45 protein-coding genes and 2 pseudogenes (1 of these 47 running past the window's edge) are annotated in these 57671 nt (G+C 57.7%); 27 read left to right on the top strand and 20 right to left on the bottom strand.

Annotated features, from left to right (window positions below):
- From RX972_RS21390 to dapA, 5 genes are all read right to left on the bottom strand, one after another.
- On the bottom strand, window positions 1-1039 hold the 5' portion of the coding sequence (locus RX972_RS21390) for a sodium:solute symporter family protein (RefSeq protein WP_027899518.1). Its footprint begins 392 nt before the window's first position; the window shows 1039 of its 1431 coding nt (coding positions 1-1039); it begins with the start codon at window positions 1037-1039; the stop codon falls past the left edge of the window.
- Window positions 1040-1114: 75 nt separating this feature from the next.
- Complete coding sequence (pdxA, locus tag RX972_RS21385; RefSeq protein WP_231675744.1) at window positions 1115-2137, bottom strand: 4-hydroxythreonine-4-phosphate dehydrogenase PdxA; 1023 nt, start codon at window positions 2135-2137, stop codon at window positions 1115-1117.
- Window positions 2130-3392: a four-carbon acid sugar kinase family protein gene (locus RX972_RS21380; RefSeq protein WP_316878283.1), complete on the bottom strand. Its 1263-nt coding sequence runs from the start codon at window positions 3390-3392 to the stop codon at window positions 2130-2132. Before RX972_RS21380 ends, pdxA begins: the two co-directional genes overlap by 8 nt.
- Window positions 3389-4558 carry an iron-containing alcohol dehydrogenase gene (locus RX972_RS21375; protein WP_316878293.1) on the bottom strand — a complete coding sequence of 390 codons (1170 nt, stop codon included), beginning with the start codon at window positions 4556-4558 and terminating at the stop codon, window positions 3389-3391. Before RX972_RS21375 ends, RX972_RS21380 begins: the two co-directional genes overlap by 4 nt.
- Before the next feature lie 16 nt (window positions 4559-4574).
- Window positions 4575-5447, bottom strand: a complete 873-nt coding sequence (dapA, locus tag RX972_RS21370) for a 4-hydroxy-tetrahydrodipicolinate synthase (RefSeq protein WP_316878282.1) — start codon at window positions 5445-5447, stop codon at window positions 4575-4577.
- Window positions 5448-5708: 261 nt separating this feature from the next.
- Here dapA and RX972_RS21365 point away from each other — a divergent pair, with 261 nt between their 5' ends.
- Window positions 5709-6509 carry a DUF2242 domain-containing protein gene (locus tag RX972_RS21365; RefSeq protein ID WP_316878280.1) on the top strand — a complete coding sequence of 267 codons (801 nt, stop codon included), beginning with the start codon at window positions 5709-5711 and terminating at the stop codon, window positions 6507-6509.
- A 133-nt stretch (window positions 6510-6642) separates the two neighbouring features.
- Here the strand turns inward: RX972_RS21365 and ilvA are convergent, their stop codons facing one another.
- The 3 genes from ilvA to RX972_RS21350 all read right to left on the bottom strand — a co-directional run bounded on the left by ilvA (window position 6643) and on the right by RX972_RS21350 (window position 11114).
- Window positions 6643-8166, bottom strand: a complete 1524-nt coding sequence (gene ilvA, locus RX972_RS21360; RefSeq protein WP_316878278.1) for a threonine ammonia-lyase, biosynthetic — start codon at window positions 8164-8166, stop codon at window positions 6643-6645.
- 765 nt (window positions 8167-8931) lie between these two features.
- The gene (locus RX972_RS21355; RefSeq protein WP_316878277.1) at window positions 8932-9972 is read right to left on the bottom strand and encodes an AraC family transcriptional regulator; all 1041 of its coding nucleotides are present in this window, start codon (window positions 9970-9972) and stop codon (window positions 8932-8934) included.
- A gap of 2 nt (window positions 9973-9974) precedes the next feature.
- Entirely contained in the window at window positions 9975-11114 is a 1140-nt protein-coding gene (locus tag RX972_RS21350) for a carbon-nitrogen hydrolase family protein (RefSeq protein WP_316878276.1), read from the bottom strand.
- A 250-nt stretch (window positions 11115-11364) separates the two neighbouring features.
- Here RX972_RS21350 and RX972_RS21345 point away from each other — a divergent pair, with 250 nt between their 5' ends.
- A complete protein-coding gene (locus tag RX972_RS21345) occupies window positions 11365-12237 on the top strand; it encodes an HDOD domain-containing protein (RefSeq protein ID WP_027901767.1) in 873 nt (290 codons plus the stop codon).
- Window positions 12238-12378: 141 nt separating this feature from the next.
- Here the strand turns inward: RX972_RS21345 and RX972_RS21340 are convergent, their stop codons facing one another.
- From RX972_RS21340 to xylA, 4 genes are all read right to left on the bottom strand, one after another.
- Window positions 12379-13515 carry a sugar ABC transporter permease gene (locus tag RX972_RS21340; RefSeq protein WP_027901768.1) on the bottom strand — a complete coding sequence of 379 codons (1137 nt, stop codon included), beginning with the start codon at window positions 13513-13515 and terminating at the stop codon, window positions 12379-12381.
- Entirely contained in the window at window positions 13516-15075 is a 1560-nt protein-coding gene (gene xylG, locus RX972_RS21335; RefSeq protein ID WP_122703578.1) for a D-xylose ABC transporter ATP-binding protein, read from the bottom strand.
- Window positions 15076-15251: 176 nt separating this feature from the next.
- Entirely contained in the window at window positions 15252-16253 is a 1002-nt protein-coding gene (gene xylF, locus RX972_RS21330; protein WP_316878272.1) for a D-xylose ABC transporter substrate-binding protein, read from the bottom strand.
- Between the two features lie 151 nt (window positions 16254-16404).
- Window positions 16405-17721, bottom strand: a complete 1317-nt coding sequence (gene xylA / locus RX972_RS21325) for a xylose isomerase (protein WP_316878270.1) — start codon at window positions 17719-17721, stop codon at window positions 16405-16407.
- Between the two features lie 203 nt (window positions 17722-17924).
- Between xylA and RX972_RS21320 the strand changes: the two genes are divergently transcribed.
- Window positions 17925-19103 (top strand): XylR family transcriptional regulator, encoded by a 1179-nt coding sequence (locus RX972_RS21320; RefSeq protein WP_316878269.1) that lies wholly within the window; start codon window positions 17925-17927, stop codon window positions 19101-19103.
- A 445-nt stretch (window positions 19104-19548) separates the two neighbouring features.
- Here the strand turns inward: RX972_RS21320 and RX972_RS21315 are convergent, their stop codons facing one another.
- Window positions 19549-20490 carry an ADP-ribose pyrophosphatase gene (locus tag RX972_RS21315; protein ID WP_027901773.1) on the bottom strand — a complete coding sequence of 314 codons (942 nt, stop codon included), beginning with the start codon at window positions 20488-20490 and terminating at the stop codon, window positions 19549-19551.
- Between the two features lie 274 nt (window positions 20491-20764).
- On the opposite strand from RX972_RS21315, the gene RX972_RS21310 reads away from it, so the two are divergent.
- The gene (locus RX972_RS21310) at window positions 20765-21415 is read left to right on the top strand and encodes a TetR/AcrR family transcriptional regulator (RefSeq protein WP_027901774.1); all 651 of its coding nucleotides are present in this window, start codon (window positions 20765-20767) and stop codon (window positions 21413-21415) included.
- Window positions 21416-21483: 68 nt separating this feature from the next.
- Here RX972_RS21310 and RX972_RS21305 read toward each other — a convergent pair whose 3' ends face one another.
- Together RX972_RS21305 and RX972_RS21300 are read right to left on the bottom strand one after the other, a co-directional pair.
- Complete coding sequence (locus RX972_RS21305) at window positions 21484-24186, bottom strand: beta-glucosidase (RefSeq protein WP_316878291.1); 2703 nt, start codon at window positions 24184-24186, stop codon at window positions 21484-21486.
- 60 nt (window positions 24187-24246) lie between these two features.
- Window positions 24247-24495, bottom strand: coding sequence for a hypothetical protein (locus RX972_RS21300; RefSeq protein WP_027901776.1), 249 nt, complete (start codon window positions 24493-24495; stop codon window positions 24247-24249).
- A 508-nt stretch (window positions 24496-25003) separates the two neighbouring features.
- Between RX972_RS21300 and RX972_RS21295 the strand changes: the two genes are divergently transcribed.
- Window positions 25004-25321, top strand: coding sequence for a hypothetical protein (locus tag RX972_RS21295; RefSeq protein ID WP_099269657.1), 318 nt, complete (start codon window positions 25004-25006; stop codon window positions 25319-25321).
- 43 nt (window positions 25322-25364) lie between these two features.
- On the opposite strand, the gene RX972_RS21290 is transcribed toward RX972_RS21295, so the two are convergent.
- Entirely contained in the window at window positions 25365-26237 is an 873-nt protein-coding gene (locus tag RX972_RS21290; protein WP_316878265.1) for a glycoside hydrolase family protein, read from the bottom strand.
- A 362-nt stretch (window positions 26238-26599) separates the two neighbouring features.
- A complete protein-coding gene (locus RX972_RS21285) occupies window positions 26600-27244 on the bottom strand; it encodes an HAD family hydrolase (RefSeq protein ID WP_231677457.1) in 645 nt (214 codons plus the stop codon).
- Window positions 27245-27894: 650 nt separating this feature from the next.
- Here RX972_RS21285 and RX972_RS21280 point away from each other — a divergent pair.
- From RX972_RS21280 to RX972_RS21265, 5 genes and pseudogenes are all read left to right on the top strand, one after another.
- Entirely contained in the window at window positions 27895-29931 is a 2037-nt protein-coding gene (locus RX972_RS21280) for an NADPH-dependent 2,4-dienoyl-CoA reductase (RefSeq protein WP_316878263.1), read from the top strand.
- Between the two features lie 173 nt (window positions 29932-30104).
- Window positions 30105-30806, top strand: a pseudogene (locus tag RX972_RS29595) (1-aminocyclopropane-1-carboxylate deaminase/D-cysteine desulfhydrase); the annotation flags it as partial.
- Between the two features lie 237 nt (window positions 30807-31043).
- Window positions 31044-31271, top strand: a pseudogene (locus tag RX972_RS29590) (1-aminocyclopropane-1-carboxylate deaminase); the annotation flags it as partial.
- A gap of 148 nt (window positions 31272-31419) precedes the next feature.
- Window positions 31420-32763, top strand: coding sequence for an MFS transporter (locus RX972_RS21270; protein ID WP_122807792.1), 1344 nt, complete (start codon window positions 31420-31422; stop codon window positions 32761-32763).
- A 272-nt stretch (window positions 32764-33035) separates the two neighbouring features.
- On the top strand, window positions 33036-34265 hold the full coding sequence (locus RX972_RS21265; protein WP_316878258.1) for an MFS transporter: 1230 nt from the start codon (window positions 33036-33038) through the stop codon (window positions 34263-34265).
- Window positions 34266-34268: 3 nt separating this feature from the next.
- On the opposite strand, the gene RX972_RS21260 is transcribed toward RX972_RS21265, so the two are convergent.
- The gene (locus RX972_RS21260; protein WP_231677461.1) at window positions 34269-35252 is read right to left on the bottom strand and encodes a DUF1853 family protein; all 984 of its coding nucleotides are present in this window, start codon (window positions 35250-35252) and stop codon (window positions 34269-34271) included.
- A gap of 228 nt (window positions 35253-35480) precedes the next feature.
- On the opposite strand from RX972_RS21260, the gene RX972_RS21255 reads away from it, so the two are divergent.
- The 9 genes from RX972_RS21255 to RX972_RS21215 all read left to right on the top strand — a co-directional run bounded on the left by RX972_RS21255 (window position 35481) and on the right by RX972_RS21215 (window position 47229).
- Complete coding sequence (locus tag RX972_RS21255) at window positions 35481-36371, top strand: NAD(+) kinase (protein WP_027902006.1); 891 nt, start codon at window positions 35481-35483, stop codon at window positions 36369-36371.
- Complete coding sequence (locus RX972_RS21250; protein ID WP_027902007.1) at window positions 36371-37339, top strand: metallophosphoesterase; 969 nt, start codon at window positions 36371-36373, stop codon at window positions 37337-37339. Before RX972_RS21255 ends, RX972_RS21250 begins: the two co-directional genes overlap by 1 nt.
- Window positions 37339-38211 carry a rhomboid family intramembrane serine protease gene (locus tag RX972_RS21245; protein WP_316878253.1) on the top strand — a complete coding sequence of 291 codons (873 nt, stop codon included), beginning with the start codon at window positions 37339-37341 and terminating at the stop codon, window positions 38209-38211. Before RX972_RS21250 ends, RX972_RS21245 begins: the two co-directional genes overlap by 1 nt.
- Window positions 38212-38248: 37 nt before the next feature.
- Window positions 38249-38509 (top strand): YeaC family protein, encoded by a 261-nt coding sequence (locus RX972_RS21240; RefSeq protein ID WP_316878251.1) that lies wholly within the window; start codon window positions 38249-38251, stop codon window positions 38507-38509.
- The gene (locus tag RX972_RS21235) at window positions 38506-39336 is read left to right on the top strand and encodes a DUF2797 domain-containing protein (protein WP_183141717.1); all 831 of its coding nucleotides are present in this window, start codon (window positions 38506-38508) and stop codon (window positions 39334-39336) included. The genes RX972_RS21240 and RX972_RS21235 overlap by 4 nt, the downstream gene beginning before the upstream one ends.
- Before the next feature lie 11 nt (window positions 39337-39347).
- Complete coding sequence (pepN, locus tag RX972_RS21230) at window positions 39348-42014, top strand: aminopeptidase N (RefSeq protein WP_316878247.1); 2667 nt, start codon at window positions 39348-39350, stop codon at window positions 42012-42014.
- Between the two features lie 359 nt (window positions 42015-42373).
- Entirely contained in the window at window positions 42374-43333 is a 960-nt protein-coding gene (locus tag RX972_RS21225) for an omptin family outer membrane protease (RefSeq protein WP_316878245.1), read from the top strand.
- A gap of 359 nt (window positions 43334-43692) precedes the next feature.
- Complete coding sequence (locus RX972_RS21220; protein WP_410478249.1) at window positions 43693-44799, top strand: WD40/YVTN/BNR-like repeat-containing protein; 1107 nt, start codon at window positions 43693-43695, stop codon at window positions 44797-44799.
- A 45-nt stretch (window positions 44800-44844) separates the two neighbouring features.
- On the top strand, window positions 44845-47229 hold the full coding sequence (locus RX972_RS21215) for an RND family transporter (protein ID WP_406643964.1): 2385 nt from the start codon (window positions 44845-44847) through the stop codon (window positions 47227-47229).
- A gap of 134 nt (window positions 47230-47363) precedes the next feature.
- On the opposite strand, the gene RX972_RS21210 is transcribed toward RX972_RS21215, so the two are convergent.
- A complete protein-coding gene (locus tag RX972_RS21210) occupies window positions 47364-48086 on the bottom strand; it encodes a FadR/GntR family transcriptional regulator (RefSeq protein WP_027900538.1) in 723 nt (240 codons plus the stop codon).
- A gap of 460 nt (window positions 48087-48546) precedes the next feature.
- A complete protein-coding gene (locus RX972_RS21205; protein ID WP_122397799.1) occupies window positions 48547-50292 on the bottom strand; it encodes an IlvD/Edd family dehydratase in 1746 nt (581 codons plus the stop codon).
- A 202-nt stretch (window positions 50293-50494) separates the two neighbouring features.
- Between RX972_RS21205 and RX972_RS21200 the strand changes: the two genes are divergently transcribed.
- The 8 genes from RX972_RS21200 to RX972_RS21165 all read left to right on the top strand — a co-directional run bounded on the left by RX972_RS21200 (window position 50495) and on the right by RX972_RS21165 (window position 57573).
- Window positions 50495-51811, top strand: coding sequence for an MFS transporter (locus tag RX972_RS21200; RefSeq protein ID WP_316878242.1), 1317 nt, complete (start codon window positions 50495-50497; stop codon window positions 51809-51811).
- 122 nt (window positions 51812-51933) lie between these two features.
- Window positions 51934-52926: an AraD1 family protein gene (gene araD1 / locus RX972_RS21195; RefSeq protein ID WP_316878240.1), complete on the top strand. Its 993-nt coding sequence runs from the start codon at window positions 51934-51936 to the stop codon at window positions 52924-52926.
- Between the two features lie 370 nt (window positions 52927-53296).
- The gene (locus tag RX972_RS21190) at window positions 53297-54655 is read left to right on the top strand and encodes an MFS transporter (RefSeq protein WP_316878238.1); all 1359 of its coding nucleotides are present in this window, start codon (window positions 53297-53299) and stop codon (window positions 54653-54655) included.
- A 69-nt stretch (window positions 54656-54724) separates the two neighbouring features.
- Window positions 54725-55015 carry a DUF5629 family protein gene (locus RX972_RS21185; protein WP_099269673.1) on the top strand — a complete coding sequence of 97 codons (291 nt, stop codon included), beginning with the start codon at window positions 54725-54727 and terminating at the stop codon, window positions 55013-55015.
- Between the two features lie 95 nt (window positions 55016-55110).
- Entirely contained in the window at window positions 55111-56280 is a 1170-nt protein-coding gene (locus tag RX972_RS21180; protein ID WP_027900532.1) for a lactonase family protein, read from the top strand.
- Between the two features lie 177 nt (window positions 56281-56457).
- Window positions 56458-56640, top strand: coding sequence for a hypothetical protein (locus RX972_RS21175; protein ID WP_027900531.1), 183 nt, complete (start codon window positions 56458-56460; stop codon window positions 56638-56640).
- A gap of 559 nt (window positions 56641-57199) precedes the next feature.
- A complete protein-coding gene (locus RX972_RS21170; protein WP_161628591.1) occupies window positions 57200-57373 on the top strand; it encodes a hypothetical protein in 174 nt (57 codons plus the stop codon).
- Complete coding sequence (locus tag RX972_RS21165) at window positions 57370-57573, top strand: hypothetical protein (RefSeq protein WP_049826970.1); 204 nt, start codon at window positions 57370-57372, stop codon at window positions 57571-57573. The genes RX972_RS21170 and RX972_RS21165 overlap by 4 nt, the downstream gene beginning before the upstream one ends.
- The last annotated feature ends 98 nt before the right edge of the window (window positions 57574-57671 follow it).

Below are 57671 nucleotides of genomic sequence, written 5' to 3'. Positions count from 1 at the left end.
GCTTGCGCATTGGCACGTAGAAGTCCCGCACCACCAGCGATGCAATGGCCAGGGCGACGGTGCTGACGCTGACGAAGATCGAAGCGACCAGAGAAATGGTCACTACACCCGCCAGAACCGGACTCATTGACTGCAGGAAAACAGGCAGGGCGTACAGGCTGCCCATGTCCGGATGCAGGTATTTGGACGCCACACCGATAAAGCCTAGCGCCAGCGCAATCGGAATGCATAGCAACGAGGCGTAGAAGGTGGAGCGTTGGGCGGCTTTCGAATCAGGCGTCGAAGAAATCGCCTGAATGATGAACTGGGTAGAGAAGATCGCACCCACGGTGCCGATGATCCACGCCATGATTTTCGAGCCGCCGATAGCACCATCCCAAGTGAAGTAGTGTTCAGGCATGTTCTGAATCACCGGGGTGAAACCGCCCGTCAAATTCAGGGCCACATACAGCACGATCATCACGCCGATGTACTTCACGCCGGTGTGCAGGATGCTCATGTAAGCCACACTTTTCAGGCCACCGAACACGTAGTACAGGGTGCTGATAACCGCAGTAATGAACGCTGCAGTAGGCAGGTTGATCTTCATCACGGTGGCAATCGCTGCTGCGCCGCTGACGTAGTTACCGACGTTCACCAACAGCAGGGCGTAGATCATGATGATCGAAACGGCCAGCTTGGTAGAGTTGCCGTACTTCTTGGCGATGAACCCGGAAATGGTGAACTCGCCGGAGTTGTAGAGCTTGCGGGCCATGAGCAGGCCGAACAGCGGGAAGCCGATGGCGGCTGCGATCACCGACCAGGAGGCGGCGAAGCCACTTTCGAACGCGGCCTGGGCCGTACCGACCGTGGATTTGGCACCGATGAATTCCGACATCATCAGAATGCCGACGACAAAGGCGGGCATGGTGCGTGCGGCGACCATGTATTGCTCACTGGTTTTGCTGCGCAGTCGCAGGCTCATCCAGGTGGTGATGACGATGTAAACGACGACCATGCCGATGATGATCGCAGTGTCCTGCGAGTTGAAGGTTTCCATCATTTCGCTCCATTGTTGTTTTTGTGGCGCGTTGTTTCAGAGGACTTCAGGGATTGGTGTGAAAGATTGCGTGGCTCAAACAGCCACTGACTGGCGTGTCTCCCGCTTGCGGGTCGCAAGCTCAACGGCCTGACGCAGGGCCTCGATCAGGCTGCGCTCGTCAGCGATGCCTTTACCGGCAATGTCGAACGCCGTGCCATGGTCGACCGAAGTGCGGATCACGGGCAGGCCGACGGTGACGTTGACTCCGGCTTCCAGACCCATGACTTTCACCGGGCCGTGGCCCTGGTCGTGATACATGGCCACGACCGCATCGAAGTCACCGCGGCCGGCGCGGAAGAACAGCGTGTCAGCAGGCAGCGGGCCCTCCACACGCCAGCCGCGGGCGCGCAGTTCATCGATGGCGGGTTGAATCTTGGTTTCTTCTTCGCCGTAGCCGAACAGGCCGTTTTCACCGGCATGCGGGTTGATGCCGCAGACCGCGATCAGCGGATTTTCGATACCGGCGCGGGTCAGGGTTTCCCGGCAGCGCTCGATGGTGCGCTTGACCAGCCCCGGCTCTATTTTGGCGATGGCGTCGATGATGCCCATGTGAGTGGTGACGTGAATGACGCGTAGAGTCGGGGTCATCAACATCATCGAGACTTCTTCGATGCCCAGCAGGTGCGCGAGCATTTCCGTGTGGCCGGGGAAAATATGCCCACCCGCATGCAACGCTTCCTTATTCAGGGGGGCGGTGCAGATCGCGTCCAGCTCGCCGCTTTCAGTCAGTTGGACGGTGCGCTCGATGTAGCGAAACGCTGCGTTGCCTGCCACGGCTGACAGCTTGCCGTAAGGCATGTCCGCCGGGATCAGGCCCAGATCGATACAGTCCACCGTGCCCAGTTCGAAGCGGGCGCTGGCGGGGGAGGCGATACTGTTAACCCGCAGGCTGCCACCGACAATCCGGTTGGCATCTTCAAGGCGTTGGGCATCCCCGATCACCAGCGGCCGACAGCTGTCGTACACCGATTGGTGGGCCAGAGTTTTCATGATGATTTCCGGACCCACACCGGCGGCATCGCCCATGGTGATCCCGATCACGGGACGTTCAGACATGATGGATTTCCTTTTTAATGTGGGGCGTGTCCGCAGTGGATGTGCTGCGGCCATGAAGCTGTTGCCAGGCGGTTAGCAGGGTGTCCGGCTGGCCGAAGGCACCAGCCTTGGTCACCACGTTCAAGCCTGTTTCGGTTCGGGAGAGCACGACGCCGGGGGCCAGTTCACCTTGAACCTCAAGACGACCAATGCCTGCTGCAGTGAGAATGGCCCGGGCAGTTTCGCCACCCGTAGCGATCAGCGATCCCGTCACGGCGATTGCAGGCTCTAACCATGCGGCGAGGGCGCTGCTGAGTTGCGCGGCGACGGATGGATCACGCTCTTCCTGACTCAGGGTCAGCAAGCAGTCTTCACCCTTGGCCAGACGCAGATAGAGGAGGGTGATCAGTTGTTCGCGCTGTTCATGGCGAGCCGGATCGAGCAGCGTGGCGGCATCTATTTCCAGACAGAAACAGCCACTGTGCTCGGCCAGTGTGCTGGCCTGTTGTTGTGAATGCCGGGACATGCTGCCGACCACTGTCAGTACCGGCGCACGGCCTTGCACGTTAATGTCGCCAGACGCGGGCAGACCCAACGCCTCTGGCAAATGCTGGGCCAGACCTGCCGAACCGACCCAGAACAGCTGGCGATACAGCGGCGCGGTTGCGCGGGCCAGACGTTGCAGGTCTGCGTCGGTCAGGGCATCACAAATCAACGCCTGCACATTGCGTTGTAGCGCTTGATCCAGCGCGTTGCTCAGCGCCGTTTCGTCGCGCAGGGTATCGAGATCTATGGCGACACAGTGCAAGCCTTCTGCGCTAAGGCTTTCCAGCAGGTTGCCGGTGCCGAGCAGGTTTTCATTGCGCCATACATCGCTCAAGGCTACCGAGATGCCGTTGATCAACTGCACCGAATCTTGTGTGGTGCGGCCCATGGCGGGAAAGGCCGGGGCGACGATGGCCAGGCCCCGAAGTGCCTGCAACGCAGCGATTTCGCGAGCGACATTGCCGCGCAAGGTGGAGTCGATTTTCTTGTACAACGCTCTGTTGGCGTACTGACGCTGCTGCAATATCGCGCTGTTGGCTTTCGCTGCCGCGCCCGGATCGAGTCGTCGAGAATCCACGTCCACCGCAACCACTGCTGCGGTTGATGAAGCCGTCTCTGTATCGAGCACAATCTCGGTCGACAGTCGTTTGGCGAAACCCGCCGCGCAATCGGCTGCTCCGGACAAGTCGTCAGCAATGATCAACAAACCCGACAGCTTCAAGGCGCTCATGGCAGCAAGCACCGATAAAGCGTTTCGATGTCGGTCAGGCTCAGGGCCTTGGGATTGTTAGCCATCAAGCGGGTGACTTTTGATGCGGCTATCGCCATGTCTGCCAGATGCTCCTCGCCGACGCCAAACTCGCGCAGGTCTTGAGGAATGTTCAGGGTGGCGGTCCATTGGCGGATCTGCTGAATCAGCTTATGCGCGGCGATTTCATCGCTGTCCTGTTGCTCTGCAACACCGCAGACACAGGCGGCGCGTTTCAAACGATCTGCGCAACTGTCCAGATTGAAGGCCATTACATGCGGTAGCAGCATGGCGTTGGCCACGCCATGAGTGACATGAAACTTGCCGCCCAACGGATAGGCCATGGCATGCACGGCCGCTGTGCCTGCTGCGGTCAGGGCCAGGCCGCCATACATCGAACCGAGCAACATGTCGCCGCGTGCCCGAACCGAATCCGGTTGCTGATAGGCCTCAACGATGCTGCCCGCGATCAGACGCATGGATTCCAGCGCGAAGGCATCGCTGATCGGGTTGGCCTTGGTGGAGATAAACGATTCCAGCGAATGCACGAAAGCGTCCATGCCGGTCGCGGCGGTGATGCTGCGTGGCAAGCTCAGCGTCAGCAGTGGATCGAGGATCACCAGCGTGGGCAGCAAGTGACGGCTGACCACACCGATTTTCAGTTCTTCGTCGGGCAGGGTGACGATGGCGTTGGGTGTCACTTCCGAGCCGGTGCCCGAAGTGGTTGGTACCAGCACCAAGGGCTTGCCGGGATGGCTGACTTTGTCGACACCCAGCAAATCGCGCAGCGGCGTGTCGTTGGTCAGCATCACCGAAAACAGCTTGGCGGCGTCCAGCACGCTGCCGCCGCCAATGGCGATCAATGCGTCGGGTGCGTGAGGTGCAACGTCTTCACGAAAGACGCGCTCTATGTTTTCCAGGGTCGGTTCGATTTCGACGTTGTCGATCATGTGCACGGCAATGCCGGCGGCATTCAGCTGTGCGCTGACTTTCTCCGTGACGCCCAGGTTATGCATGGCGTTTTGCGTGACCAGCACGACATTGCGCAGTGGGGTATCGAGCAGCGACAGTTTTTCACTCAGTTGCTCAAGGCTGCCAGGGCCGTGAATGACGTGTTTGACAGTTTGGAAGTGGTAAGTAGACATCAGCGCATCTCCTGGCGAGTCAGCGGTAAACCGCGAGCAGGGTTTCCAGTTTTTGCACGGCGGCCGCATCCAGCGGCTGCACGGGGGCGCGACAAGGGCCGACCGGGAGATTGAGCAGCTCGGTGGCTTTTTTCAGCACAACGGGCATGGTGCCCATGGCGAACGCGTCGCGCAGTGGGCGCAAGGCCTCCTGAGCAACTCGCGCAGCAGGGTGATTGCCAGCCTGAAAGTGGTTCCAGATCGACATGACCAGATCCGGCACTGCATTGGCGGTCGCGGCAATCGCGCCATCGCCACCGGCCAGCAGATTCCAGTAGATCAGTGAGTCAGTACCGGCAAAGACCGCAAAGTCGTCGCTGCGGTATTTCATCATCTGTACCAGAGCGTCGAAGTTACCGGCGCTGTCCTTGATGCCTTTGATCATCGGGTGTTGATGCAGGGCGGTGACGGCACCAATGCCAATGGACATGCCGGTTTTGGCCGGAATGTTGTACATCATCAGGGGCAGGGTGGACGCATCGGCGATGGTTTCGTAATGCTTGATCAGCTCGCTCTGGCTGATGGCATTGAAGTAGGGCGTGATGACGGAAAGGGCGTTTGCGCCGAGGTCCGTCACTTTTTTGTTCATTTCAATCACTTCGCGGGTAGCGAAAGCGCCGGTGCCTATCACAACCGGCACTCGGCCTGCCGCTGCCTCGACGGTGACGCGGGCGATTTCCAGCTTTTCAGCTTCTGATAACGTGAAGAACTCGCCATTGGTGCCGAGCACAAAAAGCCCATGTACCCCAGCTTGAATGAGGTTTTCGACGAGAGCGCGGAGGGCGTGATGGTCAACCTGCTGATCAGCGGTGAAAGGCGTGACCAAGGCTGGAATAATGCCGCGAAATTGCATGGTGGGATTCTCGTTTTATTCTTAGTGAGATCAACAATGATTAAAACGATCATAAAACGCAAGTTATTTTGATCGTTTCGTTCATTGTTGATTGAAGCGATCATTTCTTTGGCTTCATGCCACTATCTCGAAAGACCGTGACGTGGCGGTTTGTAACAAGATCCTTTCCATCTGCGCGTTGATCCTGCGCGTGCCTTGTTGCAGACTTACCGACGTTTTCCAGTCCGCCGTCTTGCGGACCGTTTCTACCCAGGATCCTTGATGCCTAACTTAGTTAACTTTCGTACCGCATGCTGCGCCATTGCCTTGTTGGCAGTCGTGGGCTGTTCCTCGAAAAAAACCGCAGTCTACGAGCACGAGAATTTTGACGACGCGGGGACGTTTTCGAGGACTTACCCGGTCAGTGATTCAGCCTCTTGCGAAGCGGCGCGTCGCGCCTTGCTGAGCCAGGGCTACATCATCACCAGCAATGACCCGAAGATGATCAGCGGTAACAAGAGCTTCCAGCAAACCGGCGAGACTCACATGCAGATCAGCTTCAATGTGGTTTGTGCTGCTGATGACGCCACGGACAAGAGCTCGACCGTATTTGCCAACGCCCTTCAGGATCGTTACGCGCTGAAGAAGACCAACAACTCTGCCAGCCTGGGTGTTGGCGTGCTGGGTTCGGTGTCGATGCCGATCGGCTCTACCGACGACTCGATGGTCAAGGTCGCGAGCGAGACGGTGGCTTCGGACAAGTTCTACGATCGCTTCTTTACGCTGGTGGACAACTTCATGCCGCCTGAGGTGAAGAAAGTCGCCAACATCAAAGAAACCCCGAAAGCTGCGCTGGGCGTGCCTGAGCAAACGGTGCCTGCGCCGAAACCGGCAGCATTGGTTGAGCCGGCACCTGCAGCCGCTCCCGCCCCGGTAGCAGAACCGACACCTGCGCCTGCAGTTGAATCCAGTCAGCCAGTGCCTGCACCGGCACCGCCGACTGAATCAATTCAGGCTGAACCGGCTCCGGCGCCTGCGGAGGAGGCCCCGCAAGCCGAGCCGGAAGTCGCTCCAGCGCAATAACCAGCAGACATATCGCTTATGTGGGAGCCGGGCTTGCCCGCGATAAACGATAACGCGGTATTTCGACTACCTGCGTCTCATATATCGCGGGCAAGCCCGGCTCCCACATGGAATAGACCTGCGCGTATCAGTCCTACCCCAAAAACAGCTTATACGCCGGATTCTTGCTCTCATCCCAATACGGGTAGCCAATCTCGGCCAGTGCCGCCGGGACCAGATGCCGTTCATCCTCTGGCACCACCAGCCCCGCGACCACACGACCATCCGCCGCGCCATGGTTACGGTAATGGAACATCGAAATCGTCCACTGGCCGCCCAGCTTGTTCAGGAAGTTGAACAGCGCACCCGGACGCTCCGGGAATTCGAAGCGGAACACCACTTCGTCGCTGACCCGCTCGGCATGCCCCCCAACCATATGTCGAATGTGCAGTTTGGCCAGTTCGTTGTCGGTCAGGTCAATCACCGGGAAGCCCTGCTCGGTGAGGCTGGTGATCAGATCTTTCCGTGGGTCGGTATAGGGATGCGTCTGTACGCCGACGAAAATGTGCGCCTCGCGGTCGGTGTGATAACGGTAGTTGAATTCGGTGATCTGGCGCTTGCCGATGGCCTCGCAGAACGCCTTGAAGCTGCCCGGTTGCTCGGGAATGGTCACGGCGATGATGGCTTCGCGGCCTTCACCCAGTTCGGCGCGCTCGGCTACGTGACGCAAGCGGTCGAAGTTGACGTTGGCACCTGAGTCGATAGCGACGAAGGTCTGGCCGCTGACGGCTTCCTGCTCGACATACTTTTTGATCCCCGCCACCGCCAGGGCCCCTGACGGCTCGGTGATCGAGCGGGTGTCGTCGTAAATATCCTTGATCGCCGCGCAGATTTCATCGGTGCTGACCGTGATCACTTCGTCGACGTAGTGCCTGCAGATGTCGAAGGTGTACTCACCAATTTGCGCCACCGCCACGCCGTCCGCAAACAGACCGACCTGCTGCAGCACAACGCGTTCGCCGTACGCCATGGCTTGCTGCAGGCAGTTGGAATCATCCGGCTCGACCCCGATGACCTTGATCTCCGGCCGCAGGTATTTCACGTAAGCCGCGATACCGGCGATCAAACCACCGCCGCCCACCGGGACGAAAATCGCGTCCAACGGCCCCTGATGCTGGCGCAGAATCTCCATGGCCACGGTGCCTTGCCCGGCAATCGTGTCTGGATCGTCATAGGGATGGATGTAAACGAAGCCCATTTCTTCGACGAGCTCCAGCGAATGAGCCAGCGCTTCAGGGAAGGAATCGCCGTGCAGTACCACTTTGCCGCCCCGGGAACGCACGCCTTCGACTTTGATTTCAGGCGTGGTCTTGGGCATCACGATAGTCGCTTCAACGCCCAGGGTTTTCGCCGCCAGTGCCAGACCTTGCGCGTGGTTGCCTGCCGACGCTGTCACTACGCCCCGCGCCAGCTCTTCCGGGCTTAGCTGCGCCAGCTTGTTATACGCGCCACGAATCTTGAACGAGAACACCGGCTGCAAGTCTTCGCGCTTGAGCAGCACCTGATTGCCAAGCCTTTCGGACAACTGACGAGCGCCCTGCAAGGGGGTTTCCACGGCCACGTCGTAGACGCGAGAGTTGAGGATTTTACGGGCGTACTGATTGAGCAGGTCAGTCATCGCGTCGGCCCCTTGTGATGGAGGGCGGTGCGCTGAGCCTGAGAAGCGAAGAGGGCGGTTTGAATGCTGATCATGTCTGACTCCCGGTTTGCTTTTTTAGCCCAGGAGACAAGAAAAAACCGCCTCTTGGGCGGGTTGGGTGCACGCGTCGGCTAACCCGCCATGACTGGAATGGCGGTAATAATAATCTGGCCGGCGAAATGCTTGGTTACGTTCATGCTTGAAGACTATTGCGGATGCTCTTTGCAAGTCAAGACAGGCAAAGCTAAATCCTTATCGGAGCGCTTCGTATCTTAATGATCAGGTCATTTTTCCTTCACCTTGGCACTTTATGGTGAGGGCAGTGGTCAGTGAATGACGTCATTTAAAGAACAGCCAAGAGGGCACGCGTTATGGACGACTATCAAGAAGAACTGCTGGAATACCAAGCGTTTGAACTAGATCCGCCAGAGCCTGCGGATGATGCGACTGAGTTGTGAGTGTCTGAGCAGACGTCTTTTCTGTAGGAGCTGCCGAAGGCTGCGAAAGCAATCTTCCTGACATATTGCTATCGCAGCCTTCGGCAGCTCCTACCCAGACTGTGTGAAAACTACTGCAGGCTGGGCACCTTCGGTGCTACGCGCACAATACTGCGTTAAAAACAGGCGAAAAATGCTCATTTAGAACACCTAAACTCCGCTTTTTCGCCTGTTTTTGCCTTGTCTTGCCGTCGCTCGATACGTTTTCACACCGTCTGTACCGGTCAGTATTTGCCGGGCGGATTATTCAACCCTGCCCACGCTGGCTGCGGCGAAATTCTCCGGGCGTCTGGTCTGTCCAGCGTTTGAAAGCCCGTTGAAAGGCTTCTGCGGAAGCAAATCCCAACAAGTAAGCGATTTCACCGAATGCCAGATCGGTGTCGCGTATATACGTCATCGCCAGATCGCGCCGCGTATCGTTGAGGATAGTGCGAAAGCCTGTGCCTTCGTCGGCCAGTTTGCGGCGCAAAGTCCAGGCGGGTAGTTTCAGTCTGGCAGCAATCTCCTCCAGATCCGGTTCGCTCCCACCATTGAGTAAAGGCCCGAGCAGACGGATGATGCGCTCTCGCAAGCTGCGGGTGCGGGTCAGTTGCTCAAGTTCTTTTTCACACAGCTGCAGCAGATGGGTCCAGGTACTGGGGCAATGCTGCGGGTTGCGCAGGCTCAACGTGTGCTGGTTCAGACGCAACTGATTGGTAGCGGCGGCAAAGGCAATGGGCTGTGCGCTCAGGTCGGTATATTCGGTGGCATAGTCGGGCGCATCAAACTCAATCTCGATCTTTTCCGCTCGCACTTCAGTTTCGCTAAGGCTGGACAGTTGCTGCAGCCAGCTGGCGATGATCGAGTCCACCACGAAGCGGTTATAGCCGTTGTACGGGCTGATCGAATAGAACCGCAACCAGGCACCTTCTGCGTCTTCGTGAAAGCTCGACTGGCCGCGATAATTGGAACCGTACAGCGCCTCAAAGCGGATCAGCGTGCGAGCGGCCTCGCGGACGTTAGGGGCTTGCGCCGCGGTCACACCTGCAAGACCGCACTGGCTGATATGGCTTGAACGGCCCATGCGCAAACCAAGGCCAGGCTGCCCGGTGAGTTGAATCGCGGCATGGCCCAGGCGCATGTAACGCGGAATGGACAAACGCGCCCCGGCTTCGGCCAGCCTTGCCTGATCCAGGCCGTACTGCTCCAGCAACGGTTGCGGATCTTGCCCGAAACTGCGCACCGCATTGGCCAGGCTGTGAACAAACCCCACCGACAGATCACCAAGACGAGTGGGTGATGGGGTCATGCTCATAACCAGATATTGATCAGGCGTGCGCCCAGGTGGGCCTTGTCATCCGCCGATGGCTCGACGATGTGCTGGCCGTCACGGCTGGCGAAGCTGTGTCCCGAGCTGCCTTGATCCCATAGCTGACCGCGCATGAACACACTGACTCCGGCTTTGGCGGTGCTGAGCGGTGCATGACTGGTCAGGGTCAGGCGCTGCCACGCTTCACCCTCGGTGATATTGCCGGTGTTCAGCCCTGTTGCGCCGATCAGGTCCGGGGTGCGATAGCCGCGCCACGGGCTGGCCCAGTGGCCGGTGCCAATGACAAAGGCGGGCACTGCAATCAGCTCGACGCCCAGTTTATTCAGGCTGGCGTAATTGCCGGGGTACCAGCTGTCGCTGCCAATCAATATGCCCAGCTTTCCGGCGGGGGTGTCGAATACATTCAGGTCAGTGGCCGGGTGCACGTAGCGGCGTTGATAAGCCATCGGGAACAACTGCCGTTGCGGCTGACCGAGGGGTTGGCCGTCGCTGCCGAACGTCACGCTGCTGTTATAGAGCGGGCCGCTGCCGAGCTTCAGTTTCCCGTTGTCGATGGCCGGCTCAGGCAGCACGATGGAGCCTGCGACCAGCGTGACGCCAAACTCTTTGGCCAGACCGCCGAACAGAGTTTGATACTGCTCGGCCATACCGGGGGCTTTCATGCGCAAGTGGGCGTCGTCGAGCCGACTGTCACCTTTGGCACCAAGCAGTGCACCGAGGAATTTCAGCGGATTGCTGAGGGATATCCAGGTCAGCGCTTCGTCCATGCTGGCGGCCTGGTAAACCTCGTTTTTCTCACCACTGGCAACCAGCCAGGTGCCCACATGTTCGGGCAGCACGACGATGGTTCGGCTGTTGATCAAACCCTGCTCGCGAGCCTGTTGCAGATAGGCTGCCAGTTTGCGATGCAGGCGCTGGATACTTTGATAATCGGCGGGGAACAGTTCCGGCTGAATGCCGAGCAGATTGCCGCGCTCACTGGGTTGTCCTTCGTCGACCACGAGTTTGATTCGCAGGTCGGACAAGTAGTGTCCCACAGGACGCTGCTCAGTCCAGAAGCCGTAGCCGACAAGCGCAGCCGTGAGTACGAAGCCAAAAGCAATAGTGAAAAATGTACGCATAAGTAAGTTGGAGTGCTGACAATCCCGAGTAGTTGCTGTGTAAGGTTATGTGTGCCGAGACTACGGGAAAACAACGGCTTAACGAACTTTTTTCCATTCATGGCCGGGTTTTTTGTCGAGTGGTATCAGTTACACAACCATCGTCAGTAGCCGGTGGCTTTGTCAATCAGGCAATGCCCCATCGCAAATGTCTTTTCTATTCGCTAGAGTCGGGCCATATCACGTATTGAGTGAGTGTCCAGGGAAGCGTATGTCATCAGAGCCCGAGTTTACCGACGAGAAAGTCAAACAGGCCTTGCAGGGCATCATCGTGCCGCCGCAACCACAGATCCTGGTGGACCTGCAGATCGAGCAGTACATGCCGGACCCCGATCTGGCCGAGATCGCCCGCTTGATTTCCCAGGACCCCGGTATTGCAGGGGCGCTGCTCAAGATCGTCAACTCCAGCTACTTCGGTTTGAGCAACCGGATCTCGTCGATTCAGCGCGCTGTGAATCTGTTGGGCAGTCGTTCGGTGATCAACATCGTCAACGGCTTGTCCATTCGCGGCGGCATGAACGATGAGTCCATCGTGACCCTCAACCGCTTCTGGGACACCGCGCAAGACATCGCCATGACGTGTCTGGCGCTGGCCAAACGGCTTGGCTCGCAGGCTGTCGATGAAGCCTACGCCCTGGGCCTGTTCCATGATTGCGGCGTGCCATTGATGTACAAGAAATTCCCGGGCTACATGTCGGTGCTGGAGCAGGGGTACGCGGGCGCCAGTGACCAGCAGCGCATCGTCGACGTGGAAAACAAAGCCTTCAACACCAACCACGCCGTCGTGGGTTACTACACCGCAAAGGCCTGGCGGTTGCCGGAACACATGTCAACGACCATCGCCCGGCATCACAACGCCTACGCGGTGTTCAGTGATGATTCGGGACAGCACAGTCAGGTGAAGAATCTGCTGGCGATTCTGAAAATGGCCGAACACATCTGCGAGTCCTACCGGATACTGGGCAAGGAAAGCGCCGATCATGAGTGGAATTCCATCAGCCACCTGGTACTCGATTACGTCGGCTTGTCTGAGTATGACTTTCAGGAGCTGAAGGCGAATATTCGGGAGTTGGGTGCACACTGAGGCGCAATGCCTCGTGATACGCCAAGAGGTTGAACTGTAGGAGCCACCTTGTTGGCGAGACGTCAGGCCTGCATCGTCAGGAATTAAGCCTCGCCAACAAGTTGGCTCCTACCGGGAATGCATTTCAAGCCACATGCGCGATCAGCGCCGCCCCGTCCGGGTACTGACATCCACCCAAACCGCCAATACCAGAATGCTGCCTTTGACGATCATCTGCCAGTAGCTGTCCACGTCGAGCATGGACATGCCGTTGTCCAGGCTGGTGATGACCAGTGCACCGAGCAGCGCGCCGTAAACGGTGCCGGAGCCGCCGCGCATCGAGGTGCCGCCGATGAAGCAGGCGGCGATGGCGTCGAGTTCGCCCATGCTTCCGGCAGAAGGCGAGCCCGCCGCCAGGCGTGCGGTGTTGACCATGCCGGCTAGCGCACACATCACGCCCATAATCCCGAAGATCCACAGTTTGACGGCCTGCACATTGATGCCGGACAGCCGCGTCGCCTCCATATTGCTGCCCACCGAATAAACCCGTCGGCCGAACACGGTCTGGCTGGTGACGTAACTGAACACACCCAAAAGGACCAGCAAGAGCAGCACCGGCACTGGGATGCCGTCGTAGCTGTTGAGGGTCTGGACGAATCCGGCCAGCACCGCGCCGATCAACACGACACGCAAGACGTCCCGCACCAATGAATGTGCCGCCAGACCGTGGACGGCGCGATTGCGACGTTGTTTCCAGGTCAGGTAAAGCGTCAGCGCGAACAGCACGATGCCCAGTCCCGTTCCGACCGAATGCGGCAGATATCCCTGACCGACGTACACCAGTTCCGGCGAGACCGGGGCGATAGTTGTGCCGCCGGTAATGCCCAGCAGAATGCCGCGGAACGCCAGCATGCCGCCCAGACCGACGATGAACGACGGGATGCGCAGGTACGCCGTCATGTAGCCATTGGCAAGGCCAATCATCAGCCCGCACAGCGCGACGAGGCTCAGGTTGGCCAACAGTGGGATGTGATAAACCACGTCAAGAATGGCCGCCAGTCCACCGAGCAGCCCGAGCAATGATCCGACCGACAGGTCGATTTCGCCACTGATGATCACCAGCACCATGCCGCAGGCAAGTATTCCCGTGATGGACATTTGCCGCAGCAAGTTGGAAAGATTGCGCGGGGTCAGGAATCCACCGTCGGTCTGCCAACTGAAGAATAACCAGATGACCGCCACCGCGATGACCAGCGCGAGCATTTTGTAGCGTGTGAAGAGCTGTTTGACCTGATTCATCTACGCGGACTTCCGATCATTATTGTTGTTAGGGTCAGCGGTTTGACTGAGTGCTGCGGCGAGTAACTGCTCCTGAGTGAGGTTGTGGTTGATGAAGTCACCCCGTAGCTGGCCTTCGCCGATGACCAGCACCCGGTCGGAGACGCCGAGTACTTCGGCCAGCTCCGAAGACACCATGATGATCGACACGCCCGCGGCCGCCAGCGCTCCCATCAATTTGTAGATCTCGTATTTGGCGCCCACATCTACGCCTCGGGTGGGCTCATCGAGAATCAGCACGCGGGGCTGGGTCAGCAGCATTTTCGCCAGAACGGCTTTTTGCTGATTGCCGCCAGACAGACTGGTGATCGGCAGGAAGGGGCTCGCGGTCTTGAGGTGCATTCGCGAGATCTCCTTGTCGATGCTGTCCAGCTCGGCTTCGGCGTCAATGCGGGTCAGCCTGGAGTAGGAATCCAGCACCGCAAGGGTGATGTTCTGGCCGACCCCCAGATCGGGAATTATGCCCTGGCGCTTGCGATCTTCGGGGACCATGCACAGTCCGGCACGAATGGATTTCAGCGGCGTGCGGGTGTCGACGAGTTTTCCGTCCAGCCAGACTTCGCCTTCATGGCGGCCGGGATAGGCGCCGAACAACGCCGAGACCAGCTCCGTGCGACCTGCGCCGACCAGCCCGGCAATACCGAGTACCTCGCCACGCTTGAGGGCGAACGAAATGTCGTCGACACGTTTGCGCTTTGGATTGTCGACGTCGTAGCAGGTGATATGGCGCGCCTCGAAAATCACTTCGCCAATGTCATGGGGTTCGGTGGGGTACAGGTTGCTCATTTCCCGTCCAACCATCTGGGTGATGATCCGGGCAATGTCCATGTCTGCCATTGCGGTGGTGGCGATGTGTTTGCCGTCTCGGATCACTGAAATGGTGTCGCACACAGCCGCGACTTCATCCAGCTTGTGAGAGATGTAGACGCACGCAACGCCTTTTGACTTGAGGTCGCGGATGATATCCAGCAGTACCTCGATCTCAGAACGGGTCAAGGCTGACGAGGGCTCATCAAGGATCAACAGCCGCGCCTGCTTGTTCAGCGCTTTGGCGATTTCCACCAGTTGCTGATAGCCGCCGCCGTATTGGGATACCGGGAGTGAGACATTCATGTCGGGGACTTTCAGTTCACGCATCAGGGCTTCGGCGCGGTGGGTCATGGCGGGGTAATTCATGCGCCCGCCGAACAGGGTCATCTCATGGCCCATAAAGATGTTCTCGGTCACCGACAGATCGGGTACCAGGGTCAGTTCCTGGTGAATGATCACGATCCCGGCCGCTTCGGTTTCGCTGATCGACTGTGCTTTCAGCGGCTGACCGTCCCAGAGAATTTCGCCTTCCCAGGTGCCATGCGGATAGACCGCCGACAGCACTTTCATCAGCGTGGATTTACCCGCGCCATTTTCGCCACACAGGCCGACGCATTCTCCTGGCCTGACGTTGATATCAATGCCGTTGAGGGCTTTTACCCCGTCGAACGTTTTGACGATGCCATTCATTTGCAGCAGGTATTCGGACATGGCGAATGCTCAGAAATAAGCGGGTGCAGGCAAACACGGTTTCTGTAGGAGCTGCCGAAGGTTGCGATGGCGGTGTGTCAGGACGGATGCCTTCGCAGCCTTCGGCAGCTCCTACAGAAAATGCATTCCAATCCAAAGGAATGCATTTTTTGATCGGAGCGAGGTTTACGCTCAGATCACTTCCCCTCAATCTGCGCCTTGGTGTAAAACCCGTCTTTTTCCAGCAGATCAATGTTGTCCTTTGTTAACGGCGTCGGCGTGAGCAGGATGGTGTCGACTTTCTTGCTGCCGTTGTCGTACTGCGAGCTGTAGGTGGGTTTTTCATTGCGCGCCAGTTGCACCGAGAGCTTGGCCGCTTCGGAGGCGATGAGTTTCAGCGGCTTGTAGACAGTCATGGTCTGCGTGCCATCGATCACGCGCTTGACCGCTGCGAGGTCGGCATCCTGACCCGAAATTGGCACCTTGCCCGCCAGCTTCTGTGCGGCCAGTGCCTGGATGGCACCGCCTGCGGTGGCGTCGTTGGAGGCAACGATGCCGTCGATCTTGTTGTCGTTACGGGTCAGGGCGTTCTCGACGATGCTCAGCGCTTCAGTCGGGTTCCACTCTTTGACCCACTGCTGGCCGACGATTTTGATATCGCCCTTGTCGATCGCTGGCTGCAACACCTTCATCTGGCCTTCGCGCAGCACTTTCGCGTTGTTGTCGGTCGGCGCGCCGCCGAGCAAAAAGTAATTACCCTTGGGCGCTGCTTTCAACACGCCGCTGGCCTGCATCTCACCCACCTTTTCGTTATCGAAGGAGATGTACGCGTCAATGTCAGCATTGAGAATCAACCGGTCATAGGACACGACCTTGATCCCGGCTTTCTTCGCCTCGGCCACTGCGTTGGTCAGCACTGTGGCATTGAACGGCACGATTACGATGACATCGACGCCACGGGAAATGAGGTTCTCGATCTGCGAAATCTGCTTCTGCTCGTTGGCATCGGCCGATTGTACAAAGACCTTGGCATCCATTTTTTCCGCCGCCGCGATAAAGTAATCGCGGTCACGGGACCAGCGTTCCAGGCGCAGGTCATCGATGGAAAAGCCGATTTTCGGATGAGCAGGGTCGGCCATGGCCGGAACAGACAGCAGCGCCAAAGCGCCAACCAGTAGCGTGCGTTTAAAACTCTTCATAGTGGTGCGTCCTTTTATTGTTGTTTTTAGAAGCGACTGCCTGACGATGAATATCGTGCTGGTAGAACTGTAGAGACTCGCAAGGCACCGCGAGCACAGATTTGTCGCGCGAATGTAACCGGATTGCGGTGCCCGTAGACCTCGATTGCGATCAGCGATAAATGAACTGGTTAACAACGTTTTCGAGCATTTCCTGCCTGCCGCTGACGGCTTGCGGATTAAGCTCTTTGGCAAAGGCATGTTCGGCCAGTGACTGAAGGGTGAACTCGCCCGCCAGTACTCCCTGGCCCAATGGCTGCTGCCAGCCCGCGTAGCGTTGGTCCTTGAAGTGCTGAAGCCGGTCGTTCTCCAGCATTGCTGCTGCGCGTTCGAGGGACAGGGCGAGGACATCCATCGCCGCCACATGCCCGTGGAACAGATCGACTTCGTCCAGGCTCTGACGACGCACCTTGGAGTCGAAGTTGAACCCACCGTTTTTGAACCCGCCTGCTTTGAGGATTTCGTAAGTGGCGAGAGTCATTTCCTCGACGCTGTTGGGGAACTGGTCAGTGTCCCAGCCGTTTTGTGGGTCGCCGCGGTTGGCATCGATGCTGCCGAAAATCCCTAAAGAAGCAGCCGTCGCGATTTCGTGATGAAAGCTATGACCGGCCAGGGTCGCGTGGTTGGCCTCGATGTTGACCTTGATTTCGTTTTCCAGACCGAACTGCTGCAAAAAGCCAAACACGGTGGCGCTGTCGTAATCGTATTGGTGTTTGGTCGGCTCCTGCGGTTTGGGCTCGATCAGCAGGTCGCCTTTGAAATTGATCTGGTGCTTGTGCTCAACCACCATGCGCATAAAGCGGCCCAGCTGCTCGCGCTCGCGTTTCAAGTCCGTATTGAGGAGCGTTTCGTAGCCCTCGCGTCCGCCCCATAACACGTAGTTGGCGCCACCGAGACGCTGGGTTGCGTTCATGGCGCTGAACACCTGCGCAGCGGCACAGGCGAAGACTTCCGGATCAGGATTGCTCGCAGCGCCAGCAGCAAAGCGCGGATTGCTGAAGCAATTGGCGGTGCCCCACAAAAGCTTGATGCCGCTTCGCTCTTGATGGCGCTCCAGATGGTCGACCATTTGCGCAAAATTATTGCGGTATTCCTTGAGCGAGCTGCCTTCCGGGGCGACATCGGTATCGTGAAAGCAGTAATAGTCGATGCCCAGTTTGGTGAAGAACTCGAATGCCGCCTCCGCCTTGCCCATTGCCACTTCCAGCGGGTCGCCGGGGCGCTGCCATGGGCGTTTGAAGGTGCCTGCGCCGAACACATCGGAACCGGGCCAGACGAAGGTGTGCCAGTAACAGGCCGCCATGCGCAGGTGCTCGCGCATCGGCTTGCCCATGATGATCTTGTCCGCATCGTAGTGGCGAAAGGCGAGGGGCGAATCGCTGTCGGGGCCTTCGTAGCGAATTCGGTCGATATCGGGGAAATATGGCATTCGCAATGTCCTTGTTGTTTTTATCGGTTGTTCTAATCGAATGTTCTAATCGATTGCTCTTGTCGGTGCTTCGATACTAGCAACGGTCCAGTTGCTCCCGATTATGAAAATCATCAACACGGAGTGCGATTTTGCGTATTGAGATTCTGCGGCGCCGCGCCTAGTCTGTTTCGATAACCTCGGGCCGGCCCAGGACAATAACAATGAAAACCGTACCGCCTGTTCACCGCGTTGCACTGTTGTTCAACGGCGGCAAAATCTACGACCGCGGCATCATCAGCGGTATCGGCAACTACTTGAGCAGTACTCGCGCCTCCTGGGATCTGTTTCTGGAGGAGGACTTTCTCTGCCGCCTGAAAGGTATCGAGCGCTGGCAGGGCGACGGGATCATTGCCGACTTCGATGACCCGATGATCGGCGAAGCGCTGGCCGGGATCAGGTTGCCGGTGGTGGCGGTCGGCGGTTCATATGAAAACGAGCGTGACTATCCGCAAGGTATTCCTTACGTCGCCACTGATAATCAGGCGCTGATGACGCTGGCGTACGAGCACCTGATCGAAGCCGGACTTACCCGTTTTGCCTGCTTCAGCCTGCCTGAAGCGCAAGCCAATCGTTGGGCTCAGGAGCGGGAAAAAGCCTTTCGCAAGCTGATGCAGCGCGATGGCCTGCACGGCGAGATCTACCGCGGCATGGGTACCAGCGCGCCACTCTGGAACAGCGCCGTCGAGCAGCAGATCGCGTGGCTGCACAGCCTGCCTAAACCCATCGGCATCATTGCCGTCAGTGACGCCCGCGCACGGCAATTGTTGCAGGCCTGTCTGACGGCGGGGATTTCTGTTCCGGAGCAGGTGGCGCTGATCGGCATCGATAACGATCCGCTCACGCGTAGCCTGACCCGCGTGCCTTTGAGCTCCGTCAGCCAGGGCACCGAAACCATGGGGCGCACGGCCGCGCAATTGCTGCATCAAATGCTGCACGGCATGCCAGCCAAGGGCTCGCACATTCTGATTCCGCCGGACTCGATCAACGTCCAGGTATCGAGCCTGCACCAGCCGTTAGGGGATCCTTATGTGATGCAAGCGCTGCTGTTCATTCGCCAATATGCCTGCCAGGGCATCAAGACCGCGCAAGTCGCGGCTTACGTGGGTGTGTCGCGCTCATCGCTGGAAGCGCACTTTCGCCAGGCACGGGGCTGCAGCGTGCATGACGAAATCCTGCGCTTCAAACTTGAGGCAGCGGCCAATGGCCTGAAGAACACCGACTCGACCATTGCAGACACGGCACGCAATTGCGGTTTCAAATCTGCGCAGTATTTGCACACCGTATTCCGTCGAGAGTTTGGCTGTACGCCACTTGAGTATCGGCAGGAGGTGTTGGTTTAAGGACATTTCAAATCAATCTTGTAGAAGCTCACCGAGGTTACGAAGCCAGCGATGGCGGTGTGTGTGACATATCCCAATCGCAGCCATCGGCAGCTCCTACAGATGGAGTGCACGCTTCGGCCTCTGTAGGAGCTGTCGGAGGTCACGACGGCTGCGATGGCGTTGTGTCAGATACACCGCAATCGCAGCCTTCGGCAGCTCCCACAGATGGAGTGCACGCTCCGGCCTCTGTAGGAGCTGTCGGAGGTCACGACGGCTGCGATAGCGGTGTGTCTGATACACCGCAATCGCAGCCTTCGGCAGCTCCTACAGATGGAGTGCACGCTCCGGCCTCTGTAGGAGCTGTCGGAGGTCACGACGGCTGCGATAGCGGTGTGTCAGACACGCCGCCATCGCTGGCCTCGTAACCTCGGTGCGGGCCTAAAGGCCCAATGTTTTCAGCCCCTTATTGAATATGTGGAACCTCATCAAGGCCGCGATACACCGCCAAGCCCCGCTGCTGAGCCAGTTCAACCATCAGGTCCGCGCCCTCGGAAGGGCCGCCGATGCGCAATACGCCGTCACAGCGTTGCAGCAGCTTTTTCGCGTATTCATGGAAATGCTTCTGGAACACTTCGTCACCGATGCTTTTGGAACCCGCCAGTTGCACCAAAGGTAGCGCGACCCATTCTGCGACCATCGGGAAGTGCCCGGCACTCAGCAGTTCTGCGGCGGCTGCTTGCATGGCCTGTACATTGGCTTCCAGCAAGGCGGGGTCATCGCCGGTGCCCGAACGGTAAGGGCCTGCCACCAGAATCATCAGGCCGGAAGAGGGAGGCATGAGCTGTTTGATGTACTGTAGAAGGATAATGGTTTTGCCGTCCATGATCCGGCCGTCGTCGACCATCTCCAGCGCCAGATCGAAGGGCAGTTCCAGCACTTCGATGTCCTCGCCTTCTTCGACCAGTCCACCACCGTCATTGATGCGATCTTCCGGCTGGTATTCCCCGACAAAGAAATGCAGGCGCTCAGTCACTGAGCCCGGGCTCATGAACGCGTCATAGATTTTGCGCACCGATTTGACCCGGTAACCGGTTTCCTCTTCGGCTTCCAGGCGGATTCGCTCTTCGGGACTGGCGTTATCCAGCAGGCCCGCAGCCGCTTCGATCAAGTAACCATCGTGCCCGTTGACGAAAGCCGGGATGCGAAATTGCCGAGTGAGAATAACCGTCCGTTTTGCCAGGTTGTAAAGCCCGATCGTGGCACCATTGCCCCTGTCGTATACCTCGCGGGTGACTGCCTGCCAACTGCCGTCCCGGCGCGGCATTTCGAACTCGATATTTTTCAGCAGATACCAGTTATCCGACAGAAGATGTTCGCCTGTGATTCGAACCTTGCGTGTTTCCATGGAGGGCAGTCCTTTGTGGTCATGTATTACGAACGGTGGTGTATTTGTCAGCTTCAAGGGCACATGGTATGTTCCGCGACCGACTGGATCTACGTGCAGTTCTGGACGCTTTTCACCCGTACTGCATGGGCGTAGGGTTACATCCATTGGTGCATCGCTGATGAATTTTCCGAAAATTTCTCTATGGGTACTGTTTGGCCTATAAGTGAACGCTTCAGCGCGAAATCCATACGCTGACAGGTTTCATATTTGCGCAACGGACAGTGCTATTCAAATGCCAAAAAATACTCCCATTCCTGACCCGGTCGCGCCTCCCAAGCGTCGCCACATCCCCAAAGGGGATATGCGCAAGCTGGAAATCATTCAGGCCGCCATGGTGATTTTTGCCAGGGACGGGTTTGCGGGCGCTACGCTGACTAACGTTGCCAAGGTCGCGGGCATATCGCAAGTCGGGTTGCTACATCACTTTCCTAATAAGCTCGCGTTGTTGCACGCCGTCTTGCAGCATCGGGATCAGTACATCGCATCCCGGTTACAGGAAGCTGATGAGGTTGCGTCGCTGGACGGGTTTTTAGCGTTTCTGCAGTTCATCATGAAGTTCAGTACCGAAGACGCTGCTGTCAGTCAGGCGTTGATGATCATCAACACAGAAAGCCTGTCCGTGACTCACCCGGCCAACCGGTGGTTCAGCGAACGCTTTGAGATTGTGCATGGCCACATTAACGCTCAACTCAATCTGCTGATCGAAGCGGGCGAAATTCGCGCGGACACCGATGTGAAGCAGGTCAGTCTTGAGATTGCGTCGATGATGGACGGAATGCAGATTCAATGGCTACGCTCCCCCGATTACGTACCGATCGAGCGTGCTTTTGCGAGGTTTCTCGAGCGTTTGGCGTCAGACCTCAAGCAGGCCGGACTCGACTGAGTACGGCCGCTCGATGGTCAGTAACCGGTGGTTGTGGCAACCACCGATCAAGCCTTTTTGAAGGTGACTCAGTAAGCCTGTTCTGGCTTGACCTGAACTGCGTTGCGCAGCGGAATCGGGAGAGGGTTGGATTCACGCGTCGATAATTTCTCGCCATACAGCGCGACGACGGTGCGGTTCAGTGCCAGGTCTTCCGAATCCTTGCCCACCAGAACCTTGAACTTGCCCGGGTCTACGATCCAGCTGACAGCGTCAGGCGAATAGTAGGCGAACGAACGGGAGTCCAGCGGAATCGTGACGGTTTTGCTTTCGCCCGGCTTCAGGTAAACCTTGGAGAAGCCCTTCAGCTCTTTTTCCGGACGATCAACTTGTGGCTTTGAAGGCTGCACGTACAACTGAGCGACTTCGAAACCAGGCTTGTCGCCCGTGTTGGTCACGGTGAACGTGGCCTTGATGGTTGCGCCAGGTGCAAGCACGTTGCTCGACAGCTTCAGGTCGCTGTATTGGTATGTCGTGTACGACATCCCGAAACCGAACGGGTAGAGCGGCTTCGCATGGTTCTTGTCGTAACCGCGGTAGCCCAGATACAGGCCTTCGCTGTAGGTCATTTCAGTCGGCGGATTAGGGCTGCTGAAGTAGTACGGTGCCGGATCGGAGTACGAGGCGAAGCTCGGGTTGTCCTGCACTTTCTTGTCCAGCGTGATAGGCAGCTTGCCCGAAGGGTTGACCTTGCCGTAGAGAATTTCCGCCAGTGCCTGACCGCCTTGCTGACCCGGGAACCAGGCGTGCAGGGAAGCAGCAACCTTGGTTGCCCACGGTTGCATATCCATACCGCCGCCGCCGTGCATCACGACGATGGTTTTAGGGTTGGCTCTCTGCACGAAGCTGATCAACTCAGACTGAAATTGCGGCAGTTCGAACGGGTGATCAAGGGACTCGCCTTCGTATTCGAAGTTGCTGCCCGCTGCCACCACGACTGCGTCATAGTCAGCCAGATTGGTCGGTGGACGCAGCGACGCCCAGCTCAATTGCACGCCATTCATGCCGCCCAGCACCGGGGTGTAATTGCCTTTGAGTCGACGATATTCCAGGCGCACGTTGTACTCGGTGCCGGCTTTCAGCGCGACAGTCTTGACGGTACGTGGCACCACAGGAATCAGGTCGAATGAAACCTGCTTGTCTTCATCCTCAACCACCAGCTCGTCGTTGATCCAGAGCTTGTAGGCACCATCGGCACGGACTTTGAAGACGTGCGGGCCGGTGATGGTAGGTTTGATCTTGCTGGTGAAGCGAGCCGAGAACGCGCCCGGTGCCGGGTTGTAACCGGTTACCGCGCTGGTGCCGCTGTCGGTTACGTTGGTGTTGGTGATCCAGCTCAGGTTGAGGCCTGGCTCGATGCGGGTTGCAACAGGATCGCCGGACAACGTGGTGTTAGCGTAGTACTCGGCTTTCACACCCGTGTTGCTGATGGCTTCTTTCCCTTTGCCTTTACCCGTACCCGGCTGATACCAGACCGACGATTTCGGATCGAGGCTCATCTGCGGCAGGTAATCGACATTGCTTGTGCTCGACGCCAGCTGCTTGAGGCCGCTGAGTTCGGTTACATAGCTGGCAGGCGCTGAGTAAGCGGTACCGAATGGCGCAGTCGGTGGCTGCATTGCCAGGTCGCCGATGACAGCGATCTTCGCCGTTTTCGGCAGTGGCAGCAGAGGTTTCTGCCCGTCTACGGGTTCGTTGCGCAGGAGCACAATCGACTCCCTCGCGACGTTCAGCGCAGCCAGTTGGCCGTACTCGCGGTGCTCCAGAGGCTGAGCCTTGTTGATGCCCTTGTCAAAGCCGTAGCTGACCAGTGCCCTGAGATTCCTGCGGACTTTGTCGTCGATCACGCTCTGATGCAGTTGGCCGTTCCAGACATAGGGCAGCAACTTGGCTTCAGTGAATTGCAGGCCGCTTGGCATGTCGATATCGGTGCCTGCCCAGGCGCCTTTGAACGCGTCCTGAACCGAGTTGAAGTCACTCATCACGTTGCCCTGGAAGCCCCACTGGCCTTTCAGGATGTCAGTGATCAGGTGATGATTCTCACATGCATATTCGCCATTGATCTTGTTGTAACCGCACATGATCGAGGCAATGTTCGAGTTCTTGACCAGCGATTCGAAGCCGGGCAGATACAGCTCCTGCATGGCGCGCTCGTCAATTTTGACGTCCAGATAGTGCCGGTTCGCCTCTTGCTCGTTCATCAGGTAATGCTTGGCGGCAGACTGAACACCCTGAACCTGAATACCGTTAGTGACGGCCGGAGCCAACACTGCGCCGAGGAATGGATCTTCACCACTCATGTACTCGGCGGAGCGCCCGTTGAACGGGGTGCGATAGAGGTTGATGGCCGGAGACAGCATTTGCTGACCGCCAGCGATCCGGGTTTCGTAACCAATCGCCAGACCGAATTCCTTGGCCCGGTTGATGCTCCAGGTCGCGGCCAATGCCGAAGGTGACGGGTACTGCGCACCGAAGGTCTTGCCGCCGACCAGTACGCCCATGGCCGAGTCGTAGGCGACTGTGCCTTGCAGGTTGAACTTGTCCAGCTTGGGAATCATGCGTCCGTCATCGACGCGCGAGAAGTTGATTTTTTCCGACTGGGTCATGTTGTCGAGCATCGCGCCAACCCGCGCTTCGACCTCATTGCCCGTCATCGGGGTGACAGCCATTACGGTGCCTGCCTGAGCAATGCTCAACGCAAGCAGACTCAGGCCTAAGCCTTGTTTGATCATGGACATGGAGCTACTCCTGAATTCGTTCGATAGGGTGTGTGCTGCGTATCAAACGAAGACTCATTTCTCGTCATCGGTCGTTGGGGCGTCGTCGGTCACGACCGGGGCGTCCAGCACCGTCTGCGCGCCTGTCGACTGGCTTTTTGTAGCGCTTTCGGCGCCAGTGATCTGCTCGCGTTTGGCCTCGACTTCCACGCGCACATCACTCGATGTCGACGGCAGGGGATTTTTGTTTTCGGCGGCTGATACAGAAAGTGTGGTGAGGCCCATCAGAAAAATGGCAGCAAGAGGCAGCAAGCTTCTAGCCATCGGGAGAATCTCCAAATAGAAGTGGGTAACGAAGAAGTGTCAGCGCGTGGAGGTTTACTACAGGCTGCAGACAGTAAGTCAGCAGTGTGAGCTTAAAGTTCTGTGGCGGCAAAAAAATGAAGTTAAATATTTGATTTGTTTTTATCGTGTGTTTTTAATTTATTTAAAATTAATATTGATTTTATCTGATTTACAAGTATTTATTGGTTGTTTCTGCTGACCATTATCATTTATCAGCTATAAAAAATCTTTCTGAAAAACAGAGTGATAGCTCTGTTTTGAGCGGTGTTAAAGTAGTCAGGCCATAAAAGTGCTCGCCGTCCTGTCGCCTTGTGAAGAATTCGGGCGTGCCACGCTGCTCATGCCTACAGGTAAGAAAAGCGTCCAGGGTGAATAAGTGCGGTGGTTCAGGCTAATGACACTCAGAGGTTTAACTGTGACATCCCAAGCGCGTCCCTTTCTGTTACCCGGCTTTGGATTCAGCTCAGAGCTTACAGACCCTCTCGAAGTGGATCTGGCCATTTTAAAAGCGGTCTGGTTGTTAAGTGATGGAAAGCCACGCGGCGGTGCGCCGCGAAAGCTGACATGCGGTCAGATATACATGCAGCTGGTGCGCGGCCAGCCAAACTTTCCGTCCATCGTGCGCTGTGTGTTGGCGATAGACGTGCTTGTGAAAGAAGGGCTGTTGGTGTCGGAGAGAGTGCTGGATGAAGACCCTGCTTTTCCCTACACCCAGCACATCATCAGTGGGCTGACCGAGATCGGTTCAGCGTCCCTGGCGGCCTCGTACGCGCTGGACACCTACGGGCATCCAGCTCGACTTTGACGCGCATGGGCAGGCTCCAGGTCCCGATGACCGCTGGTACCCGCTACTGATTGAATGGCAGCGAAAGATAATGCTTACCCAGTTCTGTCAGCCTTCCTTCATCGTTCAACAGGCTTGAAAAGTGCGGGTCATCATTCATGCGACCCGTGAACCAGGCATACCGAAACACATCCGCGCGGTTCTCGCAGACCGCCACCATCTCCGCCATCTGCTGCTTTTGCTTTTCAAGCGTGTCGATCTGCACCCCGTCAATCGGGGAGTGCCAGTTGGCGAACTCGGTGACCCAAAAGGGTTTGCCATATTTGGATAGCCTGTCGAGCATGCCTGACAGCCCATAGTCGTACCAATGAAACGCCAGATAGTCGATCTTCGGATCGCGATTCTGATTTTGCGCACGGTACGCAGCATAGAAGGCGTCAAGCCACACAACCGGGTCGCCATAACCCGACATCGTTCCCCAGTTCATCGCGGGGCCAACCAGCTTTACCCCGGTCTGCGCGGATATCTGTTCCAGCCTTGGCCAGAATCGCGCGGCCGCTTCGGGTGTCATGTTGGCCTGATCAACGAGGTTGGGCTCATTGATCACCAGTAGGTAGCGGATATCCGGGTGGGCCTGCAAGTAGAGTTTCAACTGACCGTCATCGACATTGGCATTCCAGACCATCGGTATGAAGTCGACCCCGTAGGTGGAGGAGTAGTTATACGCGGCGAGCCGGTCGTGTGGCTTTGGACTCCAGTTGTACCACCAACTGATTCCCGGTGACAAAGCACTCAAGTCCGCAGGTGACGCTATGTCATACGCGATGCCGCGTTTTGCGCTTTTAGTGGCTGACCAGGCTGGTGTGGAGACTGTGCTGAGGGAAAGGCTGAACGCTGTCAGCAGGCTGAGCGTTCGCAGGTGTTTACGGTACGGCATGGTTCTATCCTCCGTGAACATCGATGATCCATCAGGCGTTGAAAGTGTACCGTTGATAAAACTGGAGACGCTGGCTTTGATCGGCTAATGGCTGGGTGTTATCAGCGGCTTGTACTGATCAACATTGGATTGGTCAATAGATGCATCGCGATGTGATATTTAGACGCTTATGTGCCCTGCAATATACCCATGCGACAAGATGTTTGTGCATCCATAACCAGCGCCCATGATGCTACTCGAGCAGCGGTCACAATGGTCGGCCATGAGGTGCGTCATGGTGGACATGGTTTATCCAGGCTTTATGTATTGAGTGCTTCTTGCTGGACCTGGTCAGCACACAAGCCGCTTCCTTCCAGCGACTGCTAGATGCGAGTCAGCAGTTGTGCCAAGTCACGGTAATGCCTGGCCAGATAAAAGTCAGGTCGTCCGACGTAAACCGAGAAGTCGGTGTCTAGTCCATAACCCACTACCTTCGTGCCTGCTGCCAAACCGGCCTGTACGCCGGCATGGCTGTCCTCCACCAATAGGCAGTTCTCAGGCGGTAAATCCAGGAAATCACAACCTGCGAGAATTAGCCCAGGCTCTGGTTTCCAGGATCCAACGTCGTAGGCACTGATGAGACGGCCTTCGAACCAGGGATATAAACCAGCCGCCTTGAGCGTCGTCTCTATTTTAGAGGGGGGTCCATTGGAAGTAACGCAACCAGGAAGTTTCAACGCCTTGACGAAGTCCACAGCGCCCGGCATTGCATTCAGCCCAGCCTGGAACATGTGAAGACTTGCCTCGCGAAACGATTGAACAAATCTGTCTACATTGAGACCGGGCGCTTGCGTTTTGATGTCAGCCATGAACAACTCAAACTGCACGCCTCGATAGCGATCCAGCACTTCGGCCACAGAAAGCTGGATATTGTGCTCTGACAGCATTTGATGCAGCAGCGTCGCTGCGACGCGTTCGCTGTCGACGAGAGTCCCGTCGTTATCAAAAATGATGCCTTTTACGCTCATTGCTGTTCTTCCCTCAAATGCGATTTTTTGACGATAACAGTGCGTCTGGATGCTTTGTGTGATTGCTGCATTGTCGACGAAATCAGATTACCAAAGGGGAGTATTTGTCGGATGCCCACCGTTACGATACCGCTGCGGAGCGCGACTAAAACGTCGGTGTAGAGAATCCTGCGCACCAAGGCATAGCCTCATACCCAGCGATAGTCGTTTCTGGCTGCCGTTCGACAGCAACCGCAAGATGATGACGGACCCACCCTGTGGGACCGAATTTATTCGGGAAGAGGCCAGCACATCCGCCACATTTTTATCGTCAGGAATGCCGCCTTCCCGGATGAAGTGGAGCGCCACCCCGGCCGTCCCACTAGCTGTCTGTTTTGCTGCGCGACAGCGTGGTATCAGGGATACCGGGGGCGGATCCTACAGCAATGCATTCCACTTGAGAGGAATGTGTTCTGTCGATATCAGGCTTTGGCTTGCCGAGACAGTCCAAAAAGCCAGCTGCACGTTTAAATCATCAACTTGTCACTTAGGGTCATTGAGCGCGTCGCGAAGCTCGTCTTTACTGTTGCGCAATGAACAGGCCGCAAAGGCCTGAATAATTGACGGCTGCCTCAGGCGGTCGCATCCCGTGACAGTTCGATGGAGTTTCTATGGTCGCCGCTCATTACCCGCACCTGCTGGCCCCGCTGGACCTGGGCTTTACCACGTTGCGCAACCGCACCCTGATGGGCTCGATGCATACCGGGCTGGAAGAAAAGCCAGGCGGTTTTGAGCGCATGGCGGCGTATTTTGCCGAGCGGGCGACGGGAGGTGTCGGGCTGATGGTCACGGGTGGTATTGCGCCCAATGAAGAAGGCGGCGTTTACACCGGCGCGGCCAAGCTGACCACGATTGAAGAGGCAGAGCAGCATCGCGTGGTGACTCAGGCGGTGCATGCTGCGGGTGGCAAGATTTGTCTGCAAATCCTTCATGCCGGACGTTATGCCTACAGCAAGAATCAGGTTGCCCCCAGCGCCATTCAGGCGCCGATCAATCCTTTCAAACCTCGCGAGCTGGACGAAGCGGGGATCGAAAAGCAGATCGCCGATTTCGTCACCTGCTCGACGCTGGCCCAAAGCGCTGGGTACGACGGCGTGGAGGTGATGGGTTCCGAAGGCTACTTCATCAACCAGTTCCTGGCGGCCCACACCAATCACCGAACGGATCGCTGGGGCGGCAGCTACGAAAATCGCATGCGTTTGCCGGTGGAGATCGTTCGCCGGGTTCGCGAAGCCGTGGGGGCCGAGTTCATTATTATCTTCCGCCTGTCGATGCTGGATCTCGTGGAGGGCGGCAGCACCTGGGAAGAGATCGTGCAATTGGCTCAAGCCATTGAGAAGGCCGGTGCGACGATTATTAATACCGGTATCGGCTGGCACGAAGCACGGATTCCGACCATCGCAACCAAAGTGCCGCGCGCAGCTTTCAGCAAAGTCACGGCCAAGTTGCGCGGCTCGGTGGGCATCCCGTTGATCACCACCAACCGCATCAACACGCCGGAAATCGCTGAGCAGATTCTCAGCGAAGGCGATGCCGATATGGTCTCCATGGCGCGGCCTTTTTTGGCGGATCCGGAATTCGTCAACAAGGCAGCGGCGGGGCGCGCCGATGAAATCAACACCTGCATTGGCTGCAATCAGGCCTGTCTGGACCATACTTTTGGCGGCAAGCTGACCAGTTGCCTGGTCAACCCGCGTGCCTGTCATGAGACCGAACTGAATTACATCCCGACCCGCCAGAGCAAGAAAATCGCCGTAATTGGTGCCGGTCCTGCGGGCCTTGCGGCATCCACAGTGGCTGCCGAACGTGGGCATCACGTCACCCTGTTTGATTCAGCCGCTGAAATCGGCGGTCAGTTCAACATCGCCAAGCGTGTACCGGGCAAAGAGGAGTTCTACGAAACCCTGCGTTACTTCGCGCGCAAGCTGCAAACCACGGACGTTGACGTGCGGCTAAATACCCGTGTTACCGTTGAGGATTTGCTGGGCGCCGGTTTTGACGAGGTAATCCTTGCCACCGGTATTGCGCCGCGCATGCCAGCGATTCCGGGTATCGATCATCCCAAGGTGCTGAGCTATCTGGATGTGATCCTGCAACGTAAGCCGGTCGGGCAAAGCGTTGCGGTGATCGGTGCAGGCGGTATCGGTTTCGACGTTTCGGAGTTTCTGGTGCATCAGGGCATTTCCACCAGTCTGGATCGCACTGCTTTCTGGAAAGAGTGGGGCATCGACACCGCCCTTGAAGCGCGCGGTGGCGTGGCGGGGATCAAGCCGGAGCTGCACGCCCCGGCGCGTCAGGTGTATCTGTTGCAGCGCAAGGCTTCAAAGGTTGGCGACGGGTTAGGCAAGACCACTGGCTGGATTCACCGTACCGGTTTGAAAAACAAACAGGTGCAGATGCTCAACAGTGTCGAATACCTGCGCATCGACGACGCCGGTCTGCACATCCGTATCGGTGAAGGAGAGGAGAAGGTGTTGCCGGTGGACAACATCGTGATCTGCGCCGGACAGGATCCGTTGCGGGAACTGTATGACGGGCTGGTCGAGGCCGGGCAATCCGTGCACCTGATCGGCGGCGCGGATGTCGCGGCCGAGCTGGACGCCAAGCGGGCGATTGATCAGGGGTCGAGGTTGGCGGCGGGGTTGTAGGGTTTTCCTGGGGAACGCAGTTCTTGTGGGAGCGAGGCTTGGTCTGGGCGGCATTCCGACGATACATGAGACGCGGTCAGAAGACGCACCGCGTTATCGTTTATCGTCGGAATGCCGCCCAGACCAAGCCTCGCTCCCACAGGGTTTATGCTTAATCAGTTAAATCTTTGCCAATGCTAAACTCCCGCCCTTCATCCAGCGGTCCCTTCCTTGTGTCCATCGCCCCCATCCACTGGCAACCCAGCGCGCCGCTCCAACGCCTCGATCTACCTTGGCTAACCCAAGCCGGTGTCGAGGTTGCGGTCCTGCGCCTGGATCTTATCGATCCGCTGATCAGTGGCAACAAGTGGTTCAAGCTCGCTCATCACCTTGCGGCAGCCAGCGAGGTGAATGCGAAAGGCGTTATCAGTCTGGGCGGCGCGCATTCCAATCATCTGCATGCGTTGGCGGCTGCGGGCAAGCGGTTTGGCTTTGCCACGGTCGGATTGTTGCGCGGTCACGCCGTTGAGACGCCCACCACGGTCGATCTACAGGCGTTCGGCATGCACCTGCACTGGCTTGGCTATGGCGGTTATCGCGCACGCCATGAGCCGGACTTCTGGCCTTCGTGGCTGACGCAATACCCTGATTTCTACCCGATCCCGGAAGGCGGCGGAGGTTTGCCCGGCGCGCTTGGCTGCGCCGGTTTGCTGGAGATGGCGCACGAACAACTGAGCGAACTGGGCTGGAGTGATTATCACGGCTGGTGGCTGGCCGCCGGGACGGGCACCACGCTAGCTGGACTAGTGTTGGCCGAGGACGGCGCGCATCCGGTGTACGGCGCCATGGCGGTGCCGGATGATCATGGGGTTGAACAGAATGTCACAGCAATTCTGGCCCATCGCAAAACCGGTACAGACTGTGTGAAAACTACTGCGCTCGGCAATACTGCGTTAAAAACAGGCGAAAAATGCTCATTTAGAACACCTAGACTCCGCTTTTTCGCCTGTTTTTGCCTTGTCTTGCCGTCGCTCGCTACGTTTTCACACAGTCTGGGTAGGAGCGAACTTGTTCGCGAAGCGTCTAGCCTGACACACCGCCTCGCGAACAAGTTCGCTCCTACCGATGACTACATCCTCATCAGCGCCTCCCGTGGTGGCTTCGCCAAAACCGATCCGCACCTGCTGGATTTCATCGCCAGTAGCGAATCCCAAAGCGGCATCCCCCTCGAACCGCTGTACACCGGCAAGGCGCTGTTGGCCCTCCACGATGAGGTGGTCGCCGGGCGTTTCCCGGTCGGCACGCGGCTGATATTTATCCACACCGGTGGCCTGCAGGGACGACGGGCAATGGGCTTGTAATCGTTGATCCAAAGCCTCTGGCATGAATCATGCGCTATCGAACAGCGGTGGGGTCGGTCCTGAATACGCGGATGACACTTTTGGAGTGAGCCGTCGCAGTGACTGTCCCGATAATCGATAGCTTCCTGATGAAATGTCGAGGTCCAGCATGACAAGCGCCGCTACAGAGCAAGTCAGCCCCAAAACGCTGAGAAAAGTGATTGTCGCCGCCGCCATCGGCAACTTCGTCGAGTGGTTCGACTTCGCCGTTTATGGCTTTCTCGCCACGGCTATCGCCCAACAGTTCTTCCCCAGTGGCGACGCCAGTGCAGCGCTGCTGAAAACCTTTGCGGTATTCGCGGTGGCTTTTGCTTTTCGGCCTTTGGGCGGAATTTTCTTCGGCATGCTCGGCGACCGGATTGGTCGCAAACGCACGCTGGCAATGACCATTCTGCTGATGGCCGCAGCCACGACCTTGATTGGTCTATTGCCCACCTACGCGGCGATTGGCGTGATGGCGCCGATTCTGCTGACGCTCATTCGTTGCGCGCAGGGCTTCTCGGCGGGTGGTGAATACGCAGGCGCATGCGCTTATCTCATGGAGCATGCGCCCAGTGACAAGCGAGCCTGGTACGGCAGTTTTGTCCCGGTCTCGACCTTTTCTGCATTCGCCGCAGCGGCTGTAGTTGCTTACGCCCTTGAGGCTTCACTGTCACCGGAAGCCATGGGCAGTTGGGGCTGGCGCTTGCCGTTCCTGATTGCTGCGCCGCTGGGTCTGGTCGGTTTGTATCTGCGCTGGAAACTGGATGAAACTCCGGCATTTCAGGCGGTGGCGCAGGAGCATGACGTCGCCCATTCGCCCCTCAAGGAAACCCTGCGCAACCACGGAGCGGCGATTTGCTGCCTGGGTGCATTCGTGTCGCTGACGGCCTTGTCGTTCTATATGTTCACCACCTACTTCGCCACTTACCTGCAAGTAGCGGGTGGTCTGAGTCGTGCGACGGCGTTGCTGGTGTCGTTGATTGCATTGCTCTTTGCCGCAGCGATTTGCCCATTGGCCGGGTTGTACTCCGACAAGGTCGGGCGCCGCGTGACGGTCATGACCGCGTGCGCGCTGTTGATCGTGGTGGTATTCCCGTCATTCTTGATGGCCAGTTCCGGCTCGTTCGTGGCGTCCATCGTCGGCGTGATGCTGCTGGCGGTCGGCGCGGTACTGTGTGGCGTGGTCACGGCCGCGCTGCTCTCGGAAACCTTTCCGACCCGCACGCGCTATACCGCTTCGGCGATCACTTACAACATGGCCTACACCATCTTCGGCGGCACCGCGCCGTTGATGGCAACCTGGCTGATCACCACTACGGGCAGCAACCTATCCCCGGCGTTTTACCTGATTGCGGTGGCATTGCTGGCATTGGCGGGTGGCCTGGCGCTGCCGGAGACCTCGCGGATATCGCTGCATGATGTGCCGACGGGGCAGAAGGGCAATCCGGGTGTGGCAGCGACTCAAGTCTAGATTTGCGATGCAATCCTGTGGGAGCCGGGCTTGCCCGCGATACATGAGACGCGAACAGAAGCCACACCGCGTTATCGTTTATCGTCGGAATGCCGCCCAGACCAAGCCCGGCTCCCACAAAAGCCTGCATATCAGTGACAACCCTCTGTCATCTGCGCAACAAAATGTAGCGGCCATGCCCCAAAAAATGGCACATTGGCGGACCTTGTGCCGCTGACATATCTTGCAATAACCGGGTCGTGGCACATCCAATAGCTTCGCGGATGAACTCCATGGACGTAAGCAACGCCTCCACCATCGCAATTCCTGCTGCAACTCCTCCGACAACCAGCACCAGCAGCCCGCTGGTCATGCGCATCATCGGTGCTGTGGCACTGGCGCATCTGGTCAACGACCTGATTCAGGCGGTGCTGCCGTCGATCTACCCGCTGCTCAAGGAAAGCTACGGCCTGACCTTTACGCAGATCGGCCTGATTACCCTGACGTTCCAGATCACTGCCTCGCTGTTGCAACCTTGGGTGGGTTATTACACCGACCGCCATCCCAATCCGCTGGTATTGCCAGTCGGTTCGCTGTGCACCTTGATCGGTATTCTGATGCTGGCCGTGGTGGGCAGTTTTCCAATGATTCTGCTGGCCTCGGCCCTGATCGGTATTGGCTCTTCTACCTTTCACCCGGAAGCTTCACGCATTGCGCGGCTTGCGTCGGGTGGACGGTTTGGACTGGCGCAGTCGACCTTTCAGGTGGGCGGCAACACCGGCTCAGCGTTTGGCCCGTTGCTGGCCGCAGCGATCATCATTCCGTTCGGTCAGGGGCATGTGGCCTGGTTCGGGCTGGTCGCGCTGTTTTCTGTGGGACTGCTATACGGCATCAGCCGCTGGTACCGCGCACACTTGAATCTGTTCAAGCTCAAGCAAGGTCAGGCCGCGAGTCATGGTCTGTCCAAAGGACGCGTCACTGGCGCGCTGGTGGTCCTGGCGTTTCTGATCTTCTCCAAGTTCTTCTACATGTCGAGCATCACCAGTTACTTCACCTTCTACCTGATCGAGAAGTTCGACCTGTCGGTGGCTAATTCCCAGCTGTATCTGTTCCTGTTTCTCGGCGCAGTGGCGGCGGGCACGTTCTTCGGTGGGCCGATTGGCGACCGGATTGGCCGTAAAGCGGTGATCTGGTTTTCGATTCTCGGTGCTGCGCCGTTTACCCTCGCGCTGCCTTATGCCGATCTGTTCTGGACCAGCGTGCTGAGCGTGATCATCGGTTTCATTCTGGCTTCGGCGTTTTCCGCCATTGTGGTGTATGCCCAAGAGCTGGTGCCGGGTAACGTCGGCATGATCGCCGGGATCTTCTTCGGCCTGATGTTCGGCTTTGGCGGGATTGGTGCGGCCTTGCTGGGTTATCTGGCTGACAGCCACGGCATTCTGTTCGTCTATAACCTGTGTTCCTATCTGCCGCTTCTGGGGATCCTGGCGATTCTGCTGCCGCGCACTAAAAAAGCCGCTTGAGATTCAGGCGGGCGACGCGGGCAACGTGATGGTTTGAGTCATGTTGCTTGTGTCACCCAGCCGTGGCCAGATGTCCGAAACGAGGAAAACCCGTTCGGCTTCCTCCCATTCGCCGCTGCCGTTTTCCACCAGCCTTACCAAAAGTTGCGCCGGAGCCAGCGGGTCCAGTTGAGTCAGCCAGTCCTGCAGTTGTGAATCTTTCCAGGCTTCGGCGTAATGGGCCGGGGCCAGCCAGGCGTGACGAGGCAATAACTGCCAGCGACCTTCCGGCCGTTGCGCGGTAAATGCGTGCCAATCCTTCTGATGCAGCCAACTGCCGCGCAAGTGCTGGTGATGGACGCCTTGCGGAGAGTCTGTCTGGCCGGGCCACGGGTAAAGTAGATAGCCCCCAAGCCACAGTTGCGCGTCAAACGTATCGATGCCCAGCGCTGCGAGCAGTTCGCGGCTTTCCGGGCGGGCGGAAATCGGCAGTTGATGTTGGCTCAGGTGGGCAAGTTTGAGGTCAAGCCGATCATGGCAACCAGGCCCCAGCCATTGCGCAGGGTCACTGCCGTCACCTTGCTGCGGTCCGAGATAGAGCTTTATCGCCAATTCCACGTGGTGCACGCCTTCGGCATCGCGCAGCAGCATGTCCAGCTCACCCAGGGTTTGGCCGCCCAGGCGAATCGGCAGGTTCGCGGCGATCATCTCGACACCGGGAGCCTGAGCTACTGCAAATTGCCATAAACGCTCGTAATACAGGCCCAGCCGACGGGTTGCGCCCAGTGCCAGCCAGTGGAGCAGGGCGCTGCTGTCCTGATCCAGCCTGAGTAGAAAGTCTGCCAATAGTTGAGGTGTTTGCACCCAGTCGCTGGCAGTCAAAGGATGACGCTGCGGCCACGGCGTTTCGCTCAGCATCGGCGGCGCCAGAATCACCCAGGCCAGGTCCCGCACTTGCGGCGTGCGTAACTGGCGGGGCAGGTGGGTGAGGCTGTGGAATAGAGTCATGGTCGCAGGATAGCGTTAACTGGCAACCATCGGTCAAAGTAGGAGCTGCCGAAGGCTGCGATCGGCCGGGAACCGGACGTTTAATCAGACCTGTGGAAGGTCATTCCGACCTTTTCGCAGCCTTCGGCAGCTCACAGGTTGAACATCCGGGAACGATCAATTGCCGCTACCCCGGCCTTTCGCCCATAATCGCTGTCTTTAAGCCGCATCGAACCCCGCAGGAGCCCCATGGAGCAGTTTCGTAATATCGGCATCATCGGCCGTCTGGGCAGTGTTCAGGTGCTCGATACCGTGCGCCGACTCAAGAGATTCCTGCTGGAAAGGCACCTGCACGTCATTCTGGAAGACACCATTGCCGAAGTATTGCCAGGCCACAACCTGCAAACTTCATCGCGCAAGATGCTCGGCGAAGTCTGCGACCTGGTGATCGTGGTGGGTGGTGACGGCAGCCTGCTGGGCGCGGCCCGTGCGCTGGCCAAGCACAACACGCCGGTGCTGGGCATCAACCGTGGCAGCCTGGGCTTCCTCACCGATATTCGCCCCGACGAACTGGAAATCAAAGTCGCCGAAGTGCTCGACGGCCATTATCTGGTGGAAAATCGCTTCCTGCTACAGGCCGAAGTCCGCCGCCACGGCGAAGCCATCGGTCAGGGCGACGCGCTCAACGATGTGGTGCTGCACCCCGGCAAGTCGACGCGGATGATCGAGTTCGAGATCTACATCGATGGTCAGTTCGTCTGCAGCCAGAAGGCCGACGGCCTGATCGTCGCCACGCCTACCGGTTCGACCGCGTATGCGCTTTCCGCTGGCGGGCCAATCATGCATCCCAAGCTGGATGCGATCGTGATTGTGCCGATGTACCCGCACACCTTGTCCGGACGGCCCATCGTAGTGGATGGGAACAGTGAGCTGAAAATCGTGGTCTCAAAGGACATGACGATTTATCCGCAAGTCTCCTGCGACGGCCAGAACCATTTCACCTGCGCGCCGGGTGACACCGTCACGGTCAGCAAGAAGCCGCAGAAACTGCGCCTGATCCACCCACTTGATCACAATTATTACGAAGTCTGTCGCACCAAGCTGGGCTGGGGTAGCCGGCTTGGTGGTGGAGGCGACTGATGTTCGATCCCGCGCGTAGCTACGATTTGATCGGTGACGTGCATGGCTGTGCCCACACGCTGGAGAAACTGCTCAGCGTGCTGGGTTATCGCTTTCAGGCAGGCGTGTGGCGACATCCTGAGCGCATCGCGTTATTTCTGGGGGACATCATTGATCGCGGCCCGCTGATTCGCGAGTCGCTGCACATCGTGCGCGATATGGTGAAGGCGGGGCACGCGCTGTGCATCATGGGCAACCACGAGTTCAATGCGTTGGGCTGGCATACACCTGCCCCGCCGGAGAGCGGCAAGCAGTTCGTCCGTGAACACTCGCTTCGTCATAGCAAGCTTATGGGCGAGACCCTGGCCCAGTTCGAGCAATACCAGGATGAGTGGAAGGAATTTGTCGACTGGTTCTACGAGCTGCCGCTGTTCATGGACGCCGGACGTTTCCGCGTCGTACATGCCTGTTGGGACGCCAGCCTCATCACACCGTTGATCACGATGCATGGCGGTGGCTGCATCAATCAGGAATTCGTCCAGGCCTCGGCGGTTCAGGGCAGCTTTGCCTGCGCAGTGTTTGACCGTTTGTTGCGCGGCACTGACATGCGCTTGCCCCATGGCATTACGCTGACCGGCGGCGATGGCCTGACCCGTGAGTTTTTCCGCACCAAGTTCTGGGAAGACGACCCGCAAACCTACGGCGACGTGGTGTTTCAGCCGGACGCGCTGCCCGAAGGTGTGGCCAAGACGCCACTCTCTACGACTGAAAAGAACGCCTTGCTGCGCTATGGCGCTGACGAACCCATGCTGTTCGTCGGGCATTACTGGCGCAGCGGGATTCCCGCCCCGATCCGGCCGAACCTGGCTTGCCTGGATTACAGCGCCGTGCTCTACGGAAAACTGGTCGCCTACCGGCTGGACCAGGAAACCTGCATCGATCCGGACAAGTTTGTCTGGGTTGATGTTGAACGTCCCGAGGCTGTTTGATGAGTCCTGTTGCTGTACTGCGTCTGCCATTGACCACCGACCTGAGTGGTTTTATCGGCCTGTTGAACCGTCTGCGTGTGCCCCATCGGGTTAGCGAAGAAGCAGGGGAGCAGGTCCTCTGGGTACCGGACACGCCGCAACTGGCGGACGACATTCGGGCTTTGTATCAGCAATACCCGGACGGTGATGAGCACTATCAATTGCCGCCGGGTGAGCAGAGCACCCCTGCGCCGCGTCCCGGCTTTGTTCAGCAACTGCGCGACAGTCCGGTCACCACGCTGGTGCTGCTGGCATGTTTGATAGTCGGTGGCATCACGCTGTTGGGGGAAAACCTCGACGCAGTGCGCTGGCTGACCTTTCTCGATTTCCGCGTACAGGGTGAATACGCGACCTTCCTGCCGCTGGGCGACAGCATTGCAGCTGGCCAGTGGTGGCGGATCGTCACGCCGATGCTGATTCACTTCGGCATCCTTCATTTGGCCATGAACGCCATGTGGTATTGGGAGTTGGGCCGCCGTATCGAGTGGCGCCAGGGCAGTTTGCATCTGCTGGGTCTGACCCTGCTGTTCAGCGCTGTTTCCAACACTGTTCAATACCAGTTCGGCGGCCCCAGCCTGTTTGGCGGGTTGTCCGGCGTGCTGTATGGGCTGTTGGGTCACTGCTGGATCTTTCAATTGCTCGCACCCAACCCCATCTATCGTTTACCGCGCGGTGTGCTGGTGATGATGCTGGTCTGGTTGGTGCTGTGTCTTTCAGGGCTGGTCGGCATGCTGGGCTTTGGCGAAATCGCCAACGGTGCCCATGTCGGCGGGCTGATCATCGGTTGCGTCACGGGTCTGATTGGCGGGTTGATTGCCCGGGTCAGGACCTGATGTTGAATGCTGTTTAATGAAGAGTCAGGAGTGCGCTATGTCCTCTTTTGCCGAAATGATTGAAAACATCACCCCGGATATCTACGAAAGCCTGAAGCTGGCGGTAGAAATCGGGAAGTGGTCCGATGGCCGCAAGCTGACTCAGGAACAGCGCGAGTTGTCCTTGCAGGCGTTGATCGCCTGGGAAGTGCAGAACCTGCCGGAAGACCAGCGCATCGGTTACATGGGCCCACAGGAATGTGCGTCCAAGTCCAGCACTGTGCCGAATATCCTGTTCAAGTCGGATGCCATCCATTGATTGAGATTGGTCGCGGAGCAGTCAACAAAATGTCGGCGCGGCTCAATGCCTCGCAGGTTGAATATGCGTTTCGTCTGGGCGATACCGAGATTCCGGTCAACCCGCTGATTGGCAAAACGGTGCGTCTGGAGTTCCTCGGTGCGATCCATTGCAGCCACTGCGGGCGCAAGACCAAGTCCAGCTACAGTCAAGGCTATTGCTACCCTTGCATGCTCAAGCTGGCGCAGTGCGACATCTGCATCATGAGCCCGGAAAAATGCCACCACGAGCACGGCACCTGTCGCGACCCAGCGTGGGGCGAGCAGTTCTGCATGACCGATCACGTGGTGTATCTGGCCAACTCGTCGGGCGTCAAAGTCGGTATCACCCGTGCCACCCAGTTGCCGACCCGCTGGCTGGATCAGGGCGCCAGTCAGGCCCTGCCGATCATGCGCGTCGCAACCCGCCAGCAGTCCGGTTTTGTCGAGGACTTGCTGCGCAGTCAGGTGGCCGACCGCACCAACTGGCGCGCGCTGCTCAAGGGCGATGCGCAGCCCGTGGATCTGGCCGCGATTCGCCGGCAGTTGTTTGAAAGCTGCGCTGAAGGGCTGGCCGGATTGCAAGAACGATTCGGCTTGCAGGCCATCCAAATGCTGCATGACGTCGAACCGATCGAGATTCGCTACCCCGTCGAGGCGTACCCGACCAAGATCGTCAGCTTCAATCTGGACAAGAACCCGATCGCCGAAGGCACCTTGTTGGGCATTAAGGGCCAGTACCTGATCTTCGATACCGGCGTGATCAATATTCGTAAATACACGGCTTATCAGCTCGCCGTGCATCAGTAAGAGGACTCATCATGCGCACCGAACAACCGCAAATGATTTACCTGAAGGATTATCAGGCTCCCGAGTACCTCATCGACGAAACGCACCTGACGTTCGAGCTGTTCGATGACCATTCGCTGGTTCACGCGCAACTGGTCATGCGCCGCAATCCCGAGCGCGGTGCGGGCCTGCCGCCGCTGGTGCTGGACGGTCAGTTGCTGGAACTGCTGTCGGTCAAGCTGGGCGACGTCGAGCTGAGCGCTGCTGATTACCACTTGACCCCGGACCACCTGACGCTGCACCCCACGGCTGATTCTTTCACGGTCGATACCAGCGTGCGCATCCACCCGGAAACCAACACCGCACTGGAAGGCCTGTACAAGTCCAGCGGCATGTTCTGCACCCAGTGCGAGGCTGAAGGTTTCCGCAAGATCACCTATTACCTCGACCGCCCGGACGTGATGAGCAAGTTCACCACGACCCTGAGCGCCGACAAGCACAACTTCCCGGTATTGCTCTCCAACGGCAACCCGATTGCCAGCGGCCCGGAAGATGACGGCCGGCACTGGGCGACCTGGGAAGACCCGTTCATGAAACCGGCGTACCTGTTTGCCCTGGTGGCCGGTGACCTGTGGTGCGTCGAAGACAAGTTCACCACTGTGAGTGAGCGCGAAGTGACCTTGCGCATTTACGTCGAGCCGGAAAACATCGATAAATGCCAGCACGCCATGACCAGCCTGAAGAAGTCCATGCGCTGGGATGAAGAAGCCTACGGCCGTGAATACGACCTGGATATCTTCATGATTGTCGCCGTGAATGACTTCAACATGGGTGCCATGGAGAACAAGGGCCTCAACATCTTCAACTCCAGCGCCGTGCTGGCCCGCGCCGAAACTGCCACCGACGCCGCGCACCAGCGGGTCGAGGCCATTGTTGCCCACGAATACTTCCACAACTGGTCGGGCAACCGCGTGACCTGTCGTGACTGGTTTCAGCTGTCGTTGAAAGAAGGCTTCACGGTTTACCGTGATTCAGGGTTCTCCGCAGACATGAACTCGGCCACGGTCAAGCGCATTCAGGACGTGGCCTATCTGCGTACCCACCAGTTCGCCGAAGATGCCGGCCCGATGGCACACGCCGTGCGTCCGGACAGCTTTATCGAGATTTCCAACTTCTACACTCTGACCGTGTATGAAAAGGGTTCTGAAGTTGTAGGCATGCTTCACACGCTGCTGGGTGCACAAGGTTTCCGCAAAGGCAGTGATCTGTACTTCGAGCGCCATGACGGCCAGGCCGTGACCTGCGATGACTTCATCAAGGCCATGGAAGATGCCAATGGCGTCGACCTGACCCAGTTCAAACGCTGGTACAGCCAGGCCGGTACGCCGCGTCTGGCGGTCAGTGAGTCCTATGACAGCGCAGCGAAAACCTACAGCCTGACCTTCCGCCAGAGCTGCCCGACCACACCGGGCCAGCCGGGTGAAAGCAAACAACCTTTCGTGATCCCGGTGGAGCTGGGCTTGCTAGACAAGCAGGGCGGCGAAATCCCGTTGCGCCTGCAAGGCGAAGACGCTGCCGCTGGCAACACGCGAGTGATTTCTGTCACCGAAGCCGAGCAGACCTTCACCTTTGTAGACATCGCCGAACAGCCACTGCCCTCGTTGCTGCGCGGCTTCTCGGCACCGGTGAAACTCAGCTTCCCGTACAACCGCGACCAACTGATGTTCCTGATGCAGCACGACAGCGACGGCTTCAACCGCTGGGATGCAGGTCAGCAACTGTCGGTACAGGTGCTGCAGGAGTTGATCGGTCAGCATCAGAAAGGCCAGCCGCTGGTTCTTGATCAGCGTTTGATTACCGCATTGGGCACCGTTCTGGCGGATACCTCGCTGGATCAGGCCATGATTGCCGAAATGCTCTCGTTGCCGGGCGAAGCCTACCTGACCGAAATCAGTGAAGTGGCCGACGTGGATGCTATCCATGCTGCCCGTGAGTTTGTGCGCAAGCAGCTTGCAGACAGCCTGTTCGACGGTTTGTGGGCGCGCTACACGGCCAACCGCAAGGTGTCGAAAGCCACTGAGTACGTCGCTGAAGCCGAGCATTTCGCCCGCCGCGCACTGCAAAACATCGCCTTGTCGTATCTGATGCTCAGCCAGAAACCGGAAGTGCTGGCTGCAACCATCGAGCAGTTCGACACCAGTGACAACATGACCGAGCGCCTTACAGCCCTTGCCGTGCTGGTCAACTCGCCGTTCACCGCCGAGAAAGACAAGGCGTTGGCAGTGTTTGCCGAGAACTTCAAAGACAACCCGCTGGTCATGGATCAGTGGTTCAGCGTTCAGGCAGGCAGCCCGCTGCCGGGTGGTCTGGAGCGGGTCAAGACGTTAATGCAACACCCTGCATTCAACATCAAAAATCCGAACAAAGTCCGTGCCCTGATCGGTGCGTTTGCTGGCCAGAACCTGATCAACTTCCACGCAGCGGATGGGTCCGGCTACCGTTTCCTGGCAGATCTGGTCATCCAGCTAAACGGCTTCAATCCGCAGATCGCTTCGCGTCAATTGGCGCCCCTGACCCGCTGGCGCAAATACGACAGCAAGCGTCAGGCCCTGATGAAGGACGAACTGGTGCGCATCCGTGATTCGGGTGAGCTGTCCAGCGACGTGTTCGAAGTGGTGAGCAAAAGCCTCGCCGAATAGCGAAGACTGTTGATCCAAGGGCCTCCCGCGCAAGCGGCAGGCCCTTTTTTATGGAGCTAATTCGGTCCCACCGGATCGCGGTGACCTAGGCTGGGTGAAAAACCTGTGGGAGCGAATTCATTCGCGAAGGGGCCGTACATTCACAGCATCTGCGTCGTCAGGAATGCCGCCTTCCCGGATGAATCCGGTCCCACTGGATCAGCGTACGTAGGGTATTTCCAGCGCTCTACGTGGACGTTTCACACACTCAGCCAAGGATTCGGCTGGCAGAGGCGTCCTGCAAACTCGCCCATCCTTTCGACCCCGTGTTGCGTTGCCCTTGGGCTGTACGCGCGCGTCATCTCGCAAAGGTAGGGATTATGTTGATAAACGGACGGAAAGCGTTGGTTTTACTGGGGCTGGTTGCAGTCGGGCAAGAGGTATTGGCCGATGCTCAGATCACCAACGAGCAGAAACTGCGTCTTGGCAGCATCGAACTCAATCTGGGAGTCGGATTGCTGAACGGCAAATCTCAGGAGAAGGTCTACGATCTCGGCCAGAAACTCAGTGAGCTGAATTGGGACATCAAGCAGGTCCCCACCTTGCATCTGGGGTTCGCCTACAATCCTCTGAACTGGCTGACCCTCGATGTGCGTGGCTGGACGCGCATGAATGCGGGCAATAGCCATATGACGGATCACGACTGGCGTGATGGCGAGGCGGCAGGCTGGACCCATTTTTCGGATCACCCTGATACCCGGCTCAACAAAGCATGGCAAGCCGAGGTTTCGGCGACAGCCTGGACCCTCAAGCGTGAAGACCTGGCTTTCGGTGTTATGGCGGGCTATCAGCGCAGTCAGTTTGATTGGCAGGCTCGGGGTGGCAGTTACGTCTATTCCAGCGAGGGTAATTTCCGTGATCTAACCGGAGATATTCCTGCTGATGTAAAAGGCATTACTTACCGGCAGACCTATGCCACGCCATTTCTCGGTCTTGTGGGTCTCTACAACCATCAGAACTGGACCCTTGAAGGTCGCTTCAAATACAGCCAGTGGGTCAAGCCCAGGGATTTCGACACCCATCACTTGCGTAATCTGACGTTCGACGGTGACCACGGCAGCCGAGGCCGTATGCAAAGTCTGGCACTGGCGCTGTCGTACAACTTCAATCCGCAGTTCTCGGTGAAGGCGGGCATTGATCATCAGGTCTACAAGGAAGCCCTTGGCAGTGCGCTTATCAAGGACTATACAGAGGGAGAAAGCGGGCGCACCCCGGCGAACTCCAGCTCGCAGGCCAACCGAACAACCGTGTCCAGTCTGGCTGTGGCTTATCAGTTCTGACCTTGGCAGGGCGTAGCGTCGAACCCTGCCTACACTGGCTGAAGCCGGTCCCACGTCATCATTGATTCCTGTGGGAGCCGAGCTTGCTCGCGATAAGAACGCCGCAGATATCAGACCTATCGCGTCCAGCCTTATCGCGAGCAAGCTCCGCTCCCACAGGTCACGCGACTGGTTTTCGGACTGCATCACCCCAACTGATAACCCACCAATCACGCAAGAGGCTTCGACCAAAGATACCCCTATGTCGATTGTCATGAGTTTCCAAAGCTGGATAGGATAGGTCTGCTTCCAGAAGCCCAAGGCTAGAGCGCTTGGTCTCGGCTAACCTAATAAAAATAAAATGGAAAAGGGGACGCTTCATGAGTGAGCCTGTAAATCGGCGCACGCAGTCCGGTGGGCATTCGGCCTTCGGACGGCCACCGGCATTCTGGACGGGCAAACCCTTGACGACAGCGTGCTCATTGCTGGCAGCGCTCACCTTGTCGAGTGTTGTCACGTTATCGATGGCGGCCACTGAAAGCACGCCTGAAAAGGCTGACCCAGCTCAAACCACGCTGTACTCCATCGAATCCGCACGAGCCTCTCGCAGTCTGCTGCTGGACGTCGCCCATGCCGGTGCGCGTCTGGTCGTGGTGGGCGAGCGCGGACATATTCTGTATTCAGACGATCAGGGCAAGACCTGGACCCAGGCCAGGGTGCCGACCCGTCAGCTACTGACTTCGGTGTATTTCGTCGATGACAAACACGGTTGGGCCGTCGGCCACGATGCACAGATTCTTGCCAGCAACGATGGGGGCGCCAATTGGGTCAAGCAATTCGAAGACCTGTCCCGTGAAGCACCGTTGCTGGATGTCTGGTTCAAGGACGCGTCAACCGGTTTTGCAGTAGGCGCCTACGGCATGTTGCTGACTACGCTGGATGGCGGCCAACACTGGGAAGACGTCAGCGACCGCCTGGACAATGAAGACCAGTATCACCTCAATGGCATCACCCAGGTCGCCGACAGCGGCTTGTTCGTCGTGGGTGAGGCGGGGGCGATGTTCCGTTCCCGTGACGAAGGTGAATCCTGGGAAAAGCTTGAAGGACCGTACCAGGGATCACTGTTCGGCGCGATGGGTACTGGTCAGCCCGGCACGCTGCTGGTTTACGGGTTGCGCGGCAATCTCTATCGCTCCACCGATTTTGGCGATACCTGGGAGCCCATCGAACTAAAAGCTGCACGCGGGCCGCTGGAGTTCGGGCTGGCCAACGCGACCTTGCTAAACGACGGTTCGCTGGTGCTGGTGGGGAACGGCGGCAGCGTGATGCGCAGCACCGACAATGGCCTGAGCTTTCAGGTGTTCAACCGTCCCGACCGGATTTCGCTGTCCGGGGTGACGGCCGATGCGCAGGGCAATCTGATTCTGGTTGGACAGGGAGGCGTACGCGTCACCTCGCCGACGGGCGCCGAGTCCAGCCAGCAATAAGAACAATCAGAACAATCAGGGCGGGGAAATTCCGGGATGAGTAATCTGCACGACACTCAGCAGCACAGCGACGATAAGGCAACCTTCCTTGAACGTTTGATCTTCAATAATCGGCCGGCAGTGATTGTCATCTGCCTGCTGGTCAGCATCCTGTTGTTCTGGCAGGCGACTCTGGTTAGGCCATCGACCAGTTTTGAAAAAATGATTCCGCTGGATCACCCCTTCGTCCAGAACATGATGAAGCACCGTAACGATCTGGCCAATCTGGGCAACACCGTGCGGATTTCGGTCGAAGCGCTGGATGGCGACATATTTTCCAGGCAATACATGGAGACCCTGCGGGAAATCAACGACGAGGTGTTCTACATTCCCGGTGTTGACCGTTCAGGCCTGAAATCCCTGTGGAGCCCCAGCGTGCGCTGGACGGAAGTGACGGAGGAGGGCTTTGCCGGTGGTGAGGTCATCCCGCAGAGCTACGACGGTTCCGACGACAGCCTCGATCAGTTGCGTAATAACGTGCTCAAGTCCGGGCAGGTCGGGCGTCTGGTGGCCAACGACTTCAAGTCGAGCATCGTTGATGTGCCGCTGATGGAGTCCTACCCGGACCCAGAGGATCAGGGCAAGCTGCTCAAGCTGGACTACCAGCAGTTTTCCCACCAGCTCGAAGAAAAGATCCGCGACAAATACCAGGCTCAGAACCCCAACATCAAGATTCATATCGTCGGCTTTGCCAAAAAAGTCGGTGACTTGATCGATGGTCTGGTGATGGTCGTGCTGTTTTTCGGTGTCGCGTTTGTCATCACGCTGGTATTGCTGATCTGGTTCACGCGCTGTATTCGCAGCACCGTCGCCGTATTGAGTACCACGCTGATTGCGGTGGTCTGGCAACTGGGTTTGATGCATGTGGTGGGGTTCGGTCTGGACCCGTATTCGATGCTGGTGCCGTTTCTGATCTTCGCCATCGGTATTTCCCATGGGGTGCAGAAAATCAACGGCATTGCGCTGCAATCCAGTGACGCCGAGAATGCCCTGACCGCAGCGCGGCGCACTTTCCGTCAATTGTTCCTGCCGGGCATGATCGCGATTCTGGCGGACGCGGTGGGTTTTATCACGTTGCTGATCATCGACATCGGAGTGATCCGCGAGCTGGCCATCGGCGCATCGATTGGTGTGGCGGTCATCGTGTTCACCAACCTGATTCTGTTGCCGGTCGCCATTTCCTACGCGGGTATCAGTAAGAGGGCAGTGAGCCGCAGCAAGCAAGATGCCGTCTCCGAACATCCGTTCTGGCGTTTGCTGTCAGGCTTTGCCAGCGCTAAAGTCGCTCCGGTGTCGATCGTGCTGGCGCTGCTGGCCTTCGGTGGTGGACTTTGGTACAGCCAGAATCTGAAGATCGGCGACCTCGATCAGGGGGCGCCGGAACTGCGTCCCGACTCGCGCTACAACCAGGACAACAGCTTCATCATCAACCACTACTCCACTAGCTCCGATGTGCTGGTGGTGATGGTCAAGACGCCTCGCGAAGGTTGCTCGGCTTACCCGACCATGTCCGCCATCAACGAACTGACCTGGAAGATGGAGAACACGCCGGGCGTGCAGTCGGCAATATCACTGGTCACAGTCTCCAAACAGGTCATCAAGGGCATGAACGAGGGCAACCTGAAATGGGAAGCCCTGTCGCGCAACAAAGACGTACTCAACAGCTCCATCGCCCGTGCCGACGGCCTGTACAACAACGATTGCTCGCTGGCGCCATTACTGGTTTTCCTTAACGACCACAAGGCCGAAACCCTGGATCGTGCCGTGCATGCTGTGCAGGAATTCGCCGCCGAAAACAATCGTGAAGGCCTGGAATTCCTGCTGGCAGCAGGCAACGCCGGGATCGAAGCAGCCACCAACGAGGTGATCAAGCGCTCCGAGTTGACCATCCTGATTCTGGTCTACATCTGTGTGGCGGCCATGTGCATGATCACCTTCCGCTCGTGGGCGGCGACGCTGTGCATCGTCTTGCCGCTGGTGCTGACCTCGGTGCTGGGTAACGCGCTCATGGCATTCATGGGCATCGGCGTCAAGGTCGCGACCTTGCCGGTAGTGGCGCTGGGGGTGGGGATCGGTGTCGATTACGGCATCTACATCTATAGCCGTCTGGAAAGCTTCCTGCGGGCAGGCCTGCCGTTGCAGGAAGCGTATTACGAAACCCTGAAGTCCACCGGTAAAGCAGTGCTGTTCACCGGGTTGTGTCTGGCGATTGGCGTGTGCACCTGGATCTTCTCGGCGATCAAGTTCCAGGCCGACATGGGCCTGATGCTGACCTTCATGCTGCTGTGGAACATGTTCGGCGCACTGTGGCTGCTGCCAGCACTGGCGCGGTTCCTGATCAAACCTGAGAAAATGGCCGGCAAGGTGGGGAATTCGCTGTTTTCACATTAGTGGAGTAGGACCTGTGGGAGCCGGGCTTGCCCGCGATACATGAGACGCCGCCAGAAGACACACCGCGTTATCGTTTATCGTCGGAATGCCGCCCAGACCAAGCCCGGCTCCCACAATGTAAATGCGATTAACCGTTACAACCCCAATTCCCGCCCCAACACCACACTCAACGCATTGCGCGCATCATCAAGCTGCACCAGCGTTGCATGCCTTGCACCCAACGCGTCGCGATTTTCGATGGCGGTAAGGATTGCCTTGTGGCGCGGCAACGCCAACTCATGCAGGTTGGGACGCTGGTTGGAGTGCTTGAGCGCTTCACGCAATGCCAGTGAAAGCATGTTGCACAGGTGAGCGAGCAAGTCGTTGTGAGTCGCATCGGCAATGCGGCTGTGAAAATCCAGGTCGGGCTGTAACAGTGCTTCAGGATTTGGCGCAGCCTCCATGCGTTGGTAAGCCTCACCAATCGAAGCGATCTCTTCATCGGTGGCGTGTTGTGCGGCGAGGGCGGCAACGGCGGGTTCGATGACCGCACGCACGCTGGTCAGCAAATTGAAGAATTCATTTTGTGGCGTGCACTGCATGATCCAGTGCAATACATCCGGGTCGAGCAGATGCCATTCACGACGGGCCTTCACCACCGTACCGACGCGTGGCCGGGAGTACACCAGCCCTTTGGCCACCAATACCCGGGTGGCTTCACGCAACACCGGTCGGCTGACGGCATACTCCTCACAGAGCAAGGCTTCGGCTGGCAGCTTTTCATCCGGCTTGAAACGCCCGGAGACAATCTGCATGCCCAGTTCCTGGACGATGCGGGCGTGCATGCTTTTACGGTCGGAAGGCTTTCGGTAATCCATGGGGACGCAAGTCGATCCTGAGCGATGAGTGCGGGGCATCATAGCATCGGCGTTGCGCGGTGGGAGACTGCTATGGGCCTGTTGGAGTGGTCCCGGTATCCCTGACACCTCGCTGTCGCTAAGCAAACGGATGACCCTGTAGGAGCCAACTTGTTGGCGAGACGTCGGACCCGCATCGTCAGAAATTCCGCTTCGCCAACAAGTTAGCTCCTACAAGGTCCGCGTTTCAAATCCATTATTGGAGTGATGTTTGATAGGAGCAGAGCTTGCTCGCGACAAGGCTGAACGCGGATCACCTTGGATCGCATGTACCTTATCGCGAGCAAGCTCTGCTCCCACATTAGATTGCGTTCTTCTGTTGGAGCTGGGCTTGCCCGCGAATCAGTCGCTGCGGTGTATCAGGTTTACCGAGCAATCGCTCTTCGCGGGCAAGCCTCGCTCCAACGGGATTGTCTATCTATCAGTGAGAATGCCTTGGCACCTCAGCCCCGCGCATACCCACCAGGAAATCAAAGTCGCAACCCTGGTCGGCCTGCAGCACATGCTTCACATAAAGCTCGCGATAGCCGCCCACCAACAGTTGCTGTTGTTGCGGGGGCTGCCAGTCGGCCAGGCGTGCGGCGAGTTCGGCGTCGGGAATATCCAGGTGCAAACGGCCGCTGGTGCAATCGAGTTCGATCCAGTCACCTTCCTGCACCACCGCCAACGGGCCACCGGCTGCGGCTTCGGGGGCCACGTGTAAAACCACTGTGCCGTAGGCCGTGCCGCTCATGCGCGCATCGGAAATCCGCACCATGTCAGTCACACCCTGGGCCAGCAATTTTGCAGGCAGGCCCATGTTGCCGACTTCGGCCATGCCCGGATAACCCTTGGGCCCGCAGTTTTTCATGACCATGATCGAGTTGGCGTCGATGTCCAGATCCGGATCATTGATCCGTGCCTTGTACATGTCGAAGTTCTCGAACACTACGGCGCGGCCGCGGTGCTGCATCAATGAGGCGGTAGCGGCAGACGGTTTGAGCACCGCACCCAGTGGCGCCAGGTTGCCGCGCAGCACACAGATACCACCGTCAGCGCGGATCGGGTTGTCCAGTGCACGGATCACTTCGTCTTCGCCGTAGATCGGCGCGTTCTGAGTATTCTCGCGGATGGATTTGCCATTAACGGTCAACGCGTCGGGATTGGGCAGCAGATTGGCCTCGTCCATACGCCGCAACACGGCGGGCAGGCCACCAGCGTAGTAGAACTCTTCCATCAGAAAGCGTCCGGAAGGCTGCAGGTCAACGATGGTCGGCATGCCGCGCCCCATGCGGGTCCAGTCGTCCAGCTCCAGGTCGACACCGATGCGCCCGGCGATGGCTTTCAAGTGGATCACCGCGTTGGTAGAGCCACCAATGGCCGCATTGACACGAATCGCGTTTTCAAACGCCGCCTTGGTCAGAATCTTCGACAGGCGCAAGTCTTCTTTGACCATTTCTACGGCGCGCATCCCGGACATGTGCGCCAGCACATAACGTCGGGAATCTACGGCTGGAATCGCCGCGTTGTGGGGCAGGGAAGTGCCCAAGGCTTCTGCCATGCACGCCATGGTCGACGCGGTGCCCATGGTGTTGCAGGTGCCCGCCGAACGGGACATGTCGCCTTCCGCCGCGAGGAAATCGTCGAGAGTGATTTGTCCGCCTTTATAAGCCTCGTGCATTTGCCAGACCACGGTGCCGGAGCCGATGTCCTTGCCTTTATGTTTGCCGTTGAGCATCGGTCCGCCGGTGACGACGATGGCGGGCACGTCGCAGCTGGCCGCGCCCATTAGCAGGGCAGGGGTGGTTTTGTCGCAGCCGGTGAGCAGCACCACACCATCAATGGGGTTGCCGCGAATTGCTTCTTCGACATCCATGCTGGTCAGGTTGCGGGTAAACATCGCCGTGGGGCGCAGGTTGGATTCGCCGTTGGAGAACACCGGAAACTCTACCGGCCAGCCGCCTGCTTCAATCACGCCGCGTTTGACGTGCTCGGCGATTTGCCGGAAGTGGGCGTTGCAAGGGGTGAGTTCGGACCATGTGTTACAGATGCCAATAATGGGCTTGCCCTGAAACTGGTGATCGGCGATGCCCTGATTCTTCATCCAGCTGCGGTACATGAAGCCGTTCTTGTCGGCAGTACCAAACCATTGGGCAGAACGCAGGGGTTTTTTATCGGAATCAGACATGATCAGCTCTCTTATTGTAAGACTTAATGGCTTTTCTGCTGCTTAAGTTAAGCGCAAATTCGCGCCATTGGAAGAGTTGTTAGCTAAATAGTAATACTATATAGTCGATTTCAAGTGAGGGACGACCGTGGCGGCTGCATGCAGATGCTTCAGGCCAGAGGCGATCTCCACTCCATAACAAGAACAATTGGAGATCGCACACATGAGCCAGGAACTCAGGCTTATTCGCCGCATCACCCTGAAATTGATTCCCTTCCTGATCCTGCTTTACCTGATCGCTTATGTGGACCGCTCTGCCGTGGGTTTTGCCAAGCTGCACATGGGCGCGGACATTGGTATCGGCGACGCGGCCTACGGGCTGGGCGCAGGGCTGTTTTTCATCGGCTACTTCCTGTTTGAAATCCCCAGCAACCTGATGCTCGAACGCTTCGGCGCTCGTCGCTGGTTCGCGCGGATCATGATCACCTGGGGCGCGATTACCATTGGTATGGCCTTCGTGCAGGGGCCGCACAGCTTTTATGTGATGCGTTTTCTGCTGGGTGCGGCCGAGGCGGGCTTCTTTCCGGGCGTGCTGTACTACATCACGCAGTGGTTCCCGGTTCGCCATCGCGGCAAGATCCTTGGCCTGTTTATCCTTTCCCAACCCATCGCGATGATGATTACTGGCCCGGTGTCCGGTGGTTTGCTGGGCATGGATGGCGTGCTGGGTCTGCACGGTTGGCAGTGGCTGTTTATTGTCATCGGCACCCCGGCCATCCTGCTGACCTGGCCGGTGCTGCGCTGGTTGCCAGACGGTCCACAACAAGTCACGTGGATGAACGAGACGGAAAAAAACTGGCTGACCGGCGAACTGAAAAAGGACCTGGAAGAGTACGGTCAGACGCGTCACGGCAATCCATTGCATGCCCTGAAGGACAAACGTGTCCTGCTATTGGCACTGTTTTACCTTCCAGTGACCTTGAGCATTTATGGTCTGGGCCTGTGGCTGCCGACGCTGATCAAACAGTTTGGCGGCACGGATCTGGTCACCGGTTTCGTATCCTCGGTGCCTTACATCTTCGGCATCATCGGCTTGCTTATTGTCCCGCGCAGTTCCGATCGGCTGAATGACCGCTACGGACACCTCGCGGTGCTTTATGTGCTGGGCGCGATCGGCCTTTTCCTCAGCGCCTGGCTGACATTGCCGGTCGCGCAACTGGCGGCACTGTGTCTGGTCGCTTTCGCGCTGTTCTCCTGCACCGCCGTGTTCTGGACCTTGCCCGGCCGTTTCTTTGCAGGCGCCAGTGCGGCGGCCGGGATAGCCCTGATCAACTCGGTGGGCAATCTGGGTGGCTACATCGGTCCGTTCGTGATCGGCGCGCTCAAGGAATACACCGGCAATCTGGCTTCGGGCTTGTACTTCCTGTCCGGCGTGATGGTCTTCGGACTGGTTTTGACCGGCGTGGTTTACCACCTGCTGGAGCGCAAACATGTGCTGCCCGCCAGCGATTTCGCCGCCAGCGCCCGCGGCCGCACTTGATTAATAACGGTAGGAGCGAACTTGTTCGCGAGGCGGCGTGCCTGGCACACCGCGTTCTGCATTTCGCCAACAAGTTGCCTCCTACCGAAAGGTGCGTTAGTAAATTTTGAAAGGAGATCCCAATGAACCTAGTGCAATTCGAACTCAGCAATGGCCAGCGTCGCGTCGGTCTGGTGGACGGCGATGTGATCCGTGAAGTGCAGGGCGCGCAGAGCGTGCGTGATCTGGCGTTATCCGCTATCGACGCCGGTATCGGTCTGGCGCAGCAGGTCGATAAACAGGGCGTTGGCGACAGCCATGATTACGCGCAACTGTTGCAGGATCTGCGCATTCTCCCACCGCTGGATCATCCTGATCCTTCCCATGTGCTGGTCAGCGGCACCGGCCTGACTCACTTGGGCAGCGCTTCAGCACGGGACAAAATGCATCAGCAGGCGGGTGACGAAGCGGCGATGACCGACACCATGCGCATTTTCAAATGGGGCGTGGAGGGCGGTAAGCCTGAAGCCGGGCAAGCGGGTGTTCAGCCTGAATGGTTCTACAAGGGTGACGGCAGCATCGTCGTGCGCCCCGGCGCTGCCTTCGCGCTACCGCCGTTCGCCGAAGATGGCGGCGAAGAACCCGAACTCAGCGGCCTGTACGTGATTGGCAACGACGGCAAACCGTATCGCCTGGGTTTCGCCATCGGCAACGAATACTCCGATCACATCATGGAGCGCCGTAATTACCTGTACCTCGCTCACTCGAAATTGCGTGCCTGTTCCTTTGGCCCGGAACTGCGGGTTGGCGAGCTGCCGCAGAACCTGGCCGGGACCAGCCGCGTGCTGCGCGACGGTGAAGTAATCTGGGAGAAGGAATTCCTCAGTGGTGAAGCCAACATGTGCCACAGCCTGGAAAACCTCGAGTATCACCACTTCAAATACAGCCAGTTCCTGCGTCCGGGGGATGTGCATGTGCACTTCTTCGGCACCGCTACACTTTCCTTTGCCGATGGCGTGCGCACCCAGCCGGGGGATCAGTTCCAGATCAGCCAGGCGGAGTTCGGCAAGCCGCTGGTGAACGGGATTGAGAAGACCGAAGCCGCGTTTCTGCCGGGCGGGATCGGGCAATTGTGATGATCATCCATAGGAATGCGATTTAACCCTGTGGGAGCTGAGCTTGGTCTGGGCGGCATTCCGACGATAAGGCTGGATGCGATTGACCTGATATCTGCGGTGCCCTTATCGCGAGCAAGCTCAGCTCCTATCAAACATCACTCCAATAATGGATTTGAAACGCGGACCTTGTAGGAGCTAACTTGTTGGCGAAGCGGAATTTCTGACGATGCGGGTCCGACGTCTCGCCAACAAGTTGGCTCCTACAGGTCACCCGTTTGCTGCGCGACAGCGCGGTGTCAGGGATACCGGGACCACTCCACAAAAATCGCGTTTCAGTTCAAGTCAGTACCAACACCCGACACTCCAATAACAACAAGGAGGTGCGCACATGACCACCCACACTGCGCCAGTGGAAGCGTTCGATGCGGATGCTTTCGAGGACAAGATCTATCGCAAGGTGAACTGGCGGATCATCCCGCTGTTTATCCTCTGCTTTCTGTTTGCCTATCTGGACCGGGTCAATATCAGCTTTGCCAAGTTGCAGATGCAAAGCGATCTGGGTTTCAGCGAGACGGTCTATGGCCTCGGGGCCAGCCTGTTCTTCGTCGGTTACTTTCTGTTTGAAGTCCCCAGCAACATGCTCCTGCACAAGATCGGCGCCCGGGTATGGATCGCGCGAATCATGGTCACGTGGGGCATCACCTCGGCGTGCATGATGTTTGTGCAGACCGAGTTCTGGTTTTACACCCTGCGCTTTCTGATCGGGGTCATGGAAGCGGGCTTCGTACCAGGCGTGCTGTATTTCTTTACCCAGTGGTATCCGAGCAACCGTCGCGCGCGGGTCAATTCCTATTTCAAAAGCTCGATCTGCCTGTGCGGTATCGTCGGCGGGCCAATTGCCGGGCTGATTCTCAACCATTTCGACGGCGTGCTGGGCATGCCTGGCTGGCGCTGGCTGTTTTTGCTTGAAGGCCTGCCGTCGGTGTTGCTTGGCATCGTGGTGTTCTGGTTCGTCTGCGATCGCATCGAAGACGCCAAGTGGCTCAACGACGCCGAGAAAAAAGTAGTGCTGGCGCGTATGGCGCGTGAAGTCCAGCCCCAGACCCCGCAAACCTTCAAGGACATCTGGAAGCACCCGACTACTTACGTGATGTCGTTGATTTACCTGTGCCTGGTCATGGCCCTGACCGGCTTGCTGTTCTGGATGCCGCAGTTGATCAAGAGCGCCGGTGTTGCCGACACCATGACCATCGGTTGGCTGACGGTGATTCCCTATGTAGGCGCAGTGGTCGGCAATTTGCTGATCGGTGCGAGCTCCGACCGACGCGGTGAGCGCCGTTGGCACATGGCGGGCTGCGCGTTGTTCACGGCGGCGGGGTATCTGGTGTGTGCCGTCTTCCCCGGTCAACTGCTGCCTTTGATGATCGGTATGACCATGATCATGACCGGCATCATCGCCTGGATGCCGATTTTCTGGACCATCCCGCCACGTTTCCTCAGCGGTCTCGCGGCAGCGGCAGGTATTGCGCTGATCAACTCCATCGGTCAACTGGGCGGGATCATCGCGCCCTTCATGGTCGGGCGGGTCAAGGATCTGACCGGTGCGGCGACGCCTGCGTTGTACGTCTTGTGCGCGGTCTGCGTGCTGGCCACGGCGCTGATTATCTGGGGGATACCGAACCGTTATTACGTGCGCGAAACCACCCATGACAAACCTTCGGCGGGTGCAGTTGAAGCGACTGCCTGATTGTGACGGTGGTTCTGTCCAAGGTGGTTTTGGCCTATCATTCGCGCTTTTACACAGACGAAGACTGCCATGACCACCAATCCGACGACGATGAGCGCAGCCCTGAAAGACGCCACGATGCTGGAAATTGACGGGCTGCATGCCTGGGATTTCTTTCTGGGCGACTTTCTGACCCTCGAGTGCATGGATGGTCGCGAGCGCAAGACCTGGCGTTTCACGATGGAGCAGGTCAACGCCGCGACCTTTGATGAAGCTCAGCAGTGCTGGCTGATCACTGACGGTACAAATGAACACCGCATGAAATGCCTCGAAGCGTTCACGCCGACCAAAGACGACGAAGAAGACGTACAACAGGACTGACCTGCGGATAAAACCAATCAGCGGCAAGCCTGTCCTAAGCGTTGTTCGCGCGTCGATGGCGCCCACTAACAACCTGAAAAAAGAAGGCTCTGCCCATGACTCGTACATTTCTGCCTTGGCTGGCACTGGCCGGCGCAATGAGCGCTTTTCCCATACAGGCGCAAAGCATGACTGAATACGATGTACTGATTGGTTCTTACACCCAGGCTTCCAGCGAAGGTATTTACCGGTACCGCTTCAACAGCCAGACCGGCCAGCTCGATGCCAAACCCCTACAAGTGGTCAAGACTGACAACCCGTCCTGGCTGACCCTTTCCAAAGATCAGCGCCACCTGTTCGTGGTCAACGAGAACGGTCCCGGCGGAAAAGATGTTGTCGGCAAGGTCAGCAGTTTTGCGATTGATGCCAAGACCCATCAGATCACCCCGATCAATCAGGTGAAGAGCCAGGGTGACGAGCCGACGCATTCCAGCCTCAGCCCGGACCAGCGCTTCCTGTTCGTCTCCAACTATGCCGTGCAACCCGATCCGGGTGGGGCGCTGGCAGTGATCCCGGTGGGCAAGGACGGCAAGCTGTCCGAAGTCGTTCAGGTCAGCAATGATCATGGCGCGAGCAAGGTCAACCCTGAGCGTCAGGCGTCTTCCCACGTCCACTCGGCGATCCCGACGCCGGATGACAAGTACGTGGTGACCAGCGATCTCGGTGCCGACAAGATGCTGGTCTTCAGCTACGACGGCAATCGCGCCAAGCCTTTGCAACCGGCCAAAACGCCAACGGTGCAATTGCCCGCTGGCAGCGGCCCGCGTCATCTGCTGTTCAGTGAAGATGGTAAACACGCCTGGCTGACCCTGGAAATGGTCGCGCAGGTTGCAGTCTTTGATTATCACGACGGTGTGTTCAAGCAGACCCAACTGGTAGACCTGAAGAACAAGGATGCGCAGCAGAAAGTCGGCGCCGGTGGTTTGCACACCTCGCCGGACGGCAAATTCCTTTACGTCGCCAATCGTGGTGAAGCCAATCAAGTGCTGGTGTTTGCCATCGACGCCAAAGGGCAGCTCAAGGAAGTGCAGCGTCGTTCTGTTGAAGGTGTAGAGCCACGTGAGTTTCGCATCGACCCAAGCGGCCATTTCATGCTGATCGCCAACCAGAAGAGCAACCAGATCGTCACGGTGAAAGTCGATCCGAAAACCGGTTTGCTGGGTGACACGGTGCAAAAGCTCGACTTCGATTCGCCCTCGGACTTCCGATTCCTGACCGGCAAGTGATGCTGTGAGAACCCCAAGCCCTTTATTCATGAGGGCTTGGGGTTCTATCAATTCAAGTGATATGAGCTAGTGCTACAAAACATTTCGGCTGAGCCGCCCTCGGGGGTAAGTTTGAGTCACGGCCAAGACGGTCAAGACTTGAAACGTAGTTCAATAGAACATCCGAGGGTTAACACCATGAACTTCAATATCTTCTCCATCATTGCCGCGTCTGCCATTTCCGCCACTGTTGCATTGCCTGCCCATGCCAGTGTTGATGTGTCCGACAAGAAGGCTCACGCCACCCAGACTTATACCCCTAAATACTTGCAGCAAAGTGCTAATTTCTACGCAGCACTGGATCACAAGACTCAACAATGAACAAGCGATTGAATCCATTCCCGGTTAACGAATGTATCGCTACCCGGGAATGGATTTCTGAACAGCACTGTTGTTGATTGTTGCTTTTGTTAATAGATCACTGCCGCTTTCGCGAGCATGTTCGCTTACCCAGGTTTTTGCGACCTTCTGATCATCGCGTATCAGAGCCATGCAAATTCTGCCAGTGAGCCTGCTCGCGAAAGCGCCGGATAAATCCCCTCTTGGCCCGCGTCTCTCATAGGATGCGGGCTTTTTTTTGGCCACGATCCTTTAGGACCTGCCTCGGTGTCTCTGATGCCACGTTGTCGCACAGCAAACACGCGACCTGTAGGAGTGAGCTTGCTCGCGATTCGATTTATCAGTTGAAGATACACTGGGCCCACTAATGCTATCGCGAGCAAGCTCACTCCTACAGAAGGTTATCTATTGAATTGATAAACCGATTCAATAATCAACCCAACTGATATTCGCTATTTCCAGCTATCGTTTTTCAATACTCCGGTTTTCCACGATCCTGTCGGCCTGGCTACACAACACTGGAACTTACGGAGTTACACCCATGGCCACTGCCATTCTTCATTCCATTAAACAAGGCGCTTACATCGCCATTTCGCTTTATGTGGTTTTTATTGCAGTGGTTACTGTTACCAGCATGAATCCGCAACTGACAACACCCTCAACCCAAACGCTGGTTGATCGCGCAGCGCTGAACACTCAGGAGCGTGCATCGTGAGTGGCGGCAAAATGTGGGTGACTGCGGGGCTTGCAGTCATGATCAATGGCAGCACGTTGCTGGGGATTGGTCAGAACTCGGTCGGCGGGGTGGCGCGCAATATCGAATGCCGGTATGAAATCGCTCAGGCTATCGAGCTATCCCGGGCGCAGAAAGTGTTGGCGGGGAACCGGCCGGAGAAGGTTGGGGTGGTTGTGTGACGGACGGGACGATGTATTTCTCTGTGGGAGATTCTATGGTTGTGATCAAGCCATAACCCACCCTTTGGGTTGATATTCGCTCTGATTTTTCATCAGGG

This window comes from Pseudomonas syringae group sp. J309-1, assembly GCF_032582135.1.
Classification (GTDB): domain Bacteria; phylum Pseudomonadota; class Gammaproteobacteria; order Pseudomonadales; family Pseudomonadaceae; genus Aquipseudomonas; species Aquipseudomonas quasicaspiana.
This window is presented reverse-complemented; position numbering and strand designations above follow the sequence as displayed.

Bases quoted from the DNA above. Each gene is read 5' to 3' on its own strand.
- RX972_RS21175 (WP_027900531.1), top strand. From the start codon at position 56,458: ATGAACTTCAATATCTTCTCCATCATTGCCGCGTCTGCCATTTCCGCC.
- RX972_RS21240 (WP_316878251.1), top strand. From the start codon at position 38,249: ATGTCCTCTTTTGCCGAAATGATTGAAAACATCACCCCGGATATCTAC.
- RX972_RS21285 (WP_231677457.1), bottom strand. From the start codon at position 27,244: ATGAGCGTAAAAGGCATCATTTTTGATAACGACGGGACTCTCGTCGAC.
- RX972_RS21270 (WP_122807792.1), top strand. From the start codon at position 31,420: ATGACAAGCGCCGCTACAGAGCAAGTCAGCCCCAAAACGCTGAGAAAA.
- pepN (WP_316878247.1), top strand. From the start codon at position 39,348: ATGCGCACCGAACAACCGCAAATGATTTACCTGAAGGATTATCAGGCT.
- RX972_RS21355 (WP_316878277.1), bottom strand. From the start codon at position 9,972: ATGACCCCATCACCCACTCGTCTTGGTGATCTGTCGGTGGGGTTTGTT.
- RX972_RS21250 (WP_027902007.1), top strand. From the start codon at position 36,371: ATGTTCGATCCCGCGCGTAGCTACGATTTGATCGGTGACGTGCATGGC.
- xylF (WP_316878272.1), bottom strand. From the start codon at position 16,253: ATGAAGAGTTTTAAACGCACGCTACTGGTTGGCGCTTTGGCGCTGCTG.
- dapA (WP_316878282.1), bottom strand. From the start codon at position 5,447: ATGCAATTTCGCGGCATTATTCCAGCCTTGGTCACGCCTTTCACCGCT.
- xylA (WP_316878270.1), bottom strand. From the start codon at position 17,721: ATGCCATATTTCCCCGATATCGACCGAATTCGCTACGAAGGCCCCGAC.
- RX972_RS21290 (WP_316878265.1), bottom strand. From the start codon at position 26,237: ATGCCGTACCGTAAACACCTGCGAACGCTCAGCCTGCTGACAGCGTTC.
- RX972_RS21320 (WP_316878269.1), top strand. From the start codon at position 17,925: ATGAAAACCGTACCGCCTGTTCACCGCGTTGCACTGTTGTTCAACGGC.
- RX972_RS21340 (WP_027901768.1), bottom strand. From the start codon at position 13,515: ATGAATCAGGTCAAACAGCTCTTCACACGCTACAAAATGCTCGCGCTG.
- ilvA (WP_316878278.1), bottom strand. From the start codon at position 8,166: ATGACTGACCTGCTCAATCAGTACGCCCGTAAAATCCTCAACTCTCGC.
- RX972_RS21255 (WP_027902006.1), top strand. From the start codon at position 35,481: ATGGAGCAGTTTCGTAATATCGGCATCATCGGCCGTCTGGGCAGTGTT.
- RX972_RS21305 (WP_316878291.1), bottom strand. From the start codon at position 24,186: ATGATCAAACAAGGCTTAGGCCTGAGTCTGCTTGCGTTGAGCATTGCT.
- RX972_RS21380 (WP_316878283.1), bottom strand. From the start codon at position 3,392: ATGAGCGCCTTGAAGCTGTCGGGTTTGTTGATCATTGCTGACGACTTG.
- RX972_RS21170 (WP_161628591.1), top strand. From the start codon at position 57,200: ATGGCCACTGCCATTCTTCATTCCATTAAACAAGGCGCTTACATCGCC.
- RX972_RS21180 (WP_027900532.1), top strand. From the start codon at position 55,111: ATGACTCGTACATTTCTGCCTTGGCTGGCACTGGCCGGCGCAATGAGC.
- araD1 (WP_316878240.1), top strand. From the start codon at position 51,934: ATGAACCTAGTGCAATTCGAACTCAGCAATGGCCAGCGTCGCGTCGGT.
- RX972_RS21210 (WP_027900538.1), bottom strand. From the start codon at position 48,086: ATGGATTACCGAAAGCCTTCCGACCGTAAAAGCATGCACGCCCGCATC.
- RX972_RS21190 (WP_316878238.1), top strand. From the start codon at position 53,297: ATGACCACCCACACTGCGCCAGTGGAAGCGTTCGATGCGGATGCTTTC.
- RX972_RS21310 (WP_027901774.1), top strand. From the start codon at position 20,765: ATGCCAAAAAATACTCCCATTCCTGACCCGGTCGCGCCTCCCAAGCGT.
- RX972_RS21185 (WP_099269673.1), top strand. From the start codon at position 54,725: ATGACCACCAATCCGACGACGATGAGCGCAGCCCTGAAAGACGCCACG.
- RX972_RS21280 (WP_316878263.1), top strand. From the start codon at position 27,895: ATGGTCGCCGCTCATTACCCGCACCTGCTGGCCCCGCTGGACCTGGGC.
- pdxA (WP_231675744.1), bottom strand. From the start codon at position 2,137: ATGTCTGAACGTCCCGTGATCGGGATCACCATGGGCGATGCCGCCGGT.
- RX972_RS21345 (WP_027901767.1), top strand. From the start codon at position 11,365: ATGTCATCAGAGCCCGAGTTTACCGACGAGAAAGTCAAACAGGCCTTG.
- xylG (WP_122703578.1), bottom strand. From the start codon at position 15,075: ATGTCCGAATACCTGCTGCAAATGAATGGCATCGTCAAAACGTTCGAC.
- RX972_RS21350 (WP_316878276.1), bottom strand. From the start codon at position 11,114: ATGCGTACATTTTTCACTATTGCTTTTGGCTTCGTACTCACGGCTGCG.
- RX972_RS21300 (WP_027901776.1), bottom strand. From the start codon at position 24,495: ATGGCTAGAAGCTTGCTGCCTCTTGCTGCCATTTTTCTGATGGGCCTC.
- RX972_RS21200 (WP_316878242.1), top strand. From the start codon at position 50,495: ATGAGCCAGGAACTCAGGCTTATTCGCCGCATCACCCTGAAATTGATT.
- RX972_RS21265 (WP_316878258.1), top strand. From the start codon at position 33,036: ATGGACGTAAGCAACGCCTCCACCATCGCAATTCCTGCTGCAACTCCT.
- RX972_RS21245 (WP_316878253.1), top strand. From the start codon at position 37,339: ATGAGTCCTGTTGCTGTACTGCGTCTGCCATTGACCACCGACCTGAGT.
- RX972_RS21225 (WP_316878245.1), top strand. From the start codon at position 42,374: ATGTTGATAAACGGACGGAAAGCGTTGGTTTTACTGGGGCTGGTTGCA.
- RX972_RS21260 (WP_231677461.1), bottom strand. From the start codon at position 35,252: ATGACTCTATTCCACAGCCTCACCCACCTGCCCCGCCAGTTACGCACG.
- RX972_RS21205 (WP_122397799.1), bottom strand. From the start codon at position 50,292: ATGTCTGATTCCGATAAAAAACCCCTGCGTTCTGCCCAATGGTTTGGT.
- RX972_RS21220 (WP_410478249.1), top strand. From the start codon at position 43,693: ATGAGTGAGCCTGTAAATCGGCGCACGCAGTCCGGTGGGCATTCGGCC.
- RX972_RS21365 (WP_316878280.1), top strand. From the start codon at position 5,709: ATGCCTAACTTAGTTAACTTTCGTACCGCATGCTGCGCCATTGCCTTG.
- RX972_RS21315 (WP_027901773.1), bottom strand. From the start codon at position 20,490: ATGGAAACACGCAAGGTTCGAATCACAGGCGAACATCTTCTGTCGGAT.